The 57671-nt window shown below is 62.0% G+C and carries 44 protein-coding genes (1 of these 44 running past the window's edge); 28 read left to right on the forward strand and 16 right to left on the reverse strand.

Features of this window, described 5'->3' with window-relative positions; genetic code table 11:
• From gyrA to dnaA, 7 genes are all read right to left on the reverse strand, one after another.
• On the reverse strand, nt 1–2519 hold a 2519-nt coding region (gyrA, locus tag AC6JA3_RS00005; protein WP_497919768.1), incomplete at its 3' end, for a DNA gyrase subunit A.
• 63 nt (nt 2520–2582) lie between these two features.
• The gene (gyrB, locus tag AC6JA3_RS00010) at nt 2583–4661 is read right to left on the reverse strand and encodes a DNA topoisomerase (ATP-hydrolyzing) subunit B (protein ID WP_026541009.1); all 2079 of its coding nucleotides are present in this window, start codon (nt 4659–4661) and stop codon (nt 2583–2585) included.
• Between the two features lie 337 nt (nt 4662–4998).
• Nucleotides 4999–5553 carry a DciA family protein gene (locus AC6JA3_RS00015; protein WP_026541010.1) on the reverse strand — a complete coding sequence of 185 codons (555 nt, stop codon included), beginning with the start codon at nt 5551–5553 and terminating at the stop codon, nt 4999–5001.
• Nucleotides 5540–6733 carry a DNA replication/repair protein RecF gene (recF, locus tag AC6JA3_RS00020; protein WP_091550516.1) on the reverse strand — a complete coding sequence of 398 codons (1194 nt, stop codon included), beginning with the start codon at nt 6731–6733 and terminating at the stop codon, nt 5540–5542. Before recF ends, AC6JA3_RS00015 begins: the two co-directional genes overlap by 14 nt.
• 23 nt (nt 6734–6756) lie before the next feature.
• Complete coding sequence (gnd, locus tag AC6JA3_RS00025; RefSeq protein ID WP_026541012.1) at nt 6757–7641, reverse strand: phosphogluconate dehydrogenase (NAD(+)-dependent, decarboxylating); 885 nt, start codon at nt 7639–7641, stop codon at nt 6757–6759.
• 41 nt (nt 7642–7682) lie between these two features.
• Entirely contained in the window at nt 7683–8807 is a 1125-nt protein-coding gene (gene dnaN, locus AC6JA3_RS00030; RefSeq protein ID WP_026541013.1) for a DNA polymerase III subunit beta, read from the reverse strand.
• A gap of 574 nt (nt 8808–9381) precedes the next feature.
• Nucleotides 9382–10800: a chromosomal replication initiator protein DnaA gene (dnaA, locus tag AC6JA3_RS00035; RefSeq protein ID WP_026541014.1), complete on the reverse strand. Its 1419-nt coding sequence runs from the start codon at nt 10798–10800 to the stop codon at nt 9382–9384.
• 465 nt (nt 10801–11265) lie between these two features.
• Between dnaA and rpmH the strand changes: the two genes are divergently transcribed.
• The 9 genes from rpmH (at nt 11266) to AC6JA3_RS00080 (ending at nt 22929) form a co-directional block, all read left to right on the forward strand.
• Nucleotides 11266–11403, forward strand: a complete 138-nt coding sequence (gene rpmH, locus AC6JA3_RS00040; RefSeq protein ID WP_011776797.1) for a 50S ribosomal protein L34 — start codon at nt 11266–11268, stop codon at nt 11401–11403.
• 41 nt (nt 11404–11444) lie between these two features.
• On the forward strand, nt 11445–11855 hold the full coding sequence (gene rnpA, locus AC6JA3_RS00045; protein ID WP_026541015.1) for a ribonuclease P protein component: 411 nt from the start codon (nt 11445–11447) through the stop codon (nt 11853–11855).
• Nucleotides 11785–12270 (forward strand): membrane protein insertion efficiency factor YidD, encoded by a 486-nt coding sequence (gene yidD / locus AC6JA3_RS00050; protein WP_497919769.1) that lies wholly within the window; start codon nt 11785–11787, stop codon nt 12268–12270. Before rnpA ends, yidD begins: the two co-directional genes overlap by 71 nt.
• Nucleotides 12271–12286: 16 nt before the next feature.
• The gene (yidC, locus tag AC6JA3_RS00055) at nt 12287–13258 is read left to right on the forward strand and encodes a membrane protein insertase YidC (RefSeq protein ID WP_026541017.1); all 972 of its coding nucleotides are present in this window, start codon (nt 12287–12289) and stop codon (nt 13256–13258) included.
• Complete coding sequence (locus tag AC6JA3_RS00060) at nt 13258–13809, forward strand: Jag family protein (protein ID WP_026541018.1); 552 nt, start codon at nt 13258–13260, stop codon at nt 13807–13809. Before yidC ends, AC6JA3_RS00060 begins: the two co-directional genes overlap by 1 nt.
• Before the next feature lie 6 nt (nt 13810–13815).
• Nucleotides 13816–14466, forward strand: coding sequence for a 16S rRNA (guanine(527)-N(7))-methyltransferase RsmG (gene rsmG, locus AC6JA3_RS00065; protein ID WP_011776793.1), 651 nt, complete (start codon nt 13816–13818; stop codon nt 14464–14466).
• Between the two features lie 129 nt (nt 14467–14595).
• Nucleotides 14596–15609 carry a ParA family protein gene (locus AC6JA3_RS00070; protein ID WP_081733571.1) on the forward strand — a complete coding sequence of 338 codons (1014 nt, stop codon included), beginning with the start codon at nt 14596–14598 and terminating at the stop codon, nt 15607–15609.
• Between the two features lie 67 nt (nt 15610–15676).
• The gene (locus AC6JA3_RS00075; protein ID WP_497919770.1) at nt 15677–16936 is read left to right on the forward strand and encodes a ParB/RepB/Spo0J family partition protein; all 1260 of its coding nucleotides are present in this window, start codon (nt 15677–15679) and stop codon (nt 16934–16936) included.
• A 5714-nt stretch (nt 16937–22650) separates the two neighbouring features.
• Entirely contained in the window at nt 22651–22929 is a 279-nt protein-coding gene (locus AC6JA3_RS00080; protein WP_497919771.1) for a hypothetical protein, read from the forward strand.
• A gap of 162 nt (nt 22930–23091) precedes the next feature.
• Here AC6JA3_RS00080 and trxA read toward each other — a convergent pair whose 3' ends face one another.
• The 5 genes from trxA to AC6JA3_RS00105 all read right to left on the reverse strand — a co-directional run bounded on the left by trxA (nt 23092) and on the right by AC6JA3_RS00105 (nt 29086).
• Nucleotides 23092–23418, reverse strand: a complete 327-nt coding sequence (gene trxA / locus AC6JA3_RS00085; RefSeq protein WP_021473158.1) for a thioredoxin — start codon at nt 23416–23418, stop codon at nt 23092–23094.
• Between the two features lie 35 nt (nt 23419–23453).
• A complete protein-coding gene (trxB, locus tag AC6JA3_RS00090) occupies nt 23454–24410 on the reverse strand; it encodes a thioredoxin-disulfide reductase (RefSeq protein WP_026541023.1) in 957 nt (318 codons plus the stop codon).
• 228 nt (nt 24411–24638) lie between these two features.
• Nucleotides 24639–26402, reverse strand: a complete 1764-nt coding sequence (locus tag AC6JA3_RS00095) for an ABC transporter substrate-binding protein (protein WP_497919772.1) — start codon at nt 26400–26402, stop codon at nt 24639–24641.
• Between the two features lie 141 nt (nt 26403–26543).
• On the reverse strand, nt 26544–28556 hold the full coding sequence (gene murJ, locus AC6JA3_RS00100) for a murein biosynthesis integral membrane protein MurJ (RefSeq protein ID WP_026541025.1): 2013 nt from the start codon (nt 28554–28556) through the stop codon (nt 26544–26546).
• Between the two features lie 26 nt (nt 28557–28582).
• A complete protein-coding gene (locus AC6JA3_RS00105) occupies nt 28583–29086 on the reverse strand; it encodes an NUDIX hydrolase (protein WP_026541026.1) in 504 nt (167 codons plus the stop codon).
• A gap of 196 nt (nt 29087–29282) precedes the next feature.
• Here AC6JA3_RS00105 and AC6JA3_RS00110 point away from each other — a divergent pair, with 196 nt between their 5' ends.
• The 5 genes from AC6JA3_RS00110 to AC6JA3_RS00130 all read left to right on the forward strand — a co-directional run bounded on the left by AC6JA3_RS00110 (nt 29283) and on the right by AC6JA3_RS00130 (nt 35204).
• Nucleotides 29283–30752, forward strand: coding sequence for a CCA tRNA nucleotidyltransferase (locus tag AC6JA3_RS00110; protein ID WP_026541027.1), 1470 nt, complete (start codon nt 29283–29285; stop codon nt 30750–30752).
• Nucleotides 30749–31330: a histidine phosphatase family protein gene (locus AC6JA3_RS00115; protein ID WP_026541028.1), complete on the forward strand. Its 582-nt coding sequence runs from the start codon at nt 30749–30751 to the stop codon at nt 31328–31330. The genes AC6JA3_RS00110 and AC6JA3_RS00115 overlap by 4 nt, the downstream gene beginning before the upstream one ends.
• 609 nt (nt 31331–31939) lie before the next feature.
• Nucleotides 31940–32080: a hypothetical protein gene (locus tag AC6JA3_RS00120; RefSeq protein WP_167332893.1), complete on the forward strand. Its 141-nt coding sequence runs from the start codon at nt 31940–31942 to the stop codon at nt 32078–32080.
• A gap of 175 nt (nt 32081–32255) precedes the next feature.
• Nucleotides 32256–33752: a glycosyltransferase family 87 protein gene (locus tag AC6JA3_RS00125; protein ID WP_497919774.1), complete on the forward strand. Its 1497-nt coding sequence runs from the start codon at nt 32256–32258 to the stop codon at nt 33750–33752.
• 6 nt (nt 33753–33758) lie between these two features.
• The gene (locus tag AC6JA3_RS00130) at nt 33759–35204 is read left to right on the forward strand and encodes a phytoene desaturase family protein (RefSeq protein WP_497919775.1); all 1446 of its coding nucleotides are present in this window, start codon (nt 33759–33761) and stop codon (nt 35202–35204) included.
• Between the two features lie 15 nt (nt 35205–35219).
• On the opposite strand, the gene AC6JA3_RS00135 is transcribed toward AC6JA3_RS00130, so the two are convergent.
• Nucleotides 35220–35825 (reverse strand): NAD(P)-dependent oxidoreductase, encoded by a 606-nt coding sequence (locus AC6JA3_RS00135; protein WP_091553659.1) that lies wholly within the window; start codon nt 35823–35825, stop codon nt 35220–35222.
• Between the two features lie 83 nt (nt 35826–35908).
• Between AC6JA3_RS00135 and AC6JA3_RS00140 the strand changes: the two genes are divergently transcribed.
• Entirely contained in the window at nt 35909–36307 is a 399-nt protein-coding gene (locus AC6JA3_RS00140; protein WP_026541031.1) for a winged helix-turn-helix transcriptional regulator, read from the forward strand.
• Nucleotides 36308–36355: 48 nt separating this feature from the next.
• Here AC6JA3_RS00140 and AC6JA3_RS00145 read toward each other — a convergent pair whose 3' ends face one another.
• Nucleotides 36356–37057 (reverse strand): ABC transporter ATP-binding protein, encoded by a 702-nt coding sequence (locus AC6JA3_RS00145; protein ID WP_026541032.1) that lies wholly within the window; start codon nt 37055–37057, stop codon nt 36356–36358.
• Nucleotides 37058–37081: 24 nt separating this feature from the next.
• Entirely contained in the window at nt 37082–38161 is a 1080-nt protein-coding gene (locus AC6JA3_RS00150) for an ABC transporter permease (RefSeq protein ID WP_497919776.1), read from the reverse strand.
• 194 nt (nt 38162–38355) lie between these two features.
• On the opposite strand from AC6JA3_RS00150, the gene AC6JA3_RS00155 reads away from it, so the two are divergent.
• The 8 genes from AC6JA3_RS00155 (at nt 38356) to AC6JA3_RS00190 (ending at nt 51717) form a co-directional block, all read left to right on the forward strand.
• Nucleotides 38356–39633, forward strand: a complete 1278-nt coding sequence (locus AC6JA3_RS00155; RefSeq protein ID WP_091553656.1) for a sensor histidine kinase — start codon at nt 38356–38358, stop codon at nt 39631–39633.
• Nucleotides 39630–40286, forward strand: coding sequence for a response regulator (locus AC6JA3_RS00160; RefSeq protein WP_026541035.1), 657 nt, complete (start codon nt 39630–39632; stop codon nt 40284–40286). Before AC6JA3_RS00155 ends, AC6JA3_RS00160 begins: the two co-directional genes overlap by 4 nt.
• 205 nt (nt 40287–40491) lie before the next feature.
• A complete protein-coding gene (locus AC6JA3_RS00165) occupies nt 40492–44340 on the forward strand; it encodes an NPCBM/NEW2 domain-containing protein (protein ID WP_497919777.1) in 3849 nt (1282 codons plus the stop codon).
• 107 nt (nt 44341–44447) lie between these two features.
• Nucleotides 44448–46505, forward strand: coding sequence for a penicillin-binding transpeptidase domain-containing protein (locus AC6JA3_RS00170; RefSeq protein WP_497919778.1), 2058 nt, complete (start codon nt 44448–44450; stop codon nt 46503–46505).
• A 14-nt stretch (nt 46506–46519) separates the two neighbouring features.
• Complete coding sequence (locus AC6JA3_RS00175) at nt 46520–47776, forward strand: FAD-dependent oxidoreductase (protein ID WP_497919779.1); 1257 nt, start codon at nt 46520–46522, stop codon at nt 47774–47776.
• Nucleotides 47777–47933: 157 nt separating this feature from the next.
• A complete protein-coding gene (locus tag AC6JA3_RS00180) occupies nt 47934–49616 on the forward strand; it encodes an ABC-F family ATP-binding cassette domain-containing protein (protein WP_026541039.1) in 1683 nt (560 codons plus the stop codon).
• 149 nt (nt 49617–49765) lie between these two features.
• Complete coding sequence (locus AC6JA3_RS00185) at nt 49766–50533, forward strand: DeoR/GlpR family DNA-binding transcription regulator (RefSeq protein WP_497919780.1); 768 nt, start codon at nt 49766–49768, stop codon at nt 50531–50533.
• A complete protein-coding gene (locus tag AC6JA3_RS00190) occupies nt 50530–51717 on the forward strand; it encodes an MFS transporter (protein ID WP_347782281.1) in 1188 nt (395 codons plus the stop codon). The genes AC6JA3_RS00185 and AC6JA3_RS00190 overlap by 4 nt, the downstream gene beginning before the upstream one ends.
• On the opposite strand, the gene AC6JA3_RS00195 is transcribed toward AC6JA3_RS00190, so the two are convergent.
• Nucleotides 51662–52366, reverse strand: a complete 705-nt coding sequence (locus AC6JA3_RS00195) for a phosphatase PAP2 family protein (protein ID WP_497919781.1) — start codon at nt 52364–52366, stop codon at nt 51662–51664. The two genes, AC6JA3_RS00190 and AC6JA3_RS00195, sit on opposite strands and share 56 nt — an antisense overlap.
• A gap of 75 nt (nt 52367–52441) precedes the next feature.
• Between AC6JA3_RS00195 and AC6JA3_RS00200 the strand changes: the two genes are divergently transcribed.
• The 5 genes from AC6JA3_RS00200 to AC6JA3_RS00220 form a co-directional block, all read left to right on the forward strand.
• Entirely contained in the window at nt 52442–53944 is a 1503-nt protein-coding gene (locus AC6JA3_RS00200) for a bifunctional phosphatase PAP2/diacylglycerol kinase family protein (protein ID WP_497919782.1), read from the forward strand.
• A gap of 147 nt (nt 53945–54091) precedes the next feature.
• Nucleotides 54092–55036 carry an ABC transporter ATP-binding protein gene (locus AC6JA3_RS00205; RefSeq protein ID WP_497919783.1) on the forward strand — a complete coding sequence of 315 codons (945 nt, stop codon included), beginning with the start codon at nt 54092–54094 and terminating at the stop codon, nt 55034–55036.
• Between the two features lie 2 nt (nt 55037–55038).
• Nucleotides 55039–55890, forward strand: coding sequence for an ABC transporter permease (locus tag AC6JA3_RS00210; RefSeq protein WP_091553647.1), 852 nt, complete (start codon nt 55039–55041; stop codon nt 55888–55890).
• A gap of 26 nt (nt 55891–55916) precedes the next feature.
• Nucleotides 55917–57206 carry a sensor histidine kinase gene (locus AC6JA3_RS00215; RefSeq protein ID WP_026541046.1) on the forward strand — a complete coding sequence of 430 codons (1290 nt, stop codon included), beginning with the start codon at nt 55917–55919 and terminating at the stop codon, nt 57204–57206.
• On the forward strand, nt 57203–57671 hold the 5' portion of the coding sequence (locus AC6JA3_RS00220; protein WP_497919784.1) for a response regulator. Its footprint extends 224 nt past the window's final position; the window shows 469 of its 693 coding nt (coding positions 1–469); its start codon is at nt 57203–57205; its stop codon lies off the right edge, out of view. The genes AC6JA3_RS00215 and AC6JA3_RS00220 overlap by 4 nt, the downstream gene beginning before the upstream one ends.

Raw genomic sequence — 57671 nt, forward strand, 5'->3', positions numbered from 1 at the left:
TCGACTTCCAGGCCGCGTTCGCTGTTGCGCGCAACCTCAATAATGCGGTCATTCTTGTCCGGCTTGGCGAAGATGACGCCCATGGTGTCACGGCCCTTGGCCGGCACGCCGGTTACCGCCGAACGGACCACCTTGCCGCCCTCCATGACCACCAGGACTTCGTCTTCTTCCTGCACGATCAACGCGCCCACAAGGTCACCGCGGTCTTCAGCAAGCTTGGCAACCTTGATCCCCAAACCGCCACGTCCCTGCAAACGGTATTCGTCCACAGCGGTCCGTTTGGCGTAACCGCCCTCAGTCACGATGAAGACGAAGGAACCGTCCTGGACGACATCCGCGGCAAGCAGTTCGTCGTCTTCACGGAACTTCATGCCGGTCACACCGGACGTAGCGCGGCCCATGGGGCGCAGTGCGTCATCGGTGGCTGTGAAGCGGATGGACTGGCCCTTGCGCGAGACCAGCAGGAGGTCGTCGGTCTCGCTGACCAACTGGGCGGAGACCAATTCGTCCTCATCGCGCAGGTTGATGGCGATAACGCCGGCTGTGCGGTTGGTGTCGTAGTCCTCAAGCCTTGTCTTCTTGACCAGGCCATTCTTGGTGGCAAGCACCAGGTAAGGAGCCTGCTGGTAGTCCCGCAGGTCCAGGACCTGGGCGATGTGCTCGTCCGGCTGGAAGGCCAGCAGATTGGCAACGTGCTGGCCCTTGGCATCGCGTCCCGCCTCAGCGAGCTCGTATGCCTTGGCACGGTAGACGCGCCCCAGATTGGTGAAGAACAACAACCAGTGGTGGGTGGTCGTGACAAAGAAGTGCTCCACGACGTCGTCGCCACGCAACTGGGCACCCTTGATGCCCTTGCCGCCGCGCTGCTGGGAACGGTAGTTGTCGCTGCGCGTGCGCTTGACGTAGCCGCCACGCGTAATGGTGACAACCATTTCCTCTTCGGGGATCAGGTCTTCCATGGACATGTCGCCGTCGAAACCCATCAGGATGTGGGTGCGTCGGTCGTCGCCGTGCTTGGCGACGATCTCGGCAAGTTCCTCACTGATGATCTGGCGCTGCCGCTCTTCGGAAGCCAGGATCGCGTTGTATTCCTGGATCATCGCTTCGAGCTCGGAGTGGCGGTCCTGGATCTTCTGGCGTTCCAGGGCGGCCAAACGACGCAGCTGCATGTCCAGAATGGCCCGGGCCTGGAGCTCGTCAATCTCCAGAAGCTCCATGAGGCCTTCACGCGCAGCCTCTGTGGTGTTGGAGGCACGGATGAGCGCAATGACTTCATCCAGCATGTCCAGGGCCTTGAGGAGCGCGCGCAGGATGTGCGCTTCTTCCTCGGCCTTGCGCAGGCGGTACCGGGTACGGCGGGCAATGACGTCCATCTGGTGCGCAACCCAGTGCCGGATGAAGGCATCAAGGCTCAAGGTGCGCGGAACGCCGTCGACAATTGCCAGCATGTTCGCCGAGAAGTTGTCCTGCAACTGCGTGTGCTTGTAAAGGTTGTTCAGGACCACCTTGGCAACGGCATCGCGCTTGAGCACAATCACCAGTCGCTGGCCGGTACGGCCCGAGGTTTCATCACGAAGGTCCGCGATGCCTGAAATCTTGCCGTCCTTGACCAGTTCGGCAATCTTGATGGCCAGGTTGTCCGGGTTTGCCTGGTACGGAAGCTCGGTCACCACCAGGCAGGTACGGCCTTGGAGTTCCTCGACGTTGACCACGGCACGCATGGTGATGGATCCACGGCCGGTGCGGTAAGCGTCCTCGATGCCCTTATGGCCCAGGATGGTGGCGCCGGTGGGGAAATCCGGGCCCTTGATGCGCAACAGCAGCGCTTCAAGGAGCTCTTCGCGCGTGGCCGTGGGGTTCTCAAGTGCCCACTGGACACCCTCGGCGACCTCGCGAAGGTTGTGCGGCGGAATGTTGGTGGCCATGCCGACGGCGATGCCGGAGGAGCCGTTGACCAGCAAGTTGGGGAAACGCGCCGGCAGGATGGTGGGTTCCTGGTTCTTGCCGTCGTAGTTGTCCTGGAAGTCGACGGTTTCCTCGTCGATGTCCCGGACCATCTCCATGGCCAGCTGCGCCATTTTGGTTTCGGTGTAACGCGGAGCAGCAGCGCCGTCGTTGCCGGGCGAACCGAAGTTGCCCTGGCCAAGAGCCAGCGGGTACCGCATGGTCCAGTCCTGGATCAGGCGCACCAAAGCGTCGTAGATCGCCATGTCACCGTGCGGGTGGTACGTACCCATGACATCGCCCACCACGCGGGCACACTTGTTGAACGAGCGGTCCGGACGGTATCCGCCGTCGAACATCGCGTAGAGAACGCGGCGGTGCACCGGCTTCAGGCCGTCCCGGACATCCGGAAGGGCGCGGCCCACGATGACGGCCATGGCGTAGTCCAGGTAGGACCGCTGCATTTCGGTCTGCAGGTCCACCTGCTCGACGCGGTCGGTCAGCACATCACCCTCAAGAACTACATCCTCGGCGTCGTTCGATTCCGCCGGGACTTCGGGAGTTTCGTCACTCATAATCTAAGGTTTCCGTTTCAGGTATATGTCAGTTCTGGAATATTCAAAGCCCTTTGCGGAGCCCTAGATATCGAGGAACCTGACGTCCTTGGCGTTCTGCTGGATGAAGTTTCGGCGCGACTCAACGTCTTCGCCCATCAGGACGGAGAAGGTCTGGTCGGCAGCCAAGGCATCATCCATGGTGACCTGCAGCAGCGTCCGGCGATCCGGATCCATGGTGGTGTCCCATAGCTCGGTGTAGTCCATCTCGCCCAGACCCTTGTAGCGCTGGATGCCGTTGTCCTTGGGGAGTCGCTTGTTCATCGCGGCACCCTTGCGGATGGTTTCATCACGTTCGCGGTCGCTGTAGACGTAATCGTGGGCAGCGTTGGACCATTTGATCCTGTAGAGCGGCGGCTGGGCCAGGTAGACGTAGCCGTTCTCGATCAGTGGGCGCATGTAGCGGAACAACAGTGTCATCAAGAGGGTGGTGATGTGCTGGCCATCAACGTCAGCATCGGCCATCAGCACAATCTTGTGATACCGGAGCTTGGCTATATCGAAGTCCTCGCCAATACCCGTGCCGAATGCCGTGATCATGGACTGGACTTCCGCGTTCCCCAAGGCCTTGTCCAAGCGGGCACGTTCCACGTTCAGGATCTTGCCGCGCAGGGGCAGGATGGCCTGGGTTTCGGGGTTGCGGCCACGCTTGGCCGAACCACCGGCGGAGTCACCCTCTACGAGGTAGACCTCGCAGCGAGACGGATCCTTGGAGGAGCAGTCGGAAAGCTTGCCGGGCATGCCGAAGGATTCCAGCGGGCTCTTTCGGCGGGCGTTATCGCGTGCCTTGCGGGCAGCCATGCGTGCCTGGGCAGCCGAAATGGCCTTCCGGATGACATCGCGGGCAGGACCGGGGTTACGCTCCAGCCAGTCACCCAGCTGATCCGTGACGACGCGCTGGACAAAACCCTTGACCTCGGAGTTACCCAGCTTGGTCTTGGTCTGCCCTTCGAACTGCGGCTCGGAAAGCTTGACGGAAATAACAGCCGTCAGGCCTTCACGAATGTCATCACCGGTAAGGTTGTCTTCCTTTTCCTTGATGATGCTCTTCTCGCGCGCATAGCGGTTGATCAGGGAGGTCATCGCGGCGCGGAAGCCTTCTTCGTGCGTTCCACCCTCATGCGTGTTGATGGTGTTCGCGTAGGTGTGGACGCTTTCCGAGTACGCAGTGGTCCACTGCATGGCAACCTCGACGGCGATGTGCCGCTCGGTGTCTTCGGTTTCGAAAGCGATGACGTCCTCGTGGACGATCTCCACCTTCTTGTTCGAGTTCAGGTGCTTGACGTAGTCCAACAGGCCATCCGGGTACTGATACACCACGGTCCTGTGTTCGGCGGCTACTTCACCTTCCGTGGCCACGGCATCCAGGTCGAGGTCGCCATCGCCGTCGCGGGAAGCGGGACGCTCATCGGTCAGCGTGATCCGCAGGCCCTTGTTGAGGAAGGCCATCTGCTGGAAGCGGGCACGGAGGGTTTCGAAGTCGAACTCGGTGGACTCGAAAATGGTGCCGTCCGGGTAGAACGTCTGGGACGTTCCGGTGACGTCTGTTTCTTCTCCCTTGACCAGCTCGCCCTGGGGCTTGCCGCCGTCGGCGAAGGTCATCCGCCATACGTGGCCCTGCCGGCGTACTTCCGTGTCCACACGGCGGGACAAAGCGTTCACCACGGAGATACCCACACCGTGGAGGCCGCCGGAGACTGCGTAACCGCCGCCACCGAACTTGCCGCCTGCGTGGAGGATGGTCATAACCACTTCAACCGTCGGCTTGCCTTCGGTGGGGTGGATGTCCACGGGGATGCCGCGCCCATCGTCAACAACCCGCACGCCACCATCGGCACGGAGCGTGACCTCGATGTGGCTGCAGTAGCCGGCCAACGCCTCATCAACAGAGTTGTCCACCACTTCATAAACCAGGTGGTGCAAGCCGCGGGGGCCGGTGGATCCGATATACATGCCGGGGCGTTTGCGCACCGCTTCGAGGCCCTCCAGCACGGTGATGTCGCTGGCACCGTACTCCCTGGGCGCCACCTCAGGCGTGTCAGGCTTGGGAACAGTCTCCTCTTCGGGCTCTACTGCCAAGGTCTCTGCATTGTCGTTAGCCACAGGCGCTTTCGACTCCTCTGTACTCGATGTCGGCCGTTCCCGGTGGTGTCCACGGCGAACCGCAGCCGTCAACGGGCACGTGACTGATTGCGCCGACTAGTCGGACGAAGGGGGTACCCTGCCACAAGAGTGGATCCAGGAACCCCAACGACGTTTCACCGGCGCTCAGTGATCTACACCAATTCTATCGTGGAAACGCACAAATCCTTGCAAATACGGGGGCAGCCCAGAGCTGAATATGGCCGTGGGAGGCCGCTGGCCCTATCTGCAATGGCCCTGCGGTGGTCCCGATGGGGGCCTATACGACTCCGGGGCGTTGAATCGCCCTGCACGCCGTTCAGCCGTAAGTGTCCCGCGGTCCGCGACCGTTCACGCTGCGCCCGCCCTTTCGCCAACTCGGAGCCGAAGGACCCAGCACTTGAATGCTGGTCACTACGCCTTCGCCCAGTTCGTTGCGGAACATCTCCAAAAGACTGCTGCTCAGCAGACGAAGCTGCGTAGCCCAGGCCGTGGAATCGCAGCGAACATGGAGCGTTGTGTCCGTGAAGCTCTCCGGCGTGCAGTGGGCGGAAATGTCCGGTCCAACGAGGGTTTCCCATTCGGCCATGACGGATCCCACGGCCACAGGCGACGTCCACCCCCGCTCGGCCACCAGGCGTCCCACCACGTTGCCCAGGCCCAAGGGATCCCGGCCGCTTCCATGGAATTGCGCAAAACCCCTGGTGTCCCGGATGCCCTTCCGCTTAGGGGCCGATCCGGGCCTGGGCGCGCGCTGCCGGACTTCGCCGCGGGCGGCCGCAGCCTCCCGCATCCGGTTCAGCGCCGCCTGGGCGGCGTCGATTTCGTCCGGATCGCGGCCGGGTTGAAGTCCGTCGCGGCTATCCTTCGCCATCGATGCCTCCCGGAACAACGGTTACGCGCCGTCCGGCCAGCTCCTCGGGGATATCGGCGTCGACGGCGGCAGTCACCAGTACTTGCTCGGCACCGGCGACTATTGCAGCCAGTTTACGCCGGCGCTGTACATCAAGTTCGGCAAACACATCGTCCAGGATCAGGATCGGAGCGGTGCCCCCGGTGCGCGCGTCATCGAGCATCACATAATAGGAAGCCAGGCGCAGGGACAAGCACATGGACCACGTCTCGCCATGGGACGCGTAGCCCTTGGCCGGAGCTTGGCCCAACACCAGTTCCAGTTCATCGCGGTGCGGACCCACCAGGGAGATGCCGCGTTCCAGCTCCTTTTTCCGCGATGCTGCGAATGCCTGGATGTAGCGTTCGGTGAGTTCGTCAATGGACAGCAGCCGGAGGTCATCAACCGACGCCGAAGGTTCCGTACCAGGATCGGCGGGACCGCCGTCGTCGTCCAGTACGCCCTGGATGGTCGAGCGGTAAACCGCACCTGCCTCCTTGGACCCATCAGTGAGCTGCGCGTAGGCGCTGTTCAGGTGCGGACGTAAACGTTCCACCAGTTCCAGCCTGGCATGGAGCAGCTCGGCCCCGGCCCGGGCCATGTGCTGGTCCCAAACGTCCAGGGTTGCCTCATGGCCGGCAGTGAACTTACCCGCACGGGCAGATTTCAGGAGGGCGTTGCGTTGTTTCAGGACGCGATCGTAGTCGCTTCGCGTAGCTGCATGCCGTGGAACCAGGCTGACCAGCAGCTCGTCCAGGAATCGGCGGCGGTTCGAGGGATCGCCCTTGACCAGAGCCAAATCCTCCGGCGCGAACAACACCGTGTGGCAGATCCCCAGAATGTCCCTGGCACGCACCGGATTTCCGCGGTTGATACGGCCACGGTTGGCTCGCCCGGCATTGATTTCCAGCTCGAGCATCGTGGATTGTTCTCCACGAACGAGCCTGGCCCGGATCATTGCGCGCTCGGCACCGAAGCGCAGCAGCGGTGCGTCCGTGCTGACCCGGTGGGAGCTCAGGGTCGCCAGGTATCCGATTGCTTCCATCAGGTTGGTTTTGCCAATTCCGTTGGAACCAACCAGGACAGTCACACCAGGGCCGAGTTTGAGGTCGACTTGTGCGTAACTGCGGAAGTCCGTCAGCGAAAGATGTTCGAGGTACACGCCGTTTGCAGGACTCCTGCGGCCTAGTTGGCCGGACGGGTGGCGTGTCCGCCGAACTGGTGGCGCAGGGCAGAGACCATCTTCATGGCAGGAGAGTTATCCTCGCGGGAAGCGAACCGGGCGAAAAGCGCGGCAGTGATGGCCGGCGCCGGCACTGCGTTGGCGATTGCTTCCTCAACGGTCCACCGGCCCTCGCCGGAATCCTCAACGTAGTCGTCAATCGAAGCCAGGCCCGGATCTTCGTCAAGTGCCTTGACCATGAGGTCCAGCAGCCAGGACCGCACGACCGTGCCCTTTTGCCAGGCGCGGAAAGTCCCTGGAAGATCCTTCACGATGTCCTTGGCCGCCAGCAGTTCATAGCCTTCGGCGTAGGCCTGCATCAAGCCGTATTCGATGCCGTTGTGGACCATCTTTGCGTAGTGGCCGGCACCCACGCCGCCAACGTGGACAAAGCTGTCGGCACGTTCGCCTTCGGGCCGGAGGGCATCAAAAACCGGCATTGCCAGTTCGATGTCTTCATCTGCGCCGCCAGCCATCAGGCCGTAACCATTCTCAAGGCCCCAAACGCCACCGGAGACACCGCAATCGGCAAAGCGGATGCCTTTTTCGGCAAGGGCAGCGGCGTGCTTCTGGTCCTCCGTGAAACGTGAGTTGCCGCCGTCGATGACCAAGTCGCCGGGGCTGAGCTTCTCGCCAAGTTCGCTGACCACGGCATCGGTGATCGCACCTGAGGGAACCATGACCCACACCAGCCGGGGGCTGGGAAGCGCTGCGATGAGTTCATCCACGGAAGCAACATCGGTGACGTCCGGATTGCGGTCGAAACCAGTAACTTCGACTCCACCGTTCCGCATGCGCTGCCGCATGTTGAAACCCATTTTTCCGAGGCCGATCAGACCGATGTGCACAGTGGGAACTCTTTTCTGCGAAGGTGGCGGGTACGTTTCGGTTAGTTGGGGAGGCGGACCGGCATGACGAGGTAGCGGTAATCGTCCTGGTCTTCTCCGTCAGCCTCAGCCTGGGCCGTAATCATGGCCGGTTTGGGAGCCGTGGTGAAGGAGAAGCGCACGTACTTGGTCTCGATAACGCTCAAGCCTTCAACAAGGTAGTGAGGATTGAAGGCAACAGTGATGTCTTCGCCGGAAAGTTGGGCCTCGAGCTCTTCGGACGCCTGGGCGTCTTCGCCGGTGCCGGCGTCGAGGTTCAGCAAACCCTGGGTGAAGGCCAAACGCACGGGAGTGTTCCGCTCTGCGACGAGGGACACACGGCGAACAGCTTCAACCAGTTCCTGGGTCTGGACTGTTGCGTGGATGGGCGTGGAATCCGGGAACAGTGAACGGATCTTGGGGTAATCACCATCCACCAGGAGTGAGGTGGTGGTGCGTCCGCCGCTTTCAAAACCAATGAGCCGGCTGTCGTCATCCGCCAAGGCCAGGTTGATGTCACCGCTGCCACCAAGGGTCTTGGCAACCTCGTTCAACGTCTTGGACTTAACGAGGGCGCTTGTGGAAATTCCTGGTGTGACCGGCTTCCAGGGAACTTCGCGCATGGCGAGCCGGTAGCGGTCGGTGGCAAGGAGGGTGATGAGGTCATCCTCGATCTCCATGCGCACACCGGTGAGGATCGGGAGGGTGTCATCCTTGCTGGCCGCAATGATTACCTGGGAAACAGCTTGGGCAAACGCATCGCCGGGCAGCGTTCCACTGATGGTGGGCAGTGCCGGGAGTGCGGGGTATTCACCCTCAGGCATGGTGGCCAAGTGGAAGCTGCTTCGGCGGCAGGTCAATGTCACCTTGCTGCCATCGGTCTCCACTTCCACGGGAGCTGAAGGAAGGCTGCGGCAAATATCAGCCAGCAAGCGCCCGGACACCAGGATGGTTCCCTCGACAGCGATGTCAGCAGGAATTTCCAAGCGTGCGGAGGTCTCGTAGTCAAAGCTCGAGAGACTGACTGTTCCTGCCTCAGCTTTGAGGAGGAGGCCGGAAAGTACCGGTACGGGCGGCCGCGGAGACAACGACCGCGCGGTCCACGTAACGGCTTCTGCCAGGACGTCGCGGTCGACTCTGAACTTCACGGAGGGGTGCCGCCTTTCATTGCTGCTGCCATGTAGTACCTGCGGATTCCTGCTTGGAATCGCTAAAACTTCGCAATCCGGCACCGGAACCTGCATGGTCCGCACTGAGCGAACTACAAACAGACCCAAGGATGGGAGCGCTGCTGACAGCTTAGCCGGAACATCCGCGATTAACCCATCCCCGCTTGGCCGGACCCCGCGTATGTGGACAGCCGGAAGCCGGCCTTGGGACCTCTGGTTGGTCTGCTTCCGCCGGGGCGGGGAGGTGGCAGAACGAGATTGTTATTTGAGGGATTTCAATTTTTTGGGATTCGTAGTGTTAATAACTGCTGTGGAAACTGTGGATAACCCGATCCCGCCGCGTCGTTCCGCGGTTAAGCCCTGTTCACGGATTGTGTGTTAACTGGGTTTTAAACAGGGTGTGGATGGGGACAACTCCCAGGGCGGTTTTTAACGATCCACAGGCGCCTTAAGGGTTTTAAGCCCATTAACCTAGCTTGTCCCCTTAAGTATCCACAGGCTTATCCACATGCACCTGTTAATAAGGTATGTAGTGGCGCCTGCGTTGTGGATGTCAGGAGTCGCGCTGCTGCTGTTTGATGCGGTTGGTGAGCTCAGTGACCTGGTTGTAAATCACACGACGCTCAGCCATCAGCTCGCGGATCTTGCGGTCAGCGTGGATGACCGTGGTGTGATCGCGTCCACCAAGTTCCTGGCCGATCTTCGGCAGGGACATGTCAGTCAGCTCGCGGCACAGGTACATCGCGATCTGCCGGGCGGTCACCAACGTGCGGGTGCGGGACTTGCTGCAGAGCTCTTCCATGCTGAGCTTGAAGTAGTCCGCTGTCTGGTCCAGGATCTGCTTCGCGGTGATCTCCTGGGCTCCGTCATCAGTGATCAGGTCCTTGAGCACCATTTCCGCCAGGGCCACATCCACCGGCTGGCGGTTGAGGCTGGCGAAGGCCGTGACCCGGATGAGGGCACCTTCAAGTTCGCGGATGTTGCTGGAGATCTTGGACGCGATGTACTCCAAGGCGTCATCCGGTGCGGACAGGCCTTCGCTGAGGCCCTTTTTGCGGAGGATCGCAATGCGGGTCTCAAGCTCAGGGGGCTGGATGTCCGTCAGCAGGCCCCATTCGAAACGGGACGTCATGCGGTCCTCGAAGCCGGCGAGCATCTTGGGTGGCTGGTCCGAGGTGATGACAACCTGCTTGTTGGCATTGTGCAGGGCGTTGAACGTGTGGAAGAACTCCTCCTGGGTCCGGTCCTTGCCCGCCAGGAACTGGATGTCATCGATCAGCAGCACATCGACATTCCGGTACGTGGTCTTGAAGCTGGTGCCTTCGTCATCACGGATGGAGTTGATGAAGTCGTTGGTGAATTCCTCGGAGTTCACGTAGCGGACACGGATCCCGCTGTAGAGCCGGCGGGCATAATGGCCGATCGCGTGCAGCAGGTGGGTCTTGCCCAGGCCGGAGTCGCCGTAGATGAACAACGGGTTGTACGCCTTGGCCGGCGCTTCGGCGACGGCGACGGCGGCCGCGTGCGCAAAGCGGTTGGAAGAGCCGATCACAAAGGTGTCGAAAATGTACTTGGGATTGAGCCGGCCAAACTCATGCGAGGTGCTGGGCGGAGTGGGCTGTGGCTTCGGCTCAGCGAAGTCGGACACAGCGGAAAGCTCGACGACGGGCTCCGGCTCTGCATGGACGGGCACCAGATCGGTGTCCACGTCGATCGCGCAGCGGATGTCGTCGGAGAAGACGCTGCGGAGTGCATCGTCCAAGGCGTCCTTGACCTGGGTCTGCAGGACTTCGCGGGTGAGTTCGTTGGGAACGGCCACCAAGAGTGTGGAACCAATGAGTCCCTGAGCCTGGGCGAGGATGACGAAACCGCGCTGACGGGGTGAAACCCGGTCGTCCTGTTCCATGAGGCTCAGCACCCTGCGCCAGGAACTTCCGACAGTGTTGGCGTGGTTGGCTTCGTCTACTGTCATCAATCAGTTCCTAAATTCTTGCTTGCCGGCGTTGCTGGCAGCCGAAGTCTCTCCGGCCGCTCTGTTCTGGGCGATAATCCACAGAGTTATACACAGCGGGTGGACATTGGGCTACTGAGCCACTCTAGGGGATGGAAACGCTAGAAGATAGCTGGGAAGTTGCCTGTGGATAATTACACCGTTGTTGTTCTTCGAAACGGTCTGTGAGCCACTTCATCCACAGGCTGGGAACATGGGTTGGGCACAGCTGTGGATAGCTCCGCGGCAGGCTCCCGGTTTGACTGTGGGTGCCTTTTTGCCCTAACGTTGTGAAGTCCTTTGTGTCCGCTTTTGAGATCAGTTGTAACCCCGTACGTTCACCGTACGGAAGGCAACGGCGGCAGGCACATACAAAACTTAGCGTCGGCCAGTTCTTCCCCTTTTTTGATCGGGTGGGCGCACCTTTGATCCACTGGAGTAACTAACGTGAGCAAGCGGACTTTTCAGCCGAATAACCGCCGTCGGGCCAAGAAGCACGGCTTCCGCCTTCGTATGCGCACCCGTGCCGGCCGCGCCATCCTGGCTGCCCGTCGCGGCAAGGGCCGCGTCGAACTGTCGGCGTAAACAACTGACTTGTCGGTCAGGGTCTTTTTGCGGGTTCGACGGTGCTAGCCACCCCTAACCGTCTGCGGACGTCTACCGACTTTTCAACAACTGTACGTTCCGGCGTCCGCAATGGACGCCGGAACTTAGTGTTATATACGGCCTCTATCGGGGCCGGGGAGCCGAGTCGAATCGGTTTCATTGTCTCCAAAGCCGTCGGGAACGCTGTGACCAGGAACCTCGTTAAGAGGAGACTGAGAGAAGCAGGCGCACTTTCCTTGCACACGCATGGAACCGGCCTGGCGGTGGTGGTCCGGGCATTGCCCGCAGCTGCATCTGCCAGCTGGGAGCAACTGCTCTCCGACTACAACGCCGCGCTGGCTGTGACGACGAAGCGATTGGGTGGCTCAGCTCCACGCAATGCTTCGACCGAACACCACGGCACCACAACGGAAGGGACACCGCGTGCATGACATAAGCACCGCCGTCGTTCCTTCCTCAAGCGACCCCTCCGGCAAGGTTCCGCATCGGAGCCTTCCGGCGGCGGTAGGCATGTTCCTGTGGGAGCTGCCCCGCAACATCCTTATTCTTTTGCTGAAGACGTACCGCAAGGTCATCTCGCCCCTGTACGGCCAGGTTTGCCGGTTCTTTCCCTCATGCTCCGCGTACGCGCTGGAAGCAGTAACGGTGCATGGCGCCGTGAAGGGCAGCTGGCTCGCAGCCAAAAGGCTCGCCAAATGCCATCCTTGGAACGCCGGCGGAGTGGACCACGTCCCCGCCGGTCATCGTCACTGGCCTGAAGGCCGGACGCCCACAATTGTTGTACTGAACAATCCGGACCAGTTCCTGGCTGCTCAGGCTGATGAAGAAGGCCGCGCAGCGGCCTAACGAATAGGGATATCGTATGGACTTCTTTGAAACAATCATGTTTCCGTTCAAGTGGCTGGTGTCAATCATCATGGTTGGCTTCCACGAGGGACTGAGCTTCATTGGCCTGCCCGCCGCGAACGGCTGGACGTGGACTTTGTCCATTATCGGCCTCGTGCTGGTGATCCGTGCCGCCTTGATTCCCGTCTTCGTCAAGCAGATCAAAGCGCAGCGCGGCATGCAGCTGCTGCAGCCGGACCTGAAGAAACTTCAGACCAAGTACAAGGGCAAGACCGATCAGCTGTCCCGCCAGGCCATGGCGCAGGAACAGATGGCGCTGTACAAGAAGCACGGGACCAACCCGTTCTCGGCATGTTTGCCGATGCTGATCCAGATGCCGTTCTTCTTCGCGCTGTTCCAGGTGTTGTCGGGTATCTCGAACGCAAAGAATGCCGGTAATGGCATCGGTGCGATGAGCGCCCAGCAGGTAGTGGAGTTCGATGAATCGAGCATCTTCGGTGCGCCGCTGTCTTCTGCGCTGCTCCACGGTGGTGCCGGAAACATCTCGGTAGTAGTTCTTTCCATCGTGATGATCGTTGCCATGACGGCCTCGCAGTTCATTACGCAGAAGCAGATCATGGCCAAGAACATGTCCGAAGAGGCTATGGCCAGCCCGTTCATGCGCCAGCAGAAGATGATGCTCTACATCCTGCCGCTCGTTTTCGGTATCGGTGGCATCAACTTCCCGATCGGTGTCCTGATCTACTGGACCACCACCAACTTGTGGACCATGGGCCAGCAGTTCTTCGTCATTCGCCGTATGCCCACCCCGGGTTCCCCTGCCGCTAAGGCACTGGAAGAGCGCCGCGCCGCCAAGGGCCTACCGCCGCTCCTGGGTGGAAAGAAGCCCGCCGACGCCGCCGCGGAAGCCGAAGCTGCAGCTGCTGCAGCCGCCGAGATCCGTGCACAGCGCGTCCAGCCACAACGTAAGAACAGGAAGAAGAAGTAATGTCTGCCGAGAGCACTGAAGAAGTTATCGCCGCTGTGACTGAAGACCAGGACGAAACGCAGGAAGAGACGCAGTCCAAGACGGCCAGCCGTCTCGAGGAGGAAGGCGATATCGCCGCCGACTACCTCGAGGAACTCCTGGATATTGCCGATATCGACGGCGACATCGACATTGAGGTCCGCAACGGACGCACCTACATCTCCATCGGCGCCGATGAAGAATCTGCAGCGTTGGATAGCCTGGTGGGCCGTGACGGTGAAGTGTTGGAGGCTCTGCAAGAGCTGGCTCGCCTCTCCGTACTCTCTGCGACGGAGAACCGTTCACGCCTCGTCCTGGACATCAACGGATACCGCAAGGAACGTGCCGGCGTTCTGCAGAAGATCGCCGAAGACGCCGTAGCCAAGGTCAAGTCCGACGGCGGTACCGTCGCCCTTGAACCGATGAGTGCTTACGAGCGCAAGATCGTTCACGACGCCGTTGCTGACCTTGGGTTCGTTTCCGAGTCCGAAGGCGAAGGCGCAGGCCGTCACATCGTCGTTTCGGCTGACTAGCAGCTCATGGTCGAAATAACCGCAGCTGAACTTGAAGCGGCCGAGAAGATTTTTGGGGAGCGCCTGGATCTCGCCAAGCGCTATGTTGAACATCTTGCAACGTCCGGTACTGAGCGTGGGCTGATTGGTCCACGGGAGATTCCGCGTTTGTGGAGTCGCCACGTCCTGAACTGTGCAGTCATTGAATCCGCCATTGCCATGGACAGCCACGTCGCCGACGTCGGATCCGGCGCAGGCTTGCCTGGTCTCTGCTTGGCAATTGCCCGGCCGGACCTCGAACTGACCCTGATTGAGCCGCTTGAGCGTCGTGTCATCTGGCTCCAGGAAGTGGTGGACGATCTCGGCCTGGATAACGTCACCATCATGAGGACGCGTGCTGAGCTCGCCGTGGGCATGGTGGACGCCGACGTTGTTACGGCGCGGGCAGTTTCTGCTCTCAGTAACCTGGCAGGTCTGACGATTCCCCTCCTGAATGGCCATGGCGAAGTTGTCGCCATCAAGGGCCGCAGCGCGGCCGAGGAGATCGAGAAGGCCAAGAAGGTCATCCGCAAACTGGGTGGCGTGGAAACGTCAGTTGTTGTTTGTGGACAGGAGCTTTTGGAGGAACCCACCACCGTGGTGAGGATTATCGTCAACAAGCCCGGAAAGACGGCCTGAGACCCGCTTGGTTTCCAGCGTGTCGGCGGCTGAGCAGTTAGGCTAGAGAACGGCAGCAAGCGCCGAATGAGAGTGAGAGTGTGACCAGTGGGCAGTAGTGAAACCTCCACGCAGCGAATCCCCCCGTTTATGTCGTTGGGGTCCGCGCGGGCAATGGCCACACCCTCTGCATCTCTTCAGTCTGCGATTGTGCGTCCCAATTCGGTTGAGAATGCTGCCGTTTCACGTGAAACCGTATCTGATGGAGTGCATAACGTGATGGATTCCATTGATGATTCAAGTCCGATCGCCCGTCAGTTGGCCAATGAAACCCGTCGGCGCGAGCGGTTGATCGGCAGGGAGCTCCCCAAGCCGGATAAAACCCGCATCTTCACTGTCTCCAACCAGAAGGGCGGAGTGGGTAAAACCACCACCACGGTGAACATCGCCGCAGCCCTGGCCTCTGCCGGGCTCAACGTGCTGGTGATCGACATTGATCCCCAAGGAAACGCCTCCACGGCACTTGGAATAGAGCACCATGCCGACGTCGACAGCATCTATGACGTCCTGATCAACGACCTCCCCCTGAAGGACGTCGTTGCTGCCTGCCCTGACATCCCTAATCTGATCTGCGCCCCCGCCACCATCCACCTTGCCGGTGCTGAAATCGAGTTGGTCTCGTTGGTGGCACGCGAGCAGAGGCTTCGACGAGCCATCGACGTTTACGCCAAGGAGCGGGAGAAGAATGGTGAAGGCCGGCTGGACTTCATCTTCATTGACTGCCCTCCCAGCTTGGGCCTGCTGACGGTCAATGCCTTCTGCGCAGCCAGTGAAGTTCTGATCCCCATCCAGTGCGAGTACTACGCACTGGAAGGGCTAAGCCAGCTCCTCAAGAACATTGAGATGATCCAGAAGCACCTCAACGCCGACCTGGTTGTTTCAACGATTCTCTTGACCATGTATGACGGCCGCACCAACCTGGCTGCGCAAGTTGCCTCCGAGGTACGCCAACACTTCCCCGAGCAGGTTCTGGGAGCTGTGGTTCCGCGTTCAGTGCGTATCTCTGAGGCGCCGAGCTACCAGCAAACGGTGATGACTTACGATCCTTCGTCGAGTGGTGCGCTTTCCTATATGGAAGCCGCTGCCGAAATCGCCGAACGCTAGAATTCTTGAAACACTGCAACAGCCAGAGCAGGTCCGTGCTCGGCCATTTCATCGGAGGGATGAATCAATGAGCGAAAAGCGAAGGGGCCTCGGTAGGGGTCTTGGGGCTCTCATTCCCAGCTCGGCTGCGGCCCAGGGAAACGGTTCTGCGCCGTCCCGCCCAGTGGATTTGTTCTTCCCGGAAGCAAAGAAGTCCGCTGAACCGGTAGTGGAGGCTCCGGCTTCCGAAGCGGCTGTTGAAGCTGAAGCTTCGCAGCCGCCTGGTGCGGCAGCAACCGTCGGTAAGGCCGCGGTGCAGGAGACTAGGAAGTCGGCAGCGTCGGATTCTGCTGCGTCCAAGGCTGCGGCTTCCAAGGGGCCGGCCTCCAAGGCGCCGGCCAAGTCCGCCGCCAAGTCAACGCCGGCTAAGACTGCGACCAAGCGAACTACTGCTTCGTCAACTCCGGAATCCAACGATGTGAATGCTGCGGCTTCCTCTTCCTCTGCGTCGGACGTGGAGCTGGTCGAGGTCCCCGGCGCCCGTTTCGCTGAGATCCCGGTGGGTGACATTCACCCGAACCGCAAGCAGCCTCGTTCGGTTTTCGATGAAGATGACATGGCCGAGCTGGTCCACTCGGTTCGAGAAATCGGAGTCCTCCAGCCAATTGTTGTACGTACTTCAACCGAAAAGGGTGGAGAACCGTATGAGCTGGTCATGGGTGAGCGTCGATGGCGCGCAGTTCAGGCCGCGGGCCTCGAGACCATCCCTGCGATTGTCCGAGACACCACCGACGACGACCTTCTCCGGGATGCGCTGCTGGAGAACCTGCACCGGAGTCAGCTGAACCCTCTTGAAGAGGCTGCTGCCTACCAGCAGCTCCTGGAAGACTTCGGCACCACCCACGAGCAGCTCGCGGACCGTATTGGCCGCTCACGTCCGCAGGTCTCCAACACGCTGCGATTGCTGAAGCTCCCGCCCTTGGTTCAACGACGTGTAGCTGCCAGCGTGCTTTCAGCAGGCCACGCCCGTGCTCTTCTGGCACTTCCGGACGCGGCCGCCATGGAACGTTTGGCTCAGAGAATCGTGGCTGAGGGTATGTCTGTCCGCGCGACAGAAGAGGCAGTGGCCCTCTATCAAGACCCCACTACACCGGCCAAGAACAGCATTCCGAAGCCGAATGCCCGCCACGAACGTCTTGACTACCTCGCTTCGTCCCTCTCGGACCGCTTGGATACCAACGTAAAGATCACTCTGGGGGCCCGCAAAGGCCGCGTTAGCATCGAGTTTGCCAGCGTTGAGGATCTCAATCGCATCATGGATGTCCTGGGACCTGGCGCCGAAGACTGACACTTCCGACTCTCTAGAATGGGACCTGCTCTTCGAGTAGGTCCCATTTTGCTTGTCTTCTAAGTCTTCTCCTACGAAATGAGCATGGTCCCGCCACATTTGCCGTGCGACATTTCCAGGTCTGGTCCCTAAGGTTCGGAACAGCGAAAAAGTCTCAACGTTTCACGTGAAACATGGGTGGTGTTCCCCCGTTTAGGACTTGTGGCATTGCGAGCAACTGTCCCGCAGTGTGGGGTGCCTACGCCGGATTTAGCTTTCTGGCTAATGTCGTGGACGGTACGGTTTTGGCGGACTGCGATGCGCTTCATAGGCCTACTAACCCGAACTCCACTCCCAGGTGGCTGCATTAGGCCTAGTGATGGCCGGATCGGAAGGAAGTGCCATCGCCCTATTGCGCCTGAGTCAGCAGAAGCTTGCCCTCGACTCCTCCGTAGGATCAGATACTGTTTCACGTGAAACAGCTGGGCTTCAGCAATACGCTATATATCTGGGTTCCATCTGCGGTGGTTCCGGTGTTCCAGGCCAGACATCAATTTGCCCTGAAGCAGTGTAGGCCGCATAAGCAGTAGTTAACACTTCGGTTTGCCGTCACCCCGAGGTCTAAAGGCAGCGAAGTACCCTCGAGGTTGTCTAGGAATTGCCTCAGCGGACTCAGATTTCGGTGGCAACCAGTGCCCGCCCAACCTGCTCTTTCTGGTCACCTAGGAGGTAACCGTGTGGGTCACGCAGTAGTTGTCTTGTGAGGCCTCGTTGGCCGGGTGGCAGACTCAGATACACTACCTGTCTGTTCGACGGCTCTTCTACTCCTCCTGCCTGGAAGTTAGCGGCTTCGGCGTCGCATATCGTGTTTCACGTGAAACGAAATCGGACATGGCCTCGGATCCAGGAAACCCGCAATGGCCAGCACTCCTTACAAGCTTGGAGCCCTCAAGACCTGGCGCATAAGACCACCCGAAAGAGCCCGGCCAGCAATTAAGGCGCCTAGTTGCTGATAGTCCACTCTTGGATAGATCGTCAGGCATGTTGATGCAGTTGTTTCACGTGAAACGTACGCCGAACTACCAACCTCGGTCTTAGTCTTCGGTAGGGCTGGGAGCAAAATTCGCTACTCAGTGACCAGCGCCCCGCCGCTGAAGGCTGCCTCTGATCGGCGTTTAGAGAGAGTGGATCTTTGCGGCGGCATTCAGTCTGTCATGTGATTAGGCCTGTAAGGCCCGCAGATCGGCTCTGTGACGTGGGCATCGTCCCTACTTTCTCTCCGGCCTCTCACGGGCTTCACGCCGGGCACCTCCCCCGTCTACCGAATCGCGCTACGAAAAGGGTCTGGGGAACGGCGGCCTGGGGTACGGGCGGCGTAGATCAGTCGAGAGAGCTTGAACCTGTCTACTCAAGGCCTGGGGGCATTGGCCGGCTATGGGCGAGTTGTTGTGACCCTACTTCCTGGGTGAGTAGCGGCAGGGAAGCAGCTGCGGTGGCAGTCGTGGTTACCGTCCGTGAGTTGTGACCTCCTCATGTCTGTTCGCCACTGCGTGCAGGTTCTGTTCTCGCCTGTATTCGTCTCTCTGGCGTATGGGTAGCGAGGGCGGGTACTAAGGCTCCCGGTCTTTATCAGGGGTGAATCTACGCATACTGGCTCCTCCGTTGCTTCGTGGGCCCGTGGTCAGACCTGGTGTCCTTGGAGGTCCCGAGGTTGAAGTCCCTCAAATACTCGGCCGCCCTCCAACCGTCGCTTTGCGATTCCCGACAGCTTCGCTGATAGTGCCGCGCAGTCTTGCCATTGACACGTCGGGGGTCCCAAATTTGCAGGATGACTCCAGTGTCTTTGCGACTCCCCGCGGATATCGGAACCCCTTAGGAGGAATGGAGCCGTGGCCGGTGCAGTTACGCCCGTTCGGGTTTCTGTCCTCCTCCTCAGCACACCTCGGGTGCGACGACCGGAGAGCCGTCCTTTGGTCGTCCTGGCGCGGAACTGGCGGTTCTCTGAATGCCTTAGGCGGCAAGGAATGGCAGCCCGAGGAGCAGAAAGCGGATTGTTCAGGAATGCCGTTGGTTCAGGCCCGGTCGTTTGGCGGCACTGGCACCATCAGTCCCCTGCGGTCCACAAGAGGATAAGGAGAGCAACTACCGACGTCATCACCTGCGACCGCGCCACCGCTGGAAGAGCCTCAGTGAACAAAGTTGGTGAAGGCACGGCCGATTGGTCTGATGTCGCCACTGCCCGATCCGTGACTGCCTGGCAGTTCCGATCGGGCACACGATCGGACCTACCGTGATTGTCGCGGGCGAGCTCTGAAGGCGAATGAACGGCTCGTGTCCGTTCGTAACGAAAGGGCAGATTGTTTCACGTGAAACGGCGAACTGATTGTGCCGGTGAGTGCATAGTGTCGGCTGGGATGCCTGTGCATAAGGAAGTGGATATCCCTGTGGATATCGTTGGGGATAACTCTGTGGGTAATGTGGGCTGGTGTGGTGTGCTTCGGCCCACATCGCGATCCGAGTGACCGCGACACCGGCTCATCGAATCTGCTTCAGTGCGAACTCGATCGGAAGTTGCGAGAGCCGATTCTTGCGGCATCCCTTTTCTGGCCTTTGCCCCTGATTTTCATTGGTTTTGGATGCAAATCTGTGCAATCACACTAAGCTGCGGGCGCACACATACGGTGGTGCGAGATCGTGGATATTCCCATGTCGGGCGTACTCAAGGACCAACGAGAATGACGATCTGTGAACGGGCTCATACTCAGTGGATAAGCCTGTGGATAAGTATGTGCACAACTTGAAGACCACTGGGTGTCGATCGGTGGACAACTGTGGCGCAATTGCAGTCACCTTGGATGATAGGCAGGCCGCCATGCGGCTTTGAGGACTCTATGCGACAAGGACACATGCCGGCTGGCACTAGGGTCCTCCCTGTCTAGTTCCAGCGCCATTACTCTAGTGGGGAAGAGTGTGCTCCTGACAGCCAGGAACCCTTAGCCCCGCTTTTCGTGTTGGACAACGACATCAAGGAATTCATCGGATGTCTTTCCCACGTGATGACATTGATGGCTTGGACGGGCAGCGTATGCTCACTAGTGCCGGGGCTTGAGGCCGACGGACAGCCAGTACATTTAATGTGTTGTTGTGACGGGCGCTAACCATGCTGACTGTTCCAAGAAGTAGTGGACTTCGACTTGGCCGCCGGTCTAGAAGGAGCTCGAGGAGATGAACTAACCCCTGCAACAGGGCCGTGAGTTGTCCAGGTCCATCCCAGCGCGCAGTCACGTGTTCCCTTTCATTGGTCTTGTATGACTGCACCAGCTTGATCAGTCGATGTGCCCGAGCCAGTGTTTCACGTGAAACGTGCCTTCGTGGCTCCCTCCCCTTTCCCCTGGACGACGGTCACGCCCAGCAATGAAGGAAATTCCAGATTATGCTCGGAAGAGTATTCGTGGTCGCAGAAGCCAAGCTGGCCACAGCAGAACATGACCGTTGCAGCCACGCGCCACCGCGTCCTTCTCTTCCCTGGAAGGCCTGTGACACTCACGGCCTGATTTGAGAGATTGGATCGTGACTCCCCGTATCGGCAGGCATAGTTCTGGTTATCATCGAATGCAATAATGTCGAGACTGCGGTGAGTCCCTGACGCCGATGCGATTCGATGCTTGCTAGCGTTCGCACATTCTGATTTCAATTGACGCCCCGATGGGCTCATTGAGAGAAACTGGACCACACCCAATTGCCTGAATGTCGCCAGAGAGTCGTCTAGCCAAGCTTGTGCAACCGCGCGCTGCTCATGTTCGTCACCATGAAGGGTGGTGCAGTGGCTATAGACCATGGAGTTAGTGGACCAAGTCGGATGTAGACGCGTCCCTCGCCGGAAGGCATCCTCCAATGTTTCACGTGAAACGCTGGGCGAAAGCAAGCGGCCAGAATATCTCCCATGGTCAGCGGAAGTCGTGGATCGTCACCAATTAGCACACGGATTCGGTCCGCCGTTCTGCTGCGTTCGCCTTTGAACTCAAGTCCGTTGGTGGCCGCATGTATCGGGCATCTCTCTGGTCCTGCATGCATTCCGGTTACTCACACGGTGCTGCCGTCAAGGCTCTGCCGGCTCCCGCCAGTGGGGCGTTTGTGGTTGGAACACTGCATCGCACGTTTCCCTGAGGGTGTGTAGGCCCGTAGCAACCGACGCCCACCCCACTGCTCAGAATGAGCTGCTGGTGCCCGCACCTCTGGTTCCTTTCCCAAATTCGGATGTGATCTCGCAAAGTTGTACTGCCCGGCCAGTTTCAGAAGCACCTGCAGGTGACCCTGCAGGGGTTCGATTGTTGGCCGTGGAGCCTCAGAACTCTCCTGGCAGATAGCAATTCCATGAAATCATCGTGTTCATAAGTAGGTTGCTCGTTGCTGCCGTGGTTCTGACCCTCGTTGGCGTGCATCGCCTATGGGACTGGCGAGCCAGGCTTTGCAATTGATAAGTTCTGTAACTCGTTTCGCCCAGTAGCTAAATGTCTCGAACATCCGTATGAGGAAGACCCGGAGGCGAGTTGAATGCGGCTTGCAGGGGGCCAGCAGTGCCTTGGAGACTCGTATCGGCTCCCCCAGGCTGCTTGTGCGCAGAATCAGCCCTGGCGGGTCTTCTGGCTGCCGAGGTCGGGCTCGCACGCTTCAAGGCGCCAGGCAAAGTTCAGCGCTACCAGTAGCCTTCTGGCGGGTTCCCCGGGCTAACAAATCATCCAGTAGCAGAAACGTGTGCCTGTGACACCAAGACCAGTCCTGGGGTTTCACAGTCCTGTGATTTCACCTAGATCACGCGCCCTGCATCAATCAAGTCAGACTCTTTGGGGGGACCAAATCATTTCGTTGCTGCTGCATCGGCCGTGGAACCTCCCTAGGCGCGGCAAACGGACCGTTGTTTCACGTGAAACATGCGGTTGGCTCCGCGAAGAAGTGGCATTTAGGCATGACGGTGATGGCCCGACTTGGTGCGCCATACAGTAGGTGGCTCCCGAGCACGGCCCTGCCCGCCCATGTTTCACGTGAAACCACCCAGTGACTACCTAGAGCTAGGTCCGCAGGACTTTAGAGATACTGCATCTTCTGGCGCCGGAGAGACGGGCGGACGTTTGCCACGAGCCACACGTGTACTTGTGAGCGTATTGAACGCAGCCACTGAATCACCGGCTGCAGGTAGAAGTACAAGAGTCATTTGCCGGCAAATGGGGAAATGGAGGACACCGCCCGATGCTGACCGATGGGCCTAGTGGGAACAGTTATGGTTGTCGTTCCCGCGCAATGCCTATTGGATGACGTGACACTCGCACAGCATTCCCACCGGCAGAGGCAGTTTCATCCACAAACCAGCGATTTCCTTGCCAAGGGCAGCCATGAAACCGCTGCGGATCTATGACCAGCTGTCCCCTTCCCACCGCCATGATCTGACCTCAATCCCCTTGATGCCTGCGTCGTGGGTACTCCCGCGAAACAATCAGTGTGACGGGTCCGATCTAGTTACAAGCGGATCTCATCCACTCAATTCGGGTCGGTCCTACAGTGCTGGCTAAGGGAATCGGCAATAGAGCCGTCCCGCATATCTCCTCCAAAGTGTTGGCCGATGACAATGTGGCAGTTCGGCCCCGACCGCCTGTTTGAGCGTCAGTCTGTCCGCCCAGGTGGATTGGCCCAGAGAGGATTATCAAGGTCATGCGTTCCATTGACTCGATTATGCCGTGATGAAAGAGGGGGTTGGCCGGGAGGGGGTGGGGATGTGGAAGAGGGTTGGCCGGGAGGGGGTGGGGATGTGGAAGAGGGTTGGCCGGGACGGGGTGGGGATGTGGAAGAGGGTTGCCCGGGAGGGGGTGGGGATGTGGAAGAGGGTCGGCCGGGAGGGGGTGGGGATGTGGAAGAGGGTTGCCCGGGAGGGGGTGGGGATGTGGAAGAGGGTTGCCCGGGAGGGGGTGGGGATGTGGAAGAGGGTGCAAGTTCTGCCTACCCCAGGTAGGGCCAACTGAAAAAAGCCAAAACCTGAACCGCTGAAGGCTCCCCCGCAACGAACTGAGTGAAATGAGAGCGATAGAAGTTTACTTATCCAAGAAATACAAAAAGCCGGCGGCTCCCGCTCCCTGAGGAGCAGCAGCCGCCGGCTTTCGTTGACTCGGAGTCAGGAATCCGAGCTAGGACAGGACGTCCGCGAATTCCTTCTCGAAGAACTGCTTCGGCTTGGCGCCAATGACAGTGCTCTTCACTTCTCCCCCGCTGAAGAGGTACACAGCCGGGATGGACGTGATGCCGTACTCAGCCGCGATCGCGGGGTTGTCGTCAACGTTGAGTTTCACAACGTCGACCTTGTCGCCGTACTCGACAGAGATTTCGTCGAGGATGGGGCCGAGCTTGCGGCAGGGGCCACACCACTCTGCCCAGAAGTCCACGATGACCGGCTTCTCGGAAGCCAGGACATCCGTGCTGAAGCTTGCGTCAGTTACGTCTTTTGCGTTGCTCATAACTTTTCCCTTCTTATGGTTGCTTGGATGCAGCTCTAGGAGTGCAGGTCTGCGAGGTAGTGCTCAACATCGAGGGCCGCCACACAGCCGGAACCCGAAGCCGTGATGGCCTGGCGGTAGGTGGGGTCAATGACATCGCCCGCGGCGAAGACACCCTTGATGTTGGTGCGTGAGCTGCGGCCCTCTACGGCGATGGTTCCCTCGGGGGTCAGGTCCACCTTGCCCTTGATGAGGTCCGTGCGGGGATCGTTACCGATAGCCACGAAGACGCCGGTGACAGCCAGTTCGGACTCCGTGCCTTCCACGAGGTTCTTCAGCTTCAGGCCGGTGACCTTGTCTCCACCGAGAACATCTTCGACGGCAGTGTTCCAGACGAAGTTGATCTTCTCGTGGGCCTGGGCGCGGTCACCCATGATCTTGGAAGCCTTGAGGGTGTCGCGCCGGTGGACTACGGTGACCGATTTTGCGAACTTGGTGAGGAACAGTGCTTCCTCCATGGCGGAGTCGCCACCACCGATGACGGCGATGTCCTGATCCTTGAAGAAGAAACCGTCGCAGGTTGCACACCAGCTAACGCCGTGTCCTGAGAGTCGCTTCTCATTGGTCAGGCCGAGCTCGCGGTAGGCCGAACCAGTGGAGAGGATGATGGCCTTCGCCTGGAAGGTCTCCCCCGTTCCGATGGTCACGGTCTTGATGTCGCCGTCGAGGTCCAGTTCGGTGACGTCCTCAAACAGGATCTCCGTGCCGAAACGTGCGGCCTGCTTTTCGAAGTTTTCCATGAGGTCCGGGCCCATGATGCCGTCCGGGAAACCCGGGTAGTTTTCCACGTCTGTGGTGTTCATGAGTTCGCCACCAGCGGTGACGGAACCGGCAATGAGCAGAGGCTTCATGTTGGCACGGGCGGTGTAAACGGCGGCGGTGTAGCCGGCCGGGCCTGAACCTACAATGATGACGTCACGCACCTGCGATGCGCTGTTTTCTGCAATGCTCACGTGGCGTGAACCTCTTTCTTGGTCGATGCTGCGGCTTTCGGGGCAGCCACCTGACTCAACCCCGGTTAAGCCCCAAATATTCCGTTGGAGTTGGGGACCTGAAAGCCACCAACATTCAGGGTACCGTCTGCACGAGCGCCGGTTCCAAGCGGTGAAGTCATTGCGGGTAGCAGCAGGGGCCGTTTCGACTGGTCAAAACGGCCCCTGCTGCTACTTGGATGGATGCGGCTATTGGACGGTAACCTCAGCCAGGCGCAGGCCGAACCCGTACCGGGTCTTCGGTGCGGCCAGCTTGGGCAGGGCCTTGACATCCACGATCAGGTATTTGGTTTGCGTCGGCGCTGCCAATGGCATGGTCAGTTCCGGGGAGGTGAAGCTGTTGGTTCCAACCAGCTTGGCACCGTCCATCGCAGGGCGGTCGTTGGTGTAAACGCTGATGCTGCCCCCGGATCCACCCAACTGGTTCAGCACAATGGACTTAACCTCGGTTTTTTCCTTGAGCTCAATCACCAGCGGCATGTTGGTGACGAGTCCGCCCCAGTCTGCCGTAGCAAATTCCATGTCTGACCAGTAGCTTGCTGCGTTGCCATCGAATGCCCGGACCAGGTCTTTGTCGTACGTGGCGGCGAAGGGGAAATCACCCAGCCGGGAAATGCCCTGGATGGCCGGTGGCACAGCCGGAGGCGCCGTTTCCGAAGGCGCTGGCTCCTCAGCTTGAGTGCTGCTGCTGGTTTGCGGAGCGGGCGTGCTCTGCGTGGCTGCAGGGGCGCCGCTCGGAAGGAGGCTGCCCAAATTCGTGACGGCGAGGACAAGGCCCACGATCAGTACGGCAGCCAGCAAGCCGCCGACGAGCCAGCGGAGTGATCGCGGCTCCTTCTCCGGAGCGTCGTCCTCGTACACTTCCTCGTCGTCGTAGTCTTCCTGGACAGCGGCCGACGCCGGGAAGCTGGTGGGTGCGCGGTCGTAACCCGAGTCGGAGGTACCTCGCGAAGCAGCCGAGGCACCAGCGGCAGCAGCACCACCGGCGGCAGCACCAGCGGCGGCAGCACCAGCGGCAGCAGCACCACCCGCAGCGGCACCTCCCTCGGCGAAACCGTAGTCCTCTTCAGACCACAGGGACACCTTGGGCTCTGAAGGTTGACGCGACACTGCCGGTTCCCGTGTGGGTGCCGGCTGCGCATTGACAGCTCGCGTCGGCGGCTGGGGCGGCGCCGCAGGAGGCTGTGCGGCAGGAGCCGGCGGAGCAGCAGGAGCCGGCTGGGACGTCACGGCCTGGGTGGGCGGCTGGGCTGAGGCTCCGGCAGCAGCACCAGAGCCGGCGGCAGCACCAGAGCGGGCGGCAGCACCGGCGTCGTGGTTCTTGGTCCCCGAGTTCTTCCAGGCGGCCAAACCGGCCGCACCAGCGCCGGCGGCGGCAGCAGCCAGCTTGCCGGCGAGTCCGCTCTTGGACGACGACGGGCTGGCGGCAGGCCGCGGAGGAACGTTGCCGGCCTCGGGTTCAGCGGCGGGATCGGTGTCGTCCCCGTTGTGGATGGGGTAGCCGTTTTCGTCGTACTGGATGTACGCGGCGTCGTGCTCGTCATCCTCGTACAGGCCGTCATAGGTTTCGGGCTCGTATGTGCGGGGCTGTCCGAAGATTTCGCTGCCCAGAGTCTCGGTGAAGAAGGGCTCAATGTACGGCGGGTTGGTGGCGACCACCAGGTCCAGCAAATCAGGCGCGCTGCTGTGGTTGGTGATGAGGTATGTGGTGTTGTCGCTGACCCCAAGGTCCAGGATCTGGACGTGGCCGGGGCGCTCCCCCGTGGCGACTTCGCGGGCGCTCTGGGCAACCTGCTCGGCGTTGCCGGGTCCTGCGACAAGGATGCTCACGGGACGGTTGAGGACCTGGTCCACGCCGTCGAGCACCTGATCTTGGTCATGCGAGGTCAACACATTGGCCGTGACCTTGTAGCGGCCGCCAAGTACTGATCCGACGTCGATCGGGTGGGACACGTGTTCCTCCTAGGCTGTCCGGGAGCTGCGGGTCCTGCACGCGGCCGGCCCGGCGAGCCGGTTCAACCGCTTTTGCAACTACCTGTATTCATTTTCTAGCCTAGCCGATCCATGCCCTGCGCCCATGTTGGCGCCACTGGCTCACTTCCGGTGATTTCCGCGCGTCGGGAAGTAGGGATTGCTCCCGGCGTCGCCTTGGTAGGTGCGTCGGCCCGGCAACGGGACCTGCGGGCGGAATCTGCCGCCGCGCGCGGTGCTGGGTGCATCCTCTTCCGGCAGGTATGTCTTGGGGGCGTCTGCGACGTCCGCGGCAGGCGCGGAAGGCACACGTTCCACGGCCGGTCCGGCACGGTAGGAGGCGGCGTCGAACTCACCCGAGATGCGCGGGATCAAGCCGGTGTCGTCCGAGACCGTGGCGCGGGCCGCCGTCGTGGTGTCCACAGCCTCGCCGGAAACGGGTGCGGGGACTCCGCGTCCCAAGCGTCCCATCAGCGGCCGCAGGAGGTCCCGCAGTTCGGTGACATGGAAGACGCGAAGCAGGACCAGGTACGCGAGCAGCATGACGGGCCCGACGACGACCACCGTCACCAGGGCGGCCGGGCGGCTGCTCCACGCGAAACCGTCTGCCCGGTAGCTGCCCAGAAGCCACAGTGCAGCGGCACCGGCCAGTGCGGAACCGAGCCCCGCATAGCCCATGCGGATGTACGAGTTGGCAATGCGGGGGCCGTCGAGGTGGCCCAGCAGGCGGCGCAGGAACACCACGCTGATCACAACGGAGAGGATGTTGCCCAGGGTGTAAAGAATGGCGATCGCGTAGATGATCTGGCCGACGGGAAGGAACTGGATGAAGAACGCGCCCACCACGTAGATCACTGCGAGCCATAGCTGGACATACAGGGGCGTGCGGGCGTCCTCGTTGGCGTAGAAGACGCGGGACATCATGAAGTTCGCACTGAGGAATGGTGTGCTCAGGGCAAGGATGGTGAGCGTTTGGGCGAGCATGACGCCGTCCTGCGGCTTGCCGCCGGAGAAGAACATGCCCAGCGGACCCGCCAAGGCGAAGAGCGCCAAGGCGCCGAAAACCGTGGCCACGGCCATGGTCCGCAGGCCATGGGACAGGGCATCGCGAAGTTCGGCTTTATTGCCGTCCTGGGACGCACGGGTCATGCGGTTGAAAAGGACGGTAGCCAGGGACAACGCGATGATGGAGTGCGGCAGCAGGTACAGCTGGCTCGCGACCTCCAGGACGGCGTTACCGGGCAGGACCGCTGCGCCGACCGTATCCCCAGCGTTCTGAAGGCGGAGCCGCTCTGCGCCTGGAATGGTGGCGATTCTCATGATGTACAGGAAAGCCAACTGCCCGACGGCGGCAGTCGCCAATGTCCAGACGCTCAACTTGGCCGCCTGGCCCAGTCCAACACCGCGCCAACCGAAGCGGGGCCGCAGGCCGAGGCGCAGGCGGAAAACGGGGACCAGCAGGATGGCAGTCTGGGCAATCACGCCAAAGGTGGAGAACCCTGCGATCAGGAACGTCTGGGTGGGTCCCCAGTTGTCCAGCGTGTGCGGGTTGGTGATGTTGGCGCCCAGGATCCAAATGAACATGCCCAGGCCGGCGATGGCCACCAGGTTGTTAAGGATGGGGGCCCACATGGCGGGCCCGAACGCTCCGTGGGCGTTCAGTATCTGGGTCAGCAGGGCATAAAGCCCGTAGAAGAAGATCTGCGGCAGGCACCAGAAGGCGAAAGTGACGGCAAGGGCCTTCTGCTGCTCGGAGTACCCCTGGGTGGTGAGGTCGATGACCAACGGTGCCGCGAGAGTTACCAGCGCCGTCAAAGCCAGCAGGACCAGCACAGCCAGGGTCAGCAGGCGGCTGATGTAGTCGGCACCGCGGTCCGGGGCTTTGCTCGCTTTGATGATCTGCGGAACCAGGACGGCGTTGAACACGCCGCCGGCCACCAGCAGGAAGATCAGGTTGGGCAGGTTGTTTGCGTTGATGAACGTGTCATTGACCGTGGAACCGAGGCCCAGGGCGGCACCAAGCATCCAGGTTTTTGCGAAGCCAAGGAACCGGGAAACCAGCGTTCCTGCGGCCATGATGGCACTGGAACGGGCTTCTCCGGATTGAACGGACTGGGTTGTTTTGGCTTCAGACATCGCCTTTATCGTCCCACGTACCCGGCTCAGAGGTGTTCGGGCAGCACTTCCCGTGCCAGGTCGGCGATGCGGCGTTCGTTCGGGAAGGACAATTTGCGGGCCAGTTCCTGGATGGGAACCCAGGCAGCGTCAACGGCTTCCTGATCGGGATCGTTCTCGATGGTCAGCTCGCCGCCGGTTGCCTGGAGCAGGAAATGGTGCACGGTCTTGTGGACGCGGTGCCCGCTCACGGTGAACCAGTAATCGATGCTGCCCAGGGGCGCCAGGATGCTGCCTTCGATGCCGGTTTCCTCGGCGATCTCGCGGACAGCAGCTTCTTCGTTGTTCTCCCGGCCTTCCGGATGTCCCTTCGGGAGGCACCACTCAAGCCGGCCACCCCTATTAAGGCGGGCGATGATCGCAACCCGGAGTTCGCCGTCGGACGTGTCTACTACAACGCCACCGGCAGAGACTTCCTCCACAGTGGGAAGCGAGGCCTGCACCGGGTGCTGCTGGGCAGGCGCGACGTGTGCACCGATTGCCGACGGCAACGGTGCGTTTGTCCTCCTGCCAGGAGCGCTCGGGATCGGGTTGGCCATGAGGTCCACTCTAACGACTCTTGCCCTCGAGTGATGACCGGGACATGGCCACAAGATGGACTGCAGGAGATGCTCCGCGGACACATGCCCGATTTCGCATGGAACAGTGGCCCACTGCGGAGCAAAAATCTGCCAAGCTTAAGGAACTATGGCGCATGTATTGGACAGCTCTTCAGTTAACTTCACCATCGATCCGGTGGTGCTCGACCTCGGGCAGCGCTTTGTCGATGCCGGCTTTGAGCTGTCCCTGGTGGGTGGACCCGTGCGCGACCTCTTCCTGGGGAGGACATCCCCGGACCTCGACTTCACCACCGATGCCACACCGGACCAGACCATTGCCGTCATCAAGAAGTGGGCGGACAACTTCTGGGAAATCGGCCGCGCCTTTGGCACCATCGGGATGAAGAAGGACGGCTTCCAGATTGAAGTCACCACCTACCGCGCGGAGGCTTACGACCCCGATTCGCGCAAGCCGGTGGTGGCGTTCGGCAACTCCCTGACCGATGACCTCCTGCGGCGCGACTTCACCATCAACGCCATGGCGCTGCGTTTGCCCAGCCTGGAACTCGTGGATCCGTTCGGCGGCGTCCGTGACCTCCATGCCTCCGAACTGGCCACGCCCGGAGCGCCCGAGGCGTCCTTCTCGGACGACCCCCTGCGCATGATGCGCGCTGCCAGGTTCGCGTCCCAGCTCGGCGTGTCGGTCCATGACGACGTGCGGCTCGCGATGTCGCAGATGGCCGACCGCATCAAGATCATTTCCGCGGAGCGCGTCCGTGAGGAGTTGGTCAAACTTATTAACGGAGCGCACCCCCGGGTGGGAATCGACCTCCTGGTGGACACCGGGCTCGCCGAATTCGTGCTTCCGGAAGTTTCCGCGTTGCGCCTCGAAGCCGATGAGCACCACCGCCACAAAGACGTCTACCAGCACTCGCTTCAGGTCCTGGAACAGGCCGCCGCACTGGAAACGGGTCCTGACGGTCCGGTCCCCGGCCCCGACTTTGTGCTGAGGTTCGCTGCGTTGATGCACGACGTCGGAAAGCCGGCTACGCGCCGTTTTGAACCGGGCGGCGCGGTGAGCTTCCGCCACCATGACGTTGTGGGATCCAAACTGACGGCGAAGCGGATGAAAGCACTCCGGTTCGACAACGAGTCCATCAAAGCCGTGTCCCGCCTGGTGGAACTGCACATGCGCTTCTACGGCTACGGCGACGCCGGCTGGAGTGACTCCGCGGTCCGGCGCTACGTGACCGACGCCGGTCCCCTCCTGGAACGCCTGCACCGCCTCACACGATCCGACGTCACCACGCGTAACCAGCGCAAGGCCGACCGCTTGTCCTTCGCCTACGATGACCTTGAGCAACGCATCTCGACGCTCTTGGAGCAGGAATCGCTGGCAGCTGTAAGACCGGACCTTGATGGAGCGCAGATCATGGCACTCCTGGGACTCAAGCCCGGTCCCGTGGTGGGTAAGGCCTACAAGTTCCTTCTCGAAGAACGGATGGAACACGGGCCGCTGTCCCCCGAGGAAGCCGAGCAGAAACTCTTGGCATGGTGGGAAGCGCAACCCGAGTCCGCCGTCGTCGAGCCTTTGACCGAAACCGAGGAGCCTTCATGAACGCTGCGACTTCCCCACGTCCGCAACTCTGGATCCTGCGCCACGGCGAGACCGAATGGTCCAAGAGCGGCCAATACACGGGCCTGACCGACCTTCCCCTTACTGTCGAGGGTGAGCAGCAGGCAGTGGAGGCCCGGAAGGTCCTGGAAGGCATCGACTTCGACCTCGTCCTGACCTCGCCACTGCGCCGCGCCCGCCGCACCGCGGAACTGGCCGGCTATCCGGAGGCCGTGCACGAGCCGCTGGCGGTCGAATGGAACTACGGCGACTACGAAGGCATCAGCTCGGACCTGATCCGCAAGGACAACCCGGACTACCTCATCTGGACCGACGGCGTACCCAACGGGGAGACCCTGGACGAGGTTGCCGCCCGGGCCGACAAGATCATTGGGCGGGTCCTGGAATCCGGAATGGACAATGTCCTGATAGTGGCCCACGGACATTTCTCCCGCATCCTCACGGCCCGCTGGCTCGAAATGGACGCCCGCGAAGGCCGGCACTTCATTCTGGGGACTGCCAAGGTTTGCACCTTGGGTTGGGATAAGCGGACGCCGGCAATTGTGCGTTGGGGCCTCTAAACCGGGAATTTAAAAAAACTTTTGGCGAAATGCCTAATTTCGCTGGTCAAACTCCTTCTGCATGCGGTAGCTTATATCTTGTTCCCAGAGCGATCCGCCGGGAACAAGGCGCGCATTCCCTGGTTCAGTCAGCCGGGAGAATGCCACAGCAGGTCCTCGTGACCAGAAAAGGAGGTTGGGAAAAATGATTACTTTGACTAGCGGACGGAAGTTGACCGTCACTGCTGCCCCGGCCTCTGCTGATGATCGACGCCATTTTTGCTCTCTGACCCACTCCTGAACCATCCGGACCGGCCTTGACGCCGGCGGTGTTCTTGTCGGCCTCCTTTCCTGGATGGCCGGGTAGTCAGTTGTAGGCGCGGACCCACGCAGCATGCCGCGGGTGCGCAGTTTCCCCATAGTTCGGAACCAGCTTCTTGTTGGGTCGACTGCCGGAAGCACGCGCAATTGTGCACGGCGTTTCAGGATTTCCTGATTCAGTCCGCTTAATCCCCTTTATTAGCCTCGGCCTTTTATGCCCTTTTTACGCCATGATTTCTTTCGAATTCATATGGCTCTAATTGTTGTGCCTAAATGCCGGATTACTTGCCCCCGGAAAGGAGGTGAACCATGCGAAAACGCCCGGAAGACATGCGGTTCTTCAAGAGCACCAATGCTCCCAAGGACCGCACCCTGTTCAACGGCCAGCTGCTCGACCAGCACCGTGAAGACGTCTACGTTGTCCTGCACCAAATGGGACTCATCCGTTGATGTCCTTCAACTGCCCCGAAGGAGTTCAGGTGCCACACATTCATGCTGAACCTCAAGGAGCCCACGCGGCTGCGCGTGGGCTCCTCCCTTTTAAGGTCCGCTTAAGGTCCGCCTTTGTGCTGCCACCCTGCCGGGTGTGATGCTGCAGGCCAAAGGGTGACTGTAAGCTCGATCCATGCAGGAGACGAAGCCGCGCCGGCCGCAAAAACGTGCCCGCTTTGTGGTTCCGAGCCGCAGCGACTCCCTGCTGCGGAACTTCACGGAGCTGATAGGTGGCCCGCTGGGCAAGCATGCGTCTCCAGGACGGGTTTCCTCCGGGCCGTTCACTGTTGAGCGGATCCTCATTGTCCTTACCGTGCTCGCAGCACTACTGGCCGTGCTTGCCAAGGAGTACTGCCGGGTAAACGGGTGGCAAACGCCCGGCCAGTTCTACGCCACCTGTTACTCCGATTTCCCTGAACTCTTCAAGAACCGCGGCCTGGGCGACGGCGTCTTCCCGTTCTTCACCCAAGGCAGCTTGTTCGAGTACCCCGTCCTCATGGGGATCATTGCCGGTATCACGGCAATGATGGTGCCGGGCCAGGGCGTGGGCAGCGAACGCATCCTTGGCTACTTCGATATCAACGCCACGCTCATAGTTGCCGTCTGGATACTCACGGTTCTTTTGACGGCCCGCATCAACAAGCGGCGCCCGTGGGACGCGGCCATGGTGGCGGTGGCACCGGGCATCATCCTTGCCGGCTTCATCAACTGGGATATGTGGGCTGTGGGGCTGCTCGCCCTGGGCATGTACTTCTTCTCGCGGGACAAGCTTGTCCTTGCGGGTGTGTGCATAGGGCTCGGTACTGCCACCAAGTTGTATCCCGTCCTGATCCTGGGTGCCGTCCTGGTCCTTGCACTGCGTTCGGGCAAGCTTCGGGCATTCTTTGTGACCGCCGGGGCTGCCCTGGCATCGTGGCTGGCCGTGAACCTTCCCATCGCCGCGATGAACCCCTCCGGCTGGCGCTACTTCTTCGAGTTCACGCAGGAACGCCCCGCCGGCTACAGCTCGCCATGGTTTGCCTACAACCTGGTGGCGGACCGGCTTCAGTGGATGCAGATGAATGCCGCAACCATCAACTCGCTGGCTCTTTACCTGTTCATCATTGCCTGTGCGCTGATTGGCGCCCTGGCATTGTGCGCGCCGCAGCGGCCCCGGATCGCGCAACTGGCGTTCCTGATAGTTGCCGCCTTCATCCTTACCAACAAGGTCTACTCGCCGCAGTTTGTTATCTGGCTCATTCCGCTGCTGGCCCTGGCCCGGCCGCGCTGGCGCGACTTCCTCATCTGGCAGGCAGCCGAAGGCCTGCACTGGGCGGCCATCTGGATGTACCTGGGCCAGGCCACCAGTGGGGGTTCCGTCCAGCACAACATCGATATGTCCTACTACGTCCTTGCCGTCGGCCTGCACATGGTGGCCACGGCCTATCTGATGGCCCGCGTGGTTCTGGATATCTGGGATCCCGCCCAGGACCCCCTGCGTATCCACGGCGAGGACGATCCCCATGGAGGGCCCTTTGACGGCGCCCGGGACTGGCTGAGGATTGACCTCCTCCGTCCTTCACGGTCCCTGCTGCCTTGGCGCGCCGCCCAAAGTGTTCCCGAATCCCGGAAGCCCAGCGAGCGGAGGTAGAAAGCAATGGTGGATGTCGCCGTCGTCGGAGCCGGTCCCAACGGACTGGCGGCCGCAGTAGTCATGGCCCGCGCCGGCCTGGAGGTTGAACTTTACGAGGCCGCCGAGGCCATTGGTGGTGGTTCACGAACCAGCCAACTGATGGAACCGGGCTACATCTACGATGTCTGCTCCGCTGTGCACCCCATGGCACTCGCGTCGCCGTTCTTCCGCGCCTTTGAACTTTCCCGGCGCGTGGATCTGCGGATCCCCGAAGTCCAGCACGGCACTCCGCTGGACGCAGGGGGCGCTGCGTTGGCCTATCAGTCCTTGGAACGGACCTCACTGGAACTTGGCGTTGATGGTGACGCATACCGGCGGCTCCTTGGGCCGTTGGTGAAGCGTGCCGACGGTGTGGTGGACTTTACGTCCAACCAGCTGTTGCGCCTTCCCAAAGACCCCTTGGCGGCTGTCATGTTCGGGCTGGCCACGCTGGACCAGGGGACGCCGCTGTGGAACCGCCGCTTCCGCGAAGAGGCCGCGCCTGCGCTGCTGACGGGTGTCATGTCGCATGCCTTGGGTTCCCAGCCGTCCCTCAGCTCGACCGGGGCCGGGCTCCTGCTCAGTATTTTGGCCCATGCCGGCGGCTGGGCCATCCCGGTGGGCGGTTCCATGTCCATCGCCAGGGCCATGGCGGACGACCTGATTGAGCACGGCGGAAAAATCCACGTGGGAGAACGAGTCAACTCGCTGGACCAGATCCGTCCCGCGAAGGCCATTCTGCTGGACGTCGCCCCGCCCACGCTGGCACGGCTGGGCGGTCCCGAAATCCCCGACCGCTACCGGCATGCACTGGAAACGTTCCGGTTCGGGAATGCGGCGTGCAAGGTGGACTTCATTCTCTCTGCGCCGGTCCCTTGGCTCGACCCCGGGCTGGCGAGGGCAGGAACGGTCCATGTAGGTGGGTCCCGACGGGCCATGGCTGAGTCGGAGAACCTGGTGGATATGGGAAAGCACCCCACCGAGCCGTATGTCCTGGTGTCCCAGCCATCGGTAGTGGATTCAACCCGCGCTCCCGAGGGCAAGCATGTCCTGTGGTCCTATTGCCATGTCCCTGCCAACTCCACGGTTGACATGGCGGAAGCCGTCACGGCCCGCATAGAGCGGTATGCGCCCGGCTTCCGGGACGTCGTGGTGGCTTCGCAAACCACGACGGCGGCTGAACTGTCTGCGTACAACGAGAACTATGTTGGGGGTGACTTCAGCGCCGGGCTCCTGGACCTGCGCGGCCTGGTGCAACGGCCTGTGGTCTCCAACGTGCCGTGGACGACGCCGGTGCAGGGGGTCTACCTTTGTTCCTCGTCCACTCCGCCCGGACCCGGTGTGACAGGAATGCCCGGGTACCACGCTGCCAAACACGCCCTCAAGGACATTTTTGGAATGCAGGTACCCGGGCTGGGCCTGGGGTTGTAGCTGCCAGGGCCTGTATCAGTTGGCTGCCGTGAAGCGGGCGCGGCGGTGGGCCGGGGTTTCGATCTCGTCCAGCATGGCTACTGCGTAGTCCTGCGTAGAGATTGCGTTGCCGGCCGGTGAATCCTTGGCCACGGTGTATACGCCGGTGCGTTCGCCGGGCTGGATCACCGGGGCGGGGGCAAGCACGGTCCAGTCCACGGATTCCGGGGTTTCCTTGACTGCCTCGAGTGCCTTGCCGGCGGTGGTGGCCTCAGCCTTGTAGGCCTCCGGGAAGTCCGGTGAATCGAGCAGGCGGACACCATCGATTTCCAGGGTGCCGGCGCCGCCCACGATCATGAGGCGGGTTCCTTCGGCGTTGCTGTAAGCGGCCGCCATGGCATCGAGCCATTCTCCGTGGTCACCGCCGGTGCGGCTGGGACCCGTCGCCAACACAACGACGTCGTGTTCCTTTGCAATGGAGGCAAACGCCTGGGTGTCAGCCAGGTCTGCGGCCTGGGCGGCGGCACCCGGGACCTCTGCACCCTTGCGGGAGATTGCCGTGACCTGATGGCCGCGGGTGATGGACTCGTTGACGATCTGGCTGCCGACCATGCCCGTTGCGCCGTAGACTGCGATTTTCATAGCTCTCCTTGGGGTTGGTATCCTTGCAATAGCACAAAGGTACCCATTGGATACTGATAGCTTCAAAGGAACTGAGTTACCTCATGGATACTAATGACCTGGCCGGGAATGTCCTGGACCCGAACTGCCCGTCGCGCGTGGTCTTCCAGCGCATCGGCGATAAGTGGGCATCGCTGGTGATCCAGGTTCTGGGCGACGGCCCCGTCCGCTTTTCCGAACTGCGCAAAATGGTAAACGTAGTTACCCCGAAGGTCCTGACGCAGACACTGCGCACCTTGGAACGCGACGGCCTGATCACCCGAACCGTCTACGCCCAAGTGCCGCCGCGCGTGGAATACGAGCTGACAGACCTGGGGCAGTCCCTGCTGCAGCCTCTCACCCTGCTGCGTCGATGGGCCGAGAGCCACGTGCCCACCATCCTGGAAGCGCGGGATGCCTACGACGACGCGCAGGACGAAGCCCTCCTCGGCTCACCCAACTGAGTGACAGCTCTTGCTCTAATGAGGCCCCATTGGGACGTTTACTGTCACCTAGTTGGGCTGCGCAGACGGGACCGCGGATCGGCTGATCCTTCCGTCCCTCATGGTGGCAACTGCATCAGTGATGGGCAGGAATTCCGTGTCATGCGTGACCATGACGGTGGCCGTGGAGAACTCATCGGTTACCTGCCGCAGCAGCCGGACGATCGATTCGCTCCGTTCGTGATCCAGTGCCGCCGTTGGTTCGTCAACCAGCAGGACACTGGGACTCCCCATGAGGGCGCGGGCGATATTCACCCTCTGACGCTGGCCGCCGGACAATTGATGTGGCCTCTTGGACCCGGCCGCGGACAGACCCACAACATCCAGGAGATCCTCGGCCTTGCGACGGGCCTCCTTCACCGACTTGCCGCGAAGATGCTCGCGGAGGAGCAATTGCTCGACGGCGGTCAGTGAGGGAAGGAGGTTGGGTTGCTGGAAGATGATGCCCACCTTGTCCCGGCGCAGCGCCGTGCGTTCGGCCTCCGTGAGGACGGAAACGTCCTGCCCATCAATCACCACGGTTCCCGCAGTTGGCTTGACCAGGGTGGCAGCGACAGCGAGCAAGGACGATTTGCCGGATCCGGACGGGCCCACCAAGGAGAGGAATTCGCTCCTGTGGACCGGGAGACTGACGGCGTCCAGAGCCTTCAGGACGGACCCGCCGTCGGGATACTCCAGTGAGACGTTGAAGAGATTCAGTGCAGTGACCATCGTGTATTCCTTTCGAGGAATGTATTAGTTGCCGCCGAGGGCAAGCAGCGGATCAACGGAAACGACCTTCCGGACTGCCAGCACCGCGCCGGCCAGTCCCAGCAGCACGATCCCTGCCACCGGAAGAAGGGTTGTCAGCGGAGTGATCAGGAAGGGCGCCGCTTGGGCGGCAAAGATGCCGGCAACCAAGCCAATGGCACCGCCCACGGCTGCGCCGGTCACCAAAACCATTGCTGCCTGGGCCAAAGCGTCCTTCAGGACGTACGCGGAGGATCCACCCAGGGCTTTGAGTACGGCGATATCGCGGGTTCGCTGGACAGTCCAAACCGTCAGGAAGGCAACAATCACCAGAGCAGAGATGCCGTAGAGAAATGCCTGCATGAGCATAAGTGAGCCGTTCTCACTCTTGTACGAGGACAGGGCCTGGAACGAGCCCACAGGATCGGAGCTGACCGTGCCGGCCGCCGCATTGGCGGCATCGATGTCCAGGGAGGTCCCGGCGTCGTGCGTGATGGCCAGGACGGTTGCGGTACCGGGTGCCGCATGGGCGATGGTCCGCCAGGTTTCAAGGGTGGTCCAGATGACCCCGGTGTGTGAATACCACTGGTCCTCCACAACATCGGCCACGGTCAGTTCCGAACCGCCCACCCGGACCCGGCTCCCTTTCGAGAGGGACAGTTCCCCGGCCAGGGTTTCGCCGACCACCACCGTCCCGTCCTGCACGGCCGATGGCGCAACTGCTCCGCCGAACACACCTACATTCGCGGTTCCGCTCGGTGTGCCGGAACTGTCCAGGGACTGGAACCGGGTTTGGCTGATTCCCACTGCCTTCGCCGACGAAACCCCCGGTTGTTCACGCCAGGTCGCCAGCTGGGAGGCCGATACTTCGGACTCCGTATAGGAGGCTTTAGGCTCTCCGCCGGCGGGTGCGCCGAAGACAATCTGTTGCGCGGGGAGTGCCGCAATGGCCGACGTCGACTGGTTGCCCAAGCCTGCCGTCAACCCGGAGAGCATGACGAGCAGCAGGGTGATCAAGGCGACCACGCTGCCCATGAGCGCGAAGCGGCCCTTGGCGAACCGGAGGTCGCGGATGGCGAGAAACATCAGAATCCTTTGCTTGGTGCGGGCTTGATCCCGGCATAATCAACTCTTCCGGTCGTGGCCCCCCAGCACATCGGGAGCCGGATGGATTGCTTGCCGTCGAGGGGTTGAGGGACTGATCATCCGAATGGTTGATTCGGGCGCGGTGCGCGGAAAACCGGGCTGGGTGGGGGACGCCGGGGGATACGCTGGGACGCATGCAAACCACCGGTGCCGCCACCATCCTCCGCGTGCTGCGGGTGAGCCTGCATGTAGGGTTCGCGGTGCTGCTGCTGGTGGCAGTTGTCCGCCTGCTGGCCGGAGTTGGAACCGCCGGAGCGCCGTCGTCGGTGGCCATTGCCGCGGGACTGGGTTTATCAGCGGTGCTGGCCCTGGTGTATTTGGCCGGCACCGTCCTGGAGAAGCGCTACGCCGGTGATGCCGGCCGCTTCAACCCCACGCCGTACGCCCGCTGGTGGCTGGGGGCGGTGATGCTGCTCTGGCTGCTGCTCCTGCTGGTCAGCGGTGACTTCGCCTGGGTGGCCTTCCCCCTGTTCTTCCTGCAACTCCACCTGCTCCCCCGGCGCCTTGCCCTCCCCGCCATTGCCCTGAGCACGGCACTGCTGGTTGGTGCTTTGTGGTTCCACAGCCGGGATTCGGTTGATGGCGGATTGCAGCCCGCCATGGTCCTGGGGCCGGTGTTCGGGGCTGTTTTCGCCGTGGTTACCGGCCTTGCCTACCGGGCCTTGTTCCTCGAAGCCGAAAACCAGCGAACCGTGGCCGACGACCTCCGAAGGACGCGGGCTGAACTGGCACAGACCCAGCACGACGCCGGGATGCTGGCCGAGCGTGAACGGCTGGCCCGCGAAATACACGACACCCTGGCCCAGGGATTCTCCAGCATCGTCCTCATGGGCCGGTCAGCTGAGAAAGCCCTCGATGACGGAGACACGTCCGTGGCCAAGGAGCGCCTGAAGATGGTGCAGGACACCGCGTCCGGCAATCTCGCCGAGGCCAGGAGCTTTGTCCGGGGCCTGAGGTCGCCGGACCTTGAGCAGTCCGGCTTGGTGGACACTCTGCGCAGGCTCTGCGAAAAGACCGAGACGGAAGCCGCTGCCAGGGGAACCTCCCTGCGATGCCGCTTCGAGCTGGTGGGCACCCCGGTTGAGCTGCCCAATACGTTCCAGACCACCCTGCTCCGGGCCGCCCAGGCTTCCCTCGCGAACGTGTGGGCACACGCCCAGGCCAGTACCGCCGTCGTGACTTTGTCGTTTCCAGGCACGGAGGTGACGCTTGACGTTTTCGACGACGGCGTAGGTTTTGAGTCGTCGACGGCGGCCGGTACGGCGCGCGGCGACGGCACCGGCGTCGGCCTCATGAGTTTGCGGGAGCGGCTGGCTGCGTTGGACGGCAGCCTGGAGGTGGAGTCGGCGCCCGGTGAAGGAACAGTGGTGGCCGTCAGGGTGCCGTTGCCGGCCGAAGAGGGTGCTTCATGAGTGAAATCAGGATCTTGTTGGTGGACGACCATCCCGTGGTGAGGGCAGGCCTTCGGGCCATGCTGGCTGATTTCCCGGGGGTGACGGTTGTTGCCGAAGCATCCGACGGCGACGCTGCGCTGGCTGAGTTGGGCAGGTTCCATGCACTCGGCGAACCGGTGGACCTGGTGCTGATGGACCTGCAGATGGGCAGCGGCATGGACGGCGTCACGGCCACCGGGAAGATCAAAGCGGGTGAGGCCGGGACTCCCCCGCCGCCCGTGCTGATTCTGACCACCTACGACACGGACGCGGACATCCTTGCTGCAGTGGAGGCCGGAGCCAGCGGCTACATGTTGAAGGATGCCCCACCCGAGCAGTTGCGGCAGGCCGTCCTGTCCGCAGCGGCAGGGCAGACTGCGCTGGCCCCTGAAGTTGCAGCACGTTTAATGGGGCGGATCCGAAATCCCGCTCCCGTGCTGAGTGGGCGGGAAGTCCAACTCCTGGAACTGTTGGCTACTGGGATGAGCAACCGTGCCATGGCCAAGCAGCTCTTCATTTCCGAGGCCACGGTGAAGACCCACTTGGTGCACATCTACTCCAAGCTCGGGGTGGATAACCGCACGGCTGCCATCGCCGTGGCGACGCAGCGCAGGATCATCCGCGGACACTGAGTCCCGGCCGGTTGGCCTCGGATATCCGAACCCACCTGAGGCGCTTTAGTGCGCTTCAAGAGCCTTCGAAACGCGCAAAGAGGCAACCTGTTGGGTAAGTTAATTTTGGTTAAACGGTTGACCTTTGGGCTTTTTGCAGTGACGATTAGTGCACGTTTCGCTATGAGTTAGATCACAAAAAGTCACTCGTCGAAAGTTGGCCCCCATGTCCGCACCCTCCTTGGGTCTGTCCGGAGCTGCGCCCAACAGCTTCGGATACATCAGAAAACGTTCGCTGGCCAGGAAGGCAGCCTCTCTTGGCGTTGCCTCGCTGCTCCTCGCGGGAACCATCCCCGCACTCACCTTTGCCGCGGCTGCCACTGCAGCTCCCGGCGATCCGGCCGCCATCAAAACAGTCACCCCGGAAGTCCCGGTTGACGCTGCCGGAAGCCCGCTCGGCGCGGTGACGGGCTTTACCCAGTCCGGCAACGTCGTAGACCTAACAGCAGAGAAGGGGGCCATCCGGGTCACGTTCCTGGATGAGGCCAACTTCCGCCTGGAAGCCGATCCCAGCGGAAAATTCACCGACCCCGCCAACACAAATCAGGGCGATCCCGCCAGGACAGCCAACATCGTGGTGGGCAAGGACAAGTTCCCCGGCGCCACCCCGGCAGTTACCGACGGTGACTGGCTGGGCCTGAAGACAGCCAGGATCAGCGTGGAAATCAACAAGGCCACCACACAGCTTCGGGTGGTCAGGGCCGACGGCTCACTGGTGCTGGAGGAATCCGCGCCCATCACTTTTGGTGCCAACTCGGCTACCCAGCATCTCGCCCAACAGGACGGTGAGCAGTTCATCGGCGGCGGCATGCAGAACGGCCGCTCGGTCCACACCGATGCCTTGATCAACATCGCCAAGAACTTCGACTGGGACGACGACGGCTACCCCAACGCAGTTCCTTACTACATGTCATCCAAGGGCTACGGCGTCCTGCGCGATACGTTTGCCCGCGGCTCCTACAACTTCAGTGGCCAACCCACCACTACCCACGAGGAAAAGCGGTTCGATGCCTACTACTTCGTGGGGGACTACAAGCAGTCACTCGGCGCCTACACCACCCTGACCGGCAAGCCGATGATGCCCCCGGTCTACGCACTGGAATACGGCGATGCCGACTGCTACAACCGCTCCAACCCCGGATATTCGTCCTCCGGCTATGGCGATCCTGATGGTGCCAAGCAGCGCACCCCGGATGCCATCAAGACCGCGCGGAAGTTCGTTGAGAATGACATGCCGGCCGGCTGGATGCTGGTCAACGACGGCTACGGCTGCGAATACCAGCAACTTCCGGAAACCGTGAGCAACATTGAGGAAGAAACCGACCTCAAGGTAGGCCTGTGGACACAGCGCTCCCTCACGAACCAGGAATACGAAGTGGGAGAGGCCGGAGTTCGGCTCCGCAAGCTGGACGTCGCATGGGTGGGCCAGGGCTACCGCCAAGCGCTCACAGGCTGCGAGGCAGCACACGGCGGTATTGAGCAATACTCCAACGCACGTGGCACCTCACTGATGGTGGAAGGCTGGGCGGGGTCCCAGCGCTGCGGCATGCAGTGGACGGGTGACCACTCAGGAAACCTCGACGCCGTCCGCTGGCAGGTCTCGGCCCTCACCGGCGCCGGAAACTCAGGTTTGGCATTCACCACGGGGGATGTTGACGGCATCTTTGGTGGCTCTGCTGAGTCCTATGTCCGCGACCTCCAGTGGAAGGCCTTTGCTCCGGCGCTCTACTCCATGTCCGGCTGGGCTGCTACTGACAAGCGCCCATGGCTCTACGGTGACGAGGCCACGGCCATCAACCGCCAGTACCTGCAGCTCCGCCAGCAACTCATGCCGTTCATCTACACGTTGGCCCAGGAATCCTCCACCACCGGCGTTTCGATGATGCGCTCCATGGCCCTCGAATTCCCCGACCAGCAGTGGTCTTACGGAGCTGAGGCGAACAACCAGTTCATGCTCGGCTCTGATTTCCTGGTGGCTCCGGTGTTTACCCAAACCGACGTCCGCAACGGAATCTTCCTGCCTGCAGGCCAACAGTGGGTGGACTACTGGACGGGCAAGCTCTACCAGGGCGGCCAGATCCTCAACGGTTACAACGCCCCGCTGGACAAGCTTCCGGTGTTCGTCCGCGCCGGCGCTGTCATCCCGCAGGGCCTCGTGGCCCGAAATGCCTCCTTGGTCCCCGAAGACTCCATGATCACTTTGGATGTCTACGCCCAGGGCCAGGACACCTTCACCCTCTATGAGGACGACAAAGTCACCCGTGAGTTCAAGGACGGAAAATCCTCCAGCCAGGTCTTCGCAGTGGATGCTCCGGGCAAGGGCAACAGCAGTGTGAAGGTCTCCATCGGTGAGCGGAAGGGCGATTACACCGGCAAGGCCGCAGCCCGCCCCTACGAACTGAAGGTCCACGCGGGAGCGGCCCCCAAGGATGTGAAAATCGGAGGAACCAAGCTCGCCCAACACACCACCCAGGCCGCCTACGCAGCAGCAACCACCGGCTGGTTCTTCGATGAAGCCAACAACGGCACCATCTGGGTAAAGACCGGCTCCATCGCCTCCAACCAATCGGCTACGGTGCAGCTTCAACAGGCCGGCCCGCTGGGAGGCAAGAGCCAGGAGGACACCGCAGCCGAGGTCCGGGTGACCACGGGCGGGCAAGTCTTCCAGGACCAGGAAACCACGGTCACCGCGGCATTCGTGAACACCGGTACCAAGGCCAAGACCAACGTGGTCCTTACCCCTGTTCTTCCCGAGGGATGGACAGTGGTTTCTTCCTCCGGAGCCACTGCGGCCAAGGTTGAAGGCGGCGCGGACACCACAGCCACGTTTGTCATCAAACCTGGCTCCAGCGCGAAGGCGGGTCAACAGACCGTGCGGGTTTCGGCGTCGTACTCTGCTTCCGGAAGCACGCAGACGGTGACCGGCGGCAACCAGATCTACGTCGCCTACGGTTCCCTGGCGGCGGCTTACAACACGGTTTCGGTCACCACCGTGGCGGGCAAGGCGCTTGGAAACTTCGACGGCGGAGGGGCCACCTTCGCTGCAGAGCGGCTGGCTGCCGCTACGGTTCCGGCCGGTGGTGTCCGCCCGGGTGGCACGGTAACAGTGGATGCAGGGAAACCGACGCAGGTTGATTACACGTGGCCGTCCGTGGGACCGGACGTTCCCAACTCGGTGGCTCTGTCAGCCCAGACCATTGCCGTCAAGGGCAAGGGCACCCATCTGGCCGTCCTCGGATCCGCTGCGGTAGGAAATGGCACCAGTCCTACTCTTACCCTGACATATGCCGATGGAAGCATAGAAAAACAGTCCATCTTCTTCCCCAACTGGTTGCAGCCCCCGGTGTTGAACGGGGCAGTCCTGGCCGTATCCGAGCAAGGCCGCAACAACGCCAACGGGCCGTCGCCGGAGTACACGCAGTACAAGTATCAGGCGTTCTCCAACACCGTCCGTTTGAACCCCACCAAGGAACTGGCGTCCGTCACCCTGCCGACTGACACCCGGGTAAAGTTCTTCGACTGGAAGGTGACCTCGCAGCCCTTGCCGGCCGTTCCGGTTGGCTCTGTGTATGCCTCCGAAACCCCGTGGGTCCAGGCTCTGAACGGCTACGGAGTGATCGGAAAGAACGTGGCCAACAAAGACTCTGCATCGTCCCCGGACGTGCCGCTTGCCATCAATTACACGGACCCGTCCACAGGGAAACAGCCCGTATTCACCAAGGGCCTGGGGGTCCACGCTGCCTCGAAGATCACGTACTACCTGGGAGGAAAGTGTTCGTCCTTCACCTCACAGGTGGGCCTCGAGAACGGATTTGGCGGCAACATCGTCTTCAAGGTCAATGCCGACGGTGTGAACAGGTACCAGTCGCGCACGTACACCCCCGGGTTCGCGCCGGAGTCAGTATCCGTTGACCTGACAGGTGCGGCTTATGTGGAACTGGTGGTTGACCCGTCCGGCTCCATCAACGGCGCACACGGCGTGTGGGGTGATGCCAAGTTCACCTGCGCTCCATAGTTCGGTTTTCCAGGCAGCCGCCGCGTGCCCGACCCTTTCCGGGGATGGCAGGCGGCGGCTGTCCGCTTCCCGGGCACAACAAGAAACTGTCAGGGGAACGGGGCATAATGTCGCAAATGGGGAAACTGAAGATGCAGCAAGGTTTTGTTCTTGGTCTCGTGGCGTTGGTGATGGGTGGTTCACTGACCGCGTGCGATGACGGGCGATCGGGTGCGGAGGGCGCTGCCAAGCAGCTCGCTTCCTCCCTGGCAGCGCTCGACGTCGGTTCGCTCCCCGTAGACGGCAAGGACGCTGCCGCGGCCAACGATGAGCTGAAAGCCGTTTTCGCCGGCTTGGACGCCAACCCCTCGGTTGTCTCCGGGGAGGTAAAGCTCGACGGCGACACCGCCACCTTTCCGCTTAACTACAGCTGGAACATCGGCTCGGCCAAGTGGGAGTACAGCTCCGAGGCCACCCTGAAGAAATCGGGTGACAAGTGGGCGGTCCAGTGGACTCCGTCCCTGCTGGCGCCGGAACTCTCCGATGGTGAGACTTTGTCCGTCAAGACTGTTCCTGCCCAGCGCGGCCAGATCCTTGGAGCCGGCGACGCCCCGATTGTCCAGGACCGGCCCGTCTTCCGGGTGGGTATCGACAAAACCAAGGTAGCCGCCGAGCAGGCCGATGCCGCTGCCCGCGCCATGGCGGCACTGCTGGGCCTGGATGCCGAAGAATACGCCAAACAGGTTGCCGCCTCCGGACCGCAGGCCTTCGTGGAAGGACTGGTCCTCCGTGCCTACACCGCCGAGGTCACCGAGGCCAAGATCAAGGCCATCCCCGGTGGCGTGAGCATCCTGGACTCCATGGCCCTGGCCCCCACACGCACCTTCGCCCGGGCCCTGCTGGGCAGCGTGGGCCAGGCCAGCGCAGAACAGATCGAGAAATCCAACGGGGCCCTGCGTGCGGGAGACACCACAGGCACGGGTGGTTTGCAGCAGAAGTACGACTCCCTCCTGCGCGGCAAGGACGGCGTGGAAGTGGTGGCCAACCCCGCTGAAAAGGCCGAGGGCGAAACCCCAGGTCCCAAGGTGTTCTTCTCCTCCCTTCCCGCTCCGGGAACCACCCTCAAAACCACCCTGGATTTGAAACTGCAGCAGCTGGCCGAGGAAACCTTGGCCGGGATAGAGCCGGCCTCCGCCATTGTGGCGCTCAGGCCGTCCACCGGTGCCGTGCTGGCCGCAGCATCCGGGCCTGGGAGCAACGGCTACAACACTGCCCTCCTGGGCCAGTACGCCCCTGGTTCCACCTTCAAGATTGTTGATTCCCTGGCCATGTTCCGCAACGGCGCCACCCCGGACTCAAAAGTGGAATGCCCCTCAACGTTGACCGTGGACGGCCGCACGTTCAAGAACGCCGAAGGCTACCCCGAAAGTTCGTTGGGCACTGTTGCCTTGCGGGATGCCTTTGCGCACTCCTGCAACACAGCTTTCATCAACGCCCGGGAAACGGTCAGCCAGGATCAACTTGAGTCCGCCGCCCAGGCTTTGGGGGTTGCGGTCGAAGCCCCCAAGCTCGGCGCAGACGCCTTCCTGGGTTCGGTTCCCGGGGCCGCTGAAGGAACTGAGCACGCCGCATCCATGATTGGTCAGGGCAAAGTCCTCTTCTCGCCGCTCTCGGCCGCTGTCATGGCGGCTTCCGTCGCCAATGGGGCTCCGGTTTCACCGCAGCTCGTGCTCAACGCCGATGCTGCCCAGGATCCCAGCGCCGCTTCGGACCCCGGCGCTCCCGGCGCTACGACGGAAAGCGGCTCCGCCCCGCCGTCGTCCAGTGCGGCAACGTCCGGCGCAGCAGCATCCGGTGCAGCCTCCGCTGCGGCCTCGTCCGCTGCGGCAACCGCCGCACCGGCGTCCACCAAGCCGATTACCAAGGAAGAAGCCGCCTCCCTGGCGGACATGATGCGTGCCGTGGTCACCTCCGGACATGCGGGCTTCCTGGCCCAGGTGCCCGGCGCACCCGTGGGCGCAAAGACGGGCACCGCAGAGTTCGGAAACGACAACCCGCCCAAGACCCACGCCTGGATTGTGGCGACCCATGGCGACCTGGCGGTCGCAGTGTTTGTTGAAGACGGCGGGCTCGGTGCCACCACCAGCGGCCCGTTGTTGAAATCGTTCCTGACCGCGGCGGGCTGAATCGGAGGCTGAACATGGCAGCGAATACCCAGTGTGTAGTGGCGGGCGGAGGGCCGGCCGGGATCGTACTGGGATTGCTGCTTGCCCGCGCCGGCGTGGAAGTCACCGTGCTGGAGAAACACGCTGACTTCCTGCGTGATTTCAGGGGCGATACTGTTCACGCCTCCACCATCAGGCTCCTTGACGAGTTGGGTCTGGGCGAGGGCTTCCGTGCCCTTCCCCAAAGCAAGCTGGGCAATTTCCGGCTACCCGTCGGATCGGATGATTCGGTAGTCCTGGCTGATTTTGGGCGGCTCAAAGCCCCCTACAATTACGTCGCCATGGTGCCGCAATGGGACCTGTTGAACTTCCTGGTCGAAGCGGCACAGCAGGAACCCACCTTCACGTTGCTGATGAATACCGAGGTGACGGAACTGCTGACGGACACGGCAGGAGCGGTTGTTGGAGTTGCGTACGGAACACGCGATCCGCAGACGGGGGCGCTGACGGGACGCGGCGAGCTGCGGGCGCCACTGACCGTTGCCTGCGATGGGCGTGGTTCAGTCCTCCGCAGGAAGGCCGGCCTGGTTCCGCGGGAGTTTCCCGTGCCCTTTGATACCTGGTGGTTCAGGATCCCCCGCACTCCCGGCGAGGACGAACCACTGGCTTCCATTGCCCCGCGTTTTGGCAGCTCAGACGTCCTGTTGAGCTTGACCCGCAAGGATTACCACCAGATCGCGTACTTGGCGGCCAAAGGCTCGGATCCCCAACTGCGGGCTGCAGGAATTGAGGCGTTCCGTGGCAAGGTAGCCGCTTTACGGCCGGACCTGGCCGACCGTGTGGAAGCCATCGAATCGCTGGACGATCTGCACCTTTTGGACGTGAAACTCAACCGGCTGTCCCGGTGGCACAAGCCCGGGCTGCTGCTCATAGGGGATGCAGCCCATGCGATGTCCCCTGCCGGTGGGGTGGGAATCAACCTTGCGGTGCAGGATGCAGTGGCGGCGGCGCGCCTGCTCGCAGGGCCGCTGCTGACCCAAACACTCGACGACGGCCACCTCGCCGCGGTCCAGAGGCGGCGCTGGCTTCCCACCGTCCTGATCCAATTCTTCCAGCGCGTGCTGCACCGTGTGGTGTTTGCACAGGTCATGGCCGGGAAACAACCCAAACCTCCCAAACCACTGGTCTTTGTTGTTCGGAAGTTCCCCTCGCTCGGGAAGCTTCCTGCGCGAATGATCGCTTTCGGTCCACGGCCCGAACACGCGCCGGAGTTCGCCCGAAGGAAGCCCTAGCCGGATGGCCCCGTTCCTCTCGCCGACAGCGGTACGGCCCTGCCCCTCTCGCCGACAGAGGTCCGGCACCCCGTTATTTCCCCCGACAGCGGACGCTGTCGGGCGGTGCCGGCTGCCGCCGTCGAGCGTTAATACCTTGCCGTGGGAGGATTGAAACGTGGCCCATATTGACGTTTCCGGCATCGACTACTTCCTCTCCGACGGCACCCAGCTGCTCAACGGTGTGACCTTCAAGGTCCCCGACGGCACCAAGACCGCCTTGATCGGACCGAATGGAACCGGCAAGACCACCCTGTTCAAGATCATCTCCGGCGACCTCACTCCGGACGAGGGCGCAGTGGGCCGCTCCGGCAACATGGGGATCATGCGCCAGTTCGTAGGCCAGGTCCGTGACGAATCCACCGTCCGCGACCTCCTGGTTTCCACAGCCCAGGCCGGGCTGGCAGCTGCCGCCAAGGCGGTTGAAGACGCAGAGCTGGCCATGATGGAACACGACGACGAGCCCACCCAGATGAAGTACGCCCAGGCGATAGTGGACTGGGGCGATGCCGGTGGGTACGACGTCGAGACCGTGTGGGACGAAGTTTGCATGGCCGCCCTGGGGATCTCCTTCGACAAAGCGCAATTCCGCCGCGCCTCCACGTTGTCCGGCGGCGAGCAGAAGCGCCTGGTGCTCGAAGCCCTGTTTGCCGGCCCGGACGAACTCCTGCTCCTGGACGAGCCGGACAACTACCTTGACGTTCCCGGTAAGCGCTGGCTTGAGGGCAAGCTCAACGAGTCCAAGAAGACTGTGCTGTTCATCAGCCACGACCGCGAACTGCTCAACAATGCCGCCGGTCGCATTGTCACCCTCGAACCCGGAATCAATGGTGCCGGTGCCTGGATTCATGGTGGCGGCTTCGGCTCTTACGTTGAGGCGCGCGCGGATCGGAACGCCCGGTTTGAGGAACTGCGCAAGCGTTGGGACGAGGAGCACGTAAAGCTCAAGGAACTCGTCAACATGTACAAGAACAAGGCTGCTTTCCGCTCCGACATGGCCAACCGGTACCAGGCTGCGCAGACGCGCCTGGCCAAATTCCTTGAGGCGGGACCGCCCGAGGCCCTGCCCATCGAGCAGAACGTCAAGATGCGACTGAAGGGTGGGCGCACCGCGAAGCGGGCCGTCGTGGCCGAGAAGCTCGAATTGACCGGGCTCATGAAGCCGTTCTCCACGGAAATCTGGTTCGGGGACCGCGTGGGCGTGCTCGGCTCCAACGGTTCGGGCAAGAGCCACTTCCTGCGGCTGCTCGCTACCGGAGGCACGGATCCGGAGCGCGAGCACCTGCCGGTGTCCGACGTCGTCATCGCTGAAGTTCCGCACCAAGGCACCGTGAAACTGGGCGCACGTATCAGGCCCGGATTCTTCGCGCAGACCCATGTACGGCCGGACCTTCTGGGCCGAACGTTGCTGGAGATCCTGCACAGGGGCGACGAGCACCGTTCGGGCCTTCCCCGTGAGTCGGCTGCTGGTGCCTTGGACGGGTATGGGCTGGCCGGCCAGTCGGAGCAGAAGTACGAATCCCTGTCCGGTGGTCAGCAGGCACGGTTCCAGATCCTCCTGCTGCAGCTCTCCGGTGCCACTTTGTTGCTGTTGGATGAGCCTACGGACAACCTGGACCTGCACTCGGGAGAAGCCCTGGAAAGGGCGATAGATGCTTTCGAGGGCACTGTCCTGGCCGTGACCCACGACCGCTGGTTCGCCAAGTCCTTTGACCGTTTCATGATCTTCGGGTCCGATGGCAAGGTCTACGAGTCCGAGGAACCTGTGTGGGACGAGAAGCGGGTGGAGCGCGCCCGCTGACGCTCTCGCCCATCCCCTTGGTTTCCCGCGAACGCTCTTGCACTTGCTGCAAGAGCGTTTCGCTTTGAGCCCGGGGATGTGAGAGAGGATCGAATGCGCGAATGATCACTACTGATGATTAAATGCGCAAAGATTGCTAGGGTTGAATTATGGGAACTGCTGACCGACACCGGCTCATTGGCGAGCTGCTGCGCACCCGCGAACAAGCCACCGTGGACGAACTGGTGGACGCCACGGGAGCCTCGGGCGCCACCATCCGCCGGGACCTTGAAATACTCGCAGCCAATGGAGTGCTCAAGCGCATCCACGGCGGTGCACGCAGCCTGGTGGCACGTGGAGACAACCCCGGTTACGGCCAACGGGAACTGGAAGACCACGAAGCCAAAACCCGCATTGCCACCGCAGTTGACGGGCTCCTCAAAGACCGCGAACACGTGTGGCTGGACAGCGGATCCACGGCCACCGAGATTGCACGCCGGCTGGGCACGCGGGAACTCACCGTGATGCCCATGTCACTCCACGGTGTTGAAGCCCTCACGCACGCCAAGGACGGACGGGCGCCCCGGCTCATCCTTCCCGGCGGCAGCCTCATCCCCGGCGAGCAGTCTTTCCGGGGACCAATGACTGAAGCCAACATCCGCTCGCTCAGGTTCGACACCGCCGTCGTAACTCCCTGCGCACTCAACCTCAAGGACGGCCTGCTGGCCCACGACCTCGATGATGCGGCGGTGAAACGCGCAGGGCTGGAATCCGCGGCCCGTGTCATCGTGGCGTCGGCAGGCAGCAAGTGGAATGCCAGCGCGGTGGCTTTGGTTGCAGCCATGGACGCCGTGGATGTCATTGTCACTGACCAAAAGCCGTCCCCCGAAGATCTTGTCCGGCTCAACAAACTCTCCGTGGAAGTTGTGATTGCATGACCACCAACACCAGAAGCACCACCAACGTCAATGCCGCTGCGGTGGCGACGTTCCTGATCTTCGGCATGAACGGGTTGGTCTTTGCCAGCTGGGCTGCGCGCATTCCTGCAGTGACGGAAGCGTTGAGCCTGACCTCCGGCCAGATGGGCACCCTGCTGCTGTGCACAGCGGTGGGGTCGCTGCTGGCGTTGCCTTCGGCGGGCTGGGTTGTGGGCAGGATCGGCACTGCGAATACCGTCCGTGTGGCCGGGATCGTTGCAGGAGCTGCGGGTGCAGCCATCGCTTTCTCCTTGATGGCCGCCTCTGTGCCCGCCACGGCTATCGCCTTGTTCTTCTTCGGCATCGGAATCGGGCTGTGGGACGTTGCGCAGAACATCGAAGGCGCCGACGTCGAGCACCGGCTCAAGCGAACCATCATGCCGCAGTTCCACGCGGCGTTCTCCGGGGGAGCCTTCCTTGGCGCCTTGATCGGCGCCGGCCTTTCACAGCTGGGCGTGGGCCTCCCTGAGCATTTGCTGGTCATCGCCGCCATCGCTGTCGCCCTTGCGCTGACGGTCCCCCGCTTCTTCCTGCCCCACGAGGCGGCAGAAGTACACGACGACGGCGCTCCGGTTGCGAAGGGACCCTCCGCTTGGCGCGATGGCAGGACCCTGTTGATCGGCGTCGTAGTACTTGGTGCCACCCTGACCGAAGGTGCGGGCAACGACTGGATCGCGAAGGCTGCGGTGGACGGACTGGGTGCTTCGGAATCTACCGGTGCCCTGTTGTTCGCCCTCTTCGTCCTGGCCATGACGATCATGCGGTTCCTAGGGGGCAAGGCGATTGATACCTTTGGCCGCGTGGCCGTCCTGCGGGCCAGCATGGCAGCGGCCGCAGCTGGCCTGGCGCTGTTTGTCTTCGCAGGAAACGTGGTTCTTGCCGGTATTGGTGCCGCTTTGTGGGGAGTCGGTGCCGCACTGGCCTTCCCCATGGGCATGTCGGCCGCTGCGGATGACCCCAAGCACGCCGCTGCGCGGGTTTCCGTGGTTTCCACCATCGGCTACATAGCTTTCCTGGCCGGTCCGCCTTTGTTGGGATACTTGGGCGACCTCACAGGCATCCACCTGGCTCTCCTGGCCATCGGTGCGCCTATTCTGCTCGCTCTCCTGCTTGCAGGCGTCGCGAAGCCCTTGCCGCCCAAATAGTCCGGGGACCTCCCGTTTCATTCTCTTTGACGCATACGTTCCGGAAGCGCCACCAGAGGATCAGCACTACTCCACCAGCAAGGCAGGCACCGCCGAGGACATCGCTGAGCCAATGTGCTGAGAGGTAGGTGCGGCTGATCATCATGGCTATGACTCCCAGGGCAGCCAGCAGCGTCATCCACCAGCGGCTGACCAGGATGGCCAGCACCATGAGGAGAGCCGTGGTGGCAGATACATGCCCGGAGGGGTATGAACCGGTATCCGTCAGAACTTTGGCACCCACTGGCCGTTCCCTGCCCACCACCACCTTGCCCAGCTGCGTGAGCGCCAGGGCCGTCACGCCTGAGACCAGGACGAAGGTGGCCGTAAGGGGTCGGCGCCAAACGAACAGTACTGCGGCCAACACCCCGTGGAGCACCAGCATGCCCGCGTACCCTACGCCGTTCAGGACTGCGTTCACGCCATCCCAGAAGGGTGAGTGCAGAGTGAACGCAAAGGCCTGCCATGTGGTGTCAACGCTGTTGAACGCAGGCTCGCCCTGGCCCACCAGGAGCATGATGCCCGGGACTATGAAGGCGCACAGCAGGAGTACGCCGGGAACCACCAGTTGCCACCCGGGCTGTTGACGTGGACGCAGGACGCGGATCATCCATTCATCGTAGCCACGGCCGGGTGAAGTCGAGGGCAGCCCACCGCGGGGGTGCGCAGGCGTTACTGTGAAGTAATGCGAGGCTTCGTGGCCAAGGGCCCCAAACGAGTTGTGAAATTCGATCACTTCCTGGTCCGGGTTGTCTCCCGGCAACCCCAGGGTGACCATGACGTCTTTTTCCGGCGGCTCTCAGCAGCCGCCACCAAAGGAAAACTCTGGTTCGGTATTGCGGGGGTCATGGCCGCGTTCCCCGGTAAACCGCGCAGGGCAGCCCTTCACGGCGTGTTGGCCTTGGGTGTTGCTTCAGGGGTCACCAACGTCATCTTCAAGCGGGCACTCCCCCGACGGCGCCCGCTTCCTGAGCACCTGCCGCTGTTTCGTTTCGTGAACCCGCAGCCAACCAGCTCATCGATGCCCTCCGGGCACTCTGCCTCCGCGGTCGCCTTCGCTGTGGGCGCCGGCATCGTCTCCCCCGTCATCGGAGTTGCCCTGACGCCCATTGCCGCCGGCGTGGCTTACTCGCGCGTGCATACGGGCGCACATTGGCCCTCGGATGTGGTGCTGGGTTCCGCCCTTGGGGCCGGCGCTGCTTGGGCAACCCGCAAGTGGTGGCCGGCGCGGCCCCCGGAACCGACTCCCCGGCGCACGCCGGTTGAGGCGCCGGCAATCCACGACGGCGAGGGGCTGAGTATCGGGGTCAACGTCATGGGTGGCTCCTACACGCCCGAGACCGGAGAACTGCTGAAAGAAATATTCCCGAAAGCTTATATAAGGGAAATTTCTGAAGGCGAAGACATAGCTGCAGAGATGGAAGCCGCAGCCACGCGGCCCGGAACCGTCGCATTGGGCGTGTGGGGTGGCGACGGAACGGTTGGCACCGCGGCGGCTGCCGCCGTCGAGCATTCACTGCCGCTCCTGGTGCTGCCAGGCGGGACGCTCAACCACTTTGCCCGCGATATTGGCACCGGCTCGATCGATGACGCCATGGAGGCACTGACCAACGGGCAGGCGGCCTCCGTTGACCTGGGGCATGTAGTGGTGCAGCGTGGCCTGCCTGAAACCCCCGAAACCACGGAGCTGGCGATGCTGAACACTGCCAGCGTAGGCGTGTATCCGAACCTGGTCAGGCGTCGGGAACGGCTCCAGCCGGCAATGGGCAAGCCGATGGCCAGTGTGGTGGCTTCCTTGCGGACTTTCGGGGTGAATTCGCCCACCACGCTCATGGTGGATGGGGTAAAGCACAAGCTGTGGATCCTCTACATGGGCCGCGGAAGGTTCTACCCCAGCGACCACGCGCCGCTCCGCAGGCCTGTGCTGGATGACGGCGTCTTTGACCTGCGCATGATCACGGCGGATGAGCCCTTCGCCCGGGCACGGCTGTTGTGGGCTGTGGTGACAGGGACTGTGGCGGCGTCGCGGGTCACCCACCTGACGGAGGCCACCACCATCACCGTGGAAGCAATCGGCCAGCCCCTGGTCCTGGCCGTGGATGGCGAACCGAAACCCGGGGTCCGCAGCGCCACGTTCACTGTGAAACCCCATGAACTCCGCGTGTATTCGCCCCTTCCCGCCGACTGAAGGCCTGCGGGTCATCCGCGAGGACTACCCTGACTGAACCCTGAATCATCCCTGAGACCGGCGATTTACGTCCTCCCGGTGAGTAGCGTGGTGACTACATTCGAAACTCATCCGCACACTCATGTGCTCCGAGGAGGGAACGCTTCCATGATCGAAGCAAAAGGCCTGACCAAGGTCTACGGCGAGAAGACCGCCGTCGCCGGTGTCAGTTTCACTGTCCAGGCCGGACGGGTGACGGGCTTCCTGGGTCCGAACGGTGCCGGCAAGTCCACCACCATGCGCATGATCATGGGGCTGGACACTCCGTCGTCAGGCTCTGTGACTGTGAACGGTGAACCGTTCGCCCAGCACAGGGCACCGCTGCGGGAGATTGGTGCCCTCCTGGACGCCAAGGCTGTCCACACGAGCCGCACCGCCTACAACCACCTGCTCGCCATGGCAGCGACGCACAGCATCCCCAAGAGCCGGGTACGCGAAGTCATCGAAATGACCGGCCTGGGGGACGTCGCAAAAAAGAAGGTCAAGGGCTTCTCGCTCGGAATGGGTCAGCGCCTCGGCATTGCCGCCGCACTGTTGGGCGATCCGCAGACCATCATCCTGGACGAGCCGGTCAACGGCTTGGATCCTGAAGGCGTGGTGTGGGTCCGCAACCTGGTGAAGTACCTGGCATCCGAAGGCCGCACGGTCTTCCTGTCCAGCCACCTCATGAGCGAGATGGCACTCACTGCAGACCACCTGATCGTGATTGGCCGGGGCAAGATCATTGCAGACGCCCCGATCGCCGAAATCATCACCGGTAAAGGCCAGGCACGCACCCGTGTCCGTACCGACCAGCCGGAACGCCTCATGCAACTCCTGGCGGGAACCGGCGTTTCCGTGGAGGTCCACGAGCGCGAACTCCTTGAGGTGTCCGGACTGGATCCCCGCGGGATCGCCAGGACTGCCCTGGAGAACCAGGTCATGGTGTACGAACTGACCCCGCTCCAGGCAAGCCTGGAAGAGGCGTATATGGAACTGACCAAGGACGAGGTGGAATACCACTCGCACATCACCACCGGGGCCTCGGTTCCCGCCCAGGCCGGAGGGAAATAGACATGAGCACCACAACCTTGGACCGCAGGTCCACCCGTAACGCCGTCGGTCCCGGACCGGCCTTCCACCGTGTGCTGAACTCGGAGTTCATCAAGTTCCGCACCCTGATGTCCACGCTGATCCTCCTGGCCTCGACTGCCTTGGTGATGGTGGGGTTCGCCGCGCTTTCGGCGTGGGGAACCGGACAGTTTGCCGAGCAGGTTGCCAGCGATCCCGAAGCAGCAGCCGCCATGGCCGCACAAGGCGGGGACCTCGCAGTCAGCATTCCCACCTCCGGCATCTCGTTTGCCCAGCTCATCCTCGGTTCCCTGGGCGTCCTGCTCATGAGCTCCGAATTCACCACCGGCATGGCACGCTCCACTTTTGCCGCCGTCCCGAAGCGGCTCTCCCCGTTCCTGGCCAAGCTCATTGTGGTGATGGTCAGCGCCTTCGTGCTGACGGCTGTGTCCATCTACATCGCGGGCCTGGTGTCCCTGCCGATCGTGGACAACTACAACCTCAAGCTGGACCTTGGCAGCTCGCAGTCCGTCAAGCTCCTCTTGGTCAACAGCCTCTATGTCGCAGCAGTGGCAGCAATCGGTATGGCGCTGGGAACCATCGTCCGGAACTCGGCCGGCGGCATCATGAGCCTGGTGGGACTGCTGTTCGTGGCCCCGATTGCCTTCCAGCTCATTCCCGGCGACTTCTTCAAGGAAGCCAACAAGTTCCTTCCCACCAGCACCATCAGTCCCATGACCGCCGTCGAACATGTTCCTGAGACGCTGGAAGCGTGGCAGGCCGCGCTGGTCCTGGGTGCCTGGGTTGTTGTACCGGTTGCCCTGGCCATGATCCTGCTGAAGAAGCGGGACGTCTAGGACGGGTTGCCGTCTAGGCTCGATCCATGACTGAAGCACCACAAGTGAAGGACGCGGCCACCGCTACGGTGGACGCGTCCTTCGCTGAAATCACCCAGCGCCGCAGGGGCCGTATCCGGCGCTACTTCTTTGAGCGGCCTCGCGCCATGGACGCCGTAGTGGTCCTCAGCTACGTGCTCCTGGCCCTGCCAACCATCATCACCTCCATCATTGAGGGCAAGTGGCTGGTAGTGGTGCTGCTGCTGATGATCGCGGCTGCGTTGACGTTCAGGCGACGATACCCACTGCAGGTGGTTGCCGCCGTCGTACTTCTCGAGGTTGCCGCCACCATCCTCAACCCGTGGGGTTCCAACGTCTCGGCCGGCCTGTGGTTCGCGTTGTATGCCGTGGCTTCCCTCCGGAAACGCAGCCTTGCTTTGGTGCTGTTTGTTGCCGCCAGCCTGCCGTTGAGCCTGCTGTACCTGTTTATGTGGACCAGTCCCAGCGGCATGGACAACCTGCAGGACGTCCCCGAGAACTTCCACCTGATCAACAACATCGCAACCGCGGTGACCATCATGTTGTCCAACCTGCTGGCCACCGGCATCGGCATTTCCGTGCGCCAGCGGCGGGAGCATGAGGCCGAAATCGCTGCCTGGGCGGCCCGCACGACGCACCTGGGCAAGGTGACGGAGCGGAACAGGATCGCGCGGGAGATGCACGACGTCGTAGCCCATTCCCTGACCGTGATGATCAGCCTGTCCGATGGCGCTGCGGTGGTGGTCCGGAAGAATCCGGAGCGCGCAGGTGAGGTCCTTGGCGAACTGTCACGTACCGGCAGGGCTGCCTTGGCCGACATGCGCCGCGTGTTGGGCGTTCTCCGCGACGACTCCGGGCGCCCGGCACCGCTGACGCCCTTGGAATCCGGGCATAACCTCGCAAAGCTGCTGGACGGCTTCCGGACTGCGGGCTTGCCGCTGCACTATGCGCACACAGGCCCTGGCCTCCCGGCGGATCCCGCCTTTGAACTCACCGTTTACCGCATTGTGCAGGAGTCACTGACGAACGTCCTGCGGTACGGCCGCTCGCTCAGCCGCGTTGACGTCCAGGTGGCGCGCGACGCCGATCTGGTCACCATTGACGTGCACGACGACGGCCGCGGAACCTTGGAGGGCGGCAGCGAACCCGTGGGGAGCCTGGGCACCGGCCAAGGCATTGCAGGGATGAATGAACGCGCAGGAATTTATGCTGGAATCGTTACTGCCGGCCCCAGTAAGAGGGGCGGCTGGGCAGTCCACGCCGAGCTCCGCTGGGCCGGCGACAAGGGGGAATCATGACAGACGACATCATCAAAGTGCTGCTGGTGGACGATCAGCCACTGCTTCGCATGGGCTTCCGGCTCATCCTCGAAGGTGAGGACGACTTCCATGTGGTGGGTGAGGCGTCCGACGGCGCTGAAGCCGTACGCCAGGTGGAAGCCCTGGCGCCGGATGTAGTGCTGATGGATGTGCGGATGCCTGCCATGGACGGCATCGAGGCGACGCGTCGGATCTCGGACTCCGGTTCCGAGGCCAGGGTCATCATTCTCACCACCTTCGACCTCGATGAGTATGCCTTCACGGGCCTGCAGGCCGGCGCGTCCGCCTTCCTGCTCAAGGACGTTGCCCCGTCAGAGCTGGTCCACGCTGTGCGGCTCGTGGCCAGCGGTGACGCCGTGGTGGCTCCCCGGGTTACGCAGCGTCTCCTGGAAACGTACGTTCGTGGCGGAGCAGTACCAGGCCAGTCGCCGACGCCGCACCGGG

The sequence above is a fragment of the Arthrobacter sp. TmtSoilC79 genome, from assembly GCF_059739405.1.

Bases quoted from the DNA above. Each gene is read 5' to 3' on its own strand.
- AC6JA3_RS00015 (WP_026541010.1), bottom strand. From the start codon at position 5,553: ATGGCGAAGGATAGCCGCGACGGACTTCAACCCGGCCGCGATCCGGAC.
- dnaA (WP_026541014.1), bottom strand. From the start codon at position 10,800: ATGACAGTAGACGAAGCCAACCACGCCAACACTGTCGGAAGTTCCTGG.
- yidC (WP_026541017.1), top strand. From the start codon at position 12,287: ATGGACTTCTTTGAAACAATCATGTTTCCGTTCAAGTGGCTGGTGTCA.
- AC6JA3_RS00060 (WP_026541018.1), top strand. From the start codon at position 13,258: ATGTCTGCCGAGAGCACTGAAGAAGTTATCGCCGCTGTGACTGAAGAC.
- rsmG (WP_011776793.1), top strand. From the start codon at position 13,816: ATGGTCGAAATAACCGCAGCTGAACTTGAAGCGGCCGAGAAGATTTTT.
- AC6JA3_RS00070 (WP_081733571.1), top strand. From the start codon at position 14,596: ATGTCGTTGGGGTCCGCGCGGGCAATGGCCACACCCTCTGCATCTCTT.
- AC6JA3_RS00075 (WP_497919770.1), top strand. From the start codon at position 15,677: ATGAGCGAAAAGCGAAGGGGCCTCGGTAGGGGTCTTGGGGCTCTCATT.
- AC6JA3_RS00080 (WP_497919771.1), top strand. From the start codon at position 22,651: ATGAAAGAGGGGGTTGGCCGGGAGGGGGTGGGGATGTGGAAGAGGGTT.
- trxA (WP_021473158.1), bottom strand. From the start codon at position 23,418: ATGAGCAACGCAAAAGACGTAACTGACGCAAGCTTCAGCACGGATGTC.
- murJ (WP_026541025.1), bottom strand. From the start codon at position 28,556: ATGTCTGAAGCCAAAACAACCCAGTCCGTTCAATCCGGAGAAGCCCGT.
- AC6JA3_RS00110 (WP_026541027.1), top strand. From the start codon at position 29,283: ATGGCGCATGTATTGGACAGCTCTTCAGTTAACTTCACCATCGATCCG.
- AC6JA3_RS00115 (WP_026541028.1), top strand. From the start codon at position 30,749: ATGAACGCTGCGACTTCCCCACGTCCGCAACTCTGGATCCTGCGCCAC.
- AC6JA3_RS00120 (WP_167332893.1), top strand. From the start codon at position 31,940: ATGCGAAAACGCCCGGAAGACATGCGGTTCTTCAAGAGCACCAATGCT.
- AC6JA3_RS00125 (WP_497919774.1), top strand. From the start codon at position 32,256: ATGCAGGAGACGAAGCCGCGCCGGCCGCAAAAACGTGCCCGCTTTGTG.
- AC6JA3_RS00130 (WP_497919775.1), top strand. From the start codon at position 33,759: ATGGTGGATGTCGCCGTCGTCGGAGCCGGTCCCAACGGACTGGCGGCC.
- AC6JA3_RS00135 (WP_091553659.1), bottom strand. From the start codon at position 35,825: ATGAAAATCGCAGTCTACGGCGCAACGGGCATGGTCGGCAGCCAGATC.
- AC6JA3_RS00140 (WP_026541031.1), top strand. From the start codon at position 35,909: ATGGATACTAATGACCTGGCCGGGAATGTCCTGGACCCGAACTGCCCG.
- AC6JA3_RS00145 (WP_026541032.1), bottom strand. From the start codon at position 37,057: ATGGTCACTGCACTGAATCTCTTCAACGTCTCACTGGAGTATCCCGAC.
- AC6JA3_RS00150 (WP_497919776.1), bottom strand. From the start codon at position 38,161: ATGTTTCTCGCCATCCGCGACCTCCGGTTCGCCAAGGGCCGCTTCGCG.
- AC6JA3_RS00155 (WP_091553656.1), top strand. From the start codon at position 38,356: ATGCAAACCACCGGTGCCGCCACCATCCTCCGCGTGCTGCGGGTGAGC.
- AC6JA3_RS00160 (WP_026541035.1), top strand. From the start codon at position 39,630: ATGAGTGAAATCAGGATCTTGTTGGTGGACGACCATCCCGTGGTGAGG.
- AC6JA3_RS00165 (WP_497919777.1), top strand. From the start codon at position 40,492: ATGTCCGCACCCTCCTTGGGTCTGTCCGGAGCTGCGCCCAACAGCTTC.
- AC6JA3_RS00170 (WP_497919778.1), top strand. From the start codon at position 44,448: ATGTCGCAAATGGGGAAACTGAAGATGCAGCAAGGTTTTGTTCTTGGT.
- AC6JA3_RS00175 (WP_497919779.1), top strand. From the start codon at position 46,520: ATGGCAGCGAATACCCAGTGTGTAGTGGCGGGCGGAGGGCCGGCCGGG.
- AC6JA3_RS00185 (WP_497919780.1), top strand. From the start codon at position 49,766: ATGGGAACTGCTGACCGACACCGGCTCATTGGCGAGCTGCTGCGCACC.
- AC6JA3_RS00190 (WP_347782281.1), top strand. From the start codon at position 50,530: ATGACCACCAACACCAGAAGCACCACCAACGTCAATGCCGCTGCGGTG.
- AC6JA3_RS00195 (WP_497919781.1), bottom strand. From the start codon at position 52,366: ATGATCCGCGTCCTGCGTCCACGTCAACAGCCCGGGTGGCAACTGGTG.
- AC6JA3_RS00200 (WP_497919782.1), top strand. From the start codon at position 52,442: ATGCGAGGCTTCGTGGCCAAGGGCCCCAAACGAGTTGTGAAATTCGAT.
- AC6JA3_RS00205 (WP_497919783.1), top strand. From the start codon at position 54,092: ATGATCGAAGCAAAAGGCCTGACCAAGGTCTACGGCGAGAAGACCGCC.
- AC6JA3_RS00210 (WP_091553647.1), top strand. From the start codon at position 55,039: ATGAGCACCACAACCTTGGACCGCAGGTCCACCCGTAACGCCGTCGGT.
- AC6JA3_RS00215 (WP_026541046.1), top strand. From the start codon at position 55,917: ATGACTGAAGCACCACAAGTGAAGGACGCGGCCACCGCTACGGTGGAC.